Genomic DNA, 54,396 nt, shown 5'->3' on the forward strand with positions numbered 1-54,396 from the left:
GTTCGTTGCAGAAGGAGCGCCAGCGCATCGACGGTTCGATGCCCCGCACCAGCACCAGGTCACGCGGCTTCTCGCCGCCGACCCGGACCACCGACAACCTTGTCGTCGGCCAGGTGATCTTGCGTACACCGCCGTCCAGCCACACGGTGGGGCGGTTCACCTGGAAGTCGTAGTAGTCCTCGGCGTCCAGCGCCGCGAACACCTCGCCCTTCCATTCACTGTCCAGATGCGCGACCGCGGTGGAGGCGGCGTCGCCGGCGTCGTTCCAGCCCTCGAACGCGGCCACCATGACGGGGTCGACCAGCTCGGGAACCCCCTCGAGCTCGATCACCCGGCGCCTCCTTCCGATGTGCCCCTCGCGTACGCCCCAACCTTACGGCTTGCGCGCAGGGCATCTGCCGCCCCCTTGTGTGGGGGAGTGACCGGATCACTGCCCCGTTCCCCGCCTCCGAACACCCTCACAGCGTCGAGCGCAGCCACTGCTCCACGCTCGCGATGTGCACGGTCGCCCAGGAGCGGGCCGCCTCCGCGTCCCGGTCGCGCAGGGCGCCGAGGATCGCGCGGTGCTCGTGCAGTGTGCGGCTGACCGCGTCCTCCTGGGTCAGGCCCCGCCAGATACGGGCGCGGGTCGTGGGTCCGGAGAGGCCGTCGAGGAGGGAGCAGAGCACCGAGTTCCCGGAGCTCTGCACGATGCCCCGGTGGAACTCCAGGTCGCAGGCGACGAGTTCCTCCACCGAGGGCCCGTCGCCCAGAACGTCCAACTGGGCTGCCAGCGCGTCCAGTTGCTGTTCGCTGATCCGCAGCGCCGCCATCGCCGTCGCGGCCGGTTCCAGGATGCGGCGTACCGCGAGGAACTCCAGGACCGTGTCGTCGCGGTGGAAGTCGACGACGAAGCTCAGCGCCTCCAGCAGGAGCTGCGGGTCCAGACTCGTGACGTACGTGCCGTCGCCCTGCCGCACGTCCAGGATGCGGATCAGGGACAGCGCGCGTACCGCCTCGCGCAGGGAGTTGCGGGACAGGCCCAGGTCGGCGGCGAGCTCGCTCTCCTTCGGAAGCCGGTCGCCGGGGCGCAGCGCGCCGGAGACGATCATTCCCTTGATCTTCTCGATCGCCTCATCGGTGACTGCCATGGCGGGCCTCCCTGTCACTCAGGCTGTCGCTCAGACACCCGATGTCTTGCACCTGTCTTACATCCGATGTCTGATTATGCGGCCTCGGCCGCCGATGAGGGGCCTCACCCGACGAGGGCCCCGTCCCGCGGCGATCACACGAGATCGGACCGTGACACGAGAGCGGCCAGCTCCGCAAGCGCGGCGCCCTCGTCGAGCGTGGTGAGCGTACGGTCGCGCATCAGGAGGCGGCCGTCGACGAGCGTGTCCCGTACGTCCTCGGCCCGGGCGGCGTACGCGAGCGTCGACCAGAGGTCGTGGCGGGGCGCCAGATGGGCACCGCTCAGGTCCAGGACGATCAGGTCGGCCCGCTTGCCCGCCTCCAGCGAACCCAGTTGGGCGTCGAGGCCCAGTGCCCGGGCGCCCTCGATCGTCGCCATGCGTACCGCCTGCTCGGCGCCGACCGCGGTGGGGTCCCCGCCGGCCTTGTGCACCAGGGCCGCGAGACCCAGCGAGCGCAGTACGTCCAGCGTGTTGGAGCTGACCGCGCCGTCCGTGCCGAGGCCGACCGTCACGCCCGCGCTCAGCATCCGCGGCACGGGGGCGATGCCGCAGCCCAGCTTGAGGTTCGACACCGGACAGTGGGCGACCGAGGTGCCGGTACGGGCCAGTGCCGCGATCTCGGAGCCCGTCAGGTCCACGGCGTGGGCCAGCAGCAGATCGGGGCCGAGCAGCCCGAGCGAGTCGAGCAGTTCGACCGGCCGCTTGCCGTAGAGCACCTCGACGGTGGCGACCTCGGTGGCGTTCTCCGCCGCGTGGATGTGCAGCAGCGCGTCGAACTCCCTTGCCAGGTCCGCGATCTCGGTCAGCTGTTCGGGGGAGAGGGTGTACGCGGAGTGCGCGAACAGCACGGGGCGCATGCCGGGCCGCCGCGCACGGCCGGCCAGATCGCGGCGGGCCCACTCCATTCGGTCCTCGTACGCCATGCCGTCGGGCGGGCCCGGTACGTCCATGAAGGTCGGCCCCGTGTGCAACCGCCAGCCCGCCTCCCGCGCGACCCGCTCGGCCGCCTCGTGGAACCAGTACATGTCGAGCGCCGAGGTCACCCCGGCCCGTACGCTCTCCGCGATCGCGACCCGGATCGCCGTGGCGACGTTGTCCGCGGACAACAGCTCGCTCTCCCAGCGCAGTACGCGCTCCAGGAAGCCCTGCAGCGTCACGTCGTCGGCGCGACCGCGCAGCAGCGTCATCGCCAGATGGGTGTGCGCGTTGACCAGGCCGGGGAGCACCAGGCAGCCGGTCGCGTCGAGGGTGTCGGCCGCCGCGTACCGCGCGCGCAGTTCCCCGGCCGGCCCGACCTCGACGATCTCGCCGTCGCGGACGGCCACGGCTCCGTCGTGCACGACCGTGCCGGCCTCGTCGACGGTGAGGACGTCACCGCCGTGGATCAACAGGTCGGCGCCGGCGTCGGCGTCGGCGCCGATGGTGGCGGGGCGTGGGGAGGGGACGGTCACAGCGCGCGCTCCTCGGCCTCGGCCAGCAGGCGCAGGGACTCCAGCGTGACCACCGCGCCGCGCTCCACGCCGGCCGCGACGATCTCACGGTGCGGGTTGTAGCCGCCGGTGCCGGCCTCGTCGACCAGCTCGTCCGCGTTCGCGCCGTCGATCACGAGCACACCGCCCGCGGTCAGCCCACGCAGCGAGGCCGTCACATACAGCGCGGACAACTCCATCTCGATGGCCGCGAGCCCCGCCCCGTCGTACGAGAACAGCGGTATCAGCCCCGGCTGGAACGCGGCCCGCGTCCACACGAGACCCCGGTGGTGCGGTGCGCCCTGCTCACGCGCCGCCAGCTGGAGCGCGAGCACCACCTCGGGCGTGGCCACCGCCGGATACTCGGGCGGCAACAGCTGCTGGGTCACACCGTCGTCGCGTACCGCCGCCTCCGCGATGACGAGGTCGCCGTCCTGGATCCCGGGCCGCATCGCACCCGCCGTACCGAACCGCAGGAAGGTGCTCACGCCCGCGTCCGCCAGTTCCTGGAAGAGCAGGATCGCACCCGGCGCGCCGACCCCGTGGGAGGCGACGACCACCGGCAGACCCTTCCACGTCCCGGTGAACGCACGGTACTCACGGTGGTACGACACCTCCTCGGCGCCGTCGAGCAGCGCGGCGACGACCGCGGCGCGCGCGGGATCCCCGACGACGACGGCGCGCGGAGGCAACCCGGTGCGGGGTATACGCGTGATGGGGGCCAGGTCCTGGTCCTGTGTCATGAGGCGACTCCAGTCGTACGGGCATTGCGGCGGCGGCGCTGGGCCGTGCTGAGGAAGAGGGCGACGAGCGTGACGACGTACGGCGCGGCGTCGGTCGCCTGCTGCGGCATACCGAGGCCCTGCAGCCGGAAGCCCGCGGCCTCGGCAAGGCCGAAGAGTAGCGCGGCGAGCAGCACACCGAGCGGCAGGAGCATGTCGACCGCGCCGACCCTGCCGCTCTCGCTGAGCAGTCCGGCCTCGGCGCCCGCCAGGTAGACGCCCTCGTGCTCAACCATTGAGAAGCTGTGCCGAAGGCTGCTGGGCGAGGGGCATAGGCATAGGCCGAAGGGCGGCTGCCCCCGTGGCAGCCGCCCTTCGCCCTACGCCGTGTCCCCGCCGCTCGTCACTTCTTGTCGAGCAGGTCCTGCACCTTGCCCCGCACCTCGTCGTCCGCGAGCCCGCGGATCGTCAGGGTCGTCCGGCGGCGCAGCACGTCGTCCGCCGTCTCGGCCCATTCGTTGTCACGGGCGTACACGACCTGCGCCCAGATCTCGGGAGCGTCCTCGTGCACACGCCCGGCCAGCTCCGGGTTGTCGTTCGCGAGCCGGGCGATGTCGAAGGCCAGCGAACCGTAGTGCGTCGCCAGGTGCCTGGCGGTGTCGGCGGCCATCCGCGGACCCTGCGCCGGAGAGTCGACCAGAAGCCGGTGCGCGACCGCGCGCGGGTTGGCGACACCCGGCAGCGGCAGCTTCTTCGGCAGCGCGGAGACCGGCTCGAAGTCCTCGCCGAGCGGACGGCCCGGCAGCGACTCCAGCTGCTTCATGACGGTCCGGCCGATGTGGCGGAAGGTCGTCCACTTGCCGCCCGCGACGGACAGCATGCCGCCACGGCCCTCGGTGACGACCGTCTCCCGCTTGGCCTTCGACGTGGCGCCGGGGCCGCCCGGCAGCACGCGCAGTCCGGCGAAGGAGTACGTGATCAGATCACGGGTCAGCTGCTTGTCCCGGATGGAGAACGCGGCCTCGTCCAGTATCTGGGCGGTGTCCTTCTCGGTGACCGAGACGTCCGCCGGGTCGCCCTCGTACTCCTCGTCGGTCGTGCCGAGCAGCAGCATGTCCTCCCAGGGGAGGGCGAAGGTGATGCGGTACTTGTCGATCGGCGTGGCCAGCGCGGCCTTCCACGGAGAGGTGCGCTTGAGGACCAGGTGCGCGCCCTTCGACAGCCGGATGGACGGCGCCGCGTTCTCGTCCTCCATCTTCCGCAGGTGGTCGACCCACGGGCCGGTCGCGTTCAGCACCAGGCGCGCCGACACACCGAACTCGTCACCGGAGAGCGTGTCCTTCAGCTCCGCGCCGGTCACCCGGCCCCGGGTGAAGCGCAGACCGGTGACCGCGGCGTGGTTGAGCACGGTGGCACCCGACTCGGCGGCCGCACGGACCGTCATCAGCGCCATCCGGGAGTCGTTCATCTGGTCGTCGCCGTACACGGCCACGGCCTTGAGGTTGTCCGTACGCAGCTCGGGGACATCCTGCGCGGCCTTCGACGGTGAGAGCAGATGGCCGACGCCGTCACCGAAGGCCGACAGGGCCGAGTACGCGAAGACACCCGCGCCCAGCTTCGCCGCGCCGTGCGGCCCGCCCTTGTACACGGGGAGGTAGAACGTGAGCGGATTCGCCAGGTGGGGGGCCACCTGGCGGGAGACCGCACGGCGCTCGAAGTGGTTCTCCGCCACCAGCTTCACCGCGCCGGTCTGCAGGTAGCGCAGACCGCCGTGGAGCAGCTTGGAGGAGGCGGAGGAGGTCGCGCCGGCGAAGTCGCCGGCGTCGACCAGGGCCACCCGCAGGCCCGACTGTGCGGCATGCCAGGCGGTGGAGATGCCCAGGATCCCGCCACCGATCACCAGGAGGTCGTATGTCGCCTTGGACAACTGTTCCCGGGTCTCGGCGCGGCCCACTGCCTTCACGTTGAACGCGGCGGAGCCGTTGGCCGGGTGCGTCCCAAGAGCCGGGACACTCTGCAGGGTGGTCATTGCGAATTACTCCTAGTCGGTCTTCGACGTCAGTCTTCGTCTTCGATCCAGCCCATGGTCCGCTCGACGGCCTTGAGCCAGCTCTTGTACTCACGGTCACGGGTCTCCGCGGCCATGTTCGGGGTCCATTCCGCGGCCCGGCGCCAGTTGGCGCGCAGGTCTTCGGTGTTGGTCCAGAAGCCGACGGCGAGACCGGCGGCGTAGGCGGCGCCGAGGCAGGTGGTCTCGGCGACCATCGGGCGCACCACAGGGGCGTCCAGGACGTCGGCCAGGGTCTGCATCAGCAGGTTGTTGGAGGTCATGCCGCCGTCGACCTTGAGGGCCGTGAGCTCGACGCCGGAGTCCTTCGTCATGGCGTCGCTGATCTCACGGGTCTGCCAGGCCGTGGCCTCCAGGACGGCGCGCGCGATGTGGGCCTTGGTGACGTACCGGGTCAGGCCGGTGATCACACCGCGGGCGTCGGGGCGCCAGTACGGGGCGAACAGACCGGAGAAGGCCGGCACGAAGTACGCGCCGCCGTTGTCCTCGACCGACAGCGCGAGCGTCTCGATCTCCGCGGCGGACTTGATCAGGCCCATCTGGTCGCGCATCCACTGGACGAGCGACCCGGTGACAGCGATGGAGCCTTCGAGCGCGTAGACCGGCTTCTGGTCGCCGATCTGGTACCCGACTGTGGTCAGCAGTCCGCTGTAGGAGTTGATGAGCTTGTCACCGGTGTTCATCAGCATGAACGTGCCGGTGCCGTACGTGGACTTCGCCTCGCCCTCGGCGAAACAGGTCTGGCCGAAGAGGGCCGCCTGCTGGTCGCCGAGCGCGGAGGCGACCGGGATGCCACCGAGCAGGTCGCCCAGCTTGCCGCCGGTGATCTCGCCGTACACCTCGGCGGAGGAGCGGATCTCGGGCAGCATCGCCATCGGGACACCGATGGACTCGGCGATCGACTCGTCCCACTGCATGGTGTGCAGGTTCATCAGCATCGTGCGGGAGGCGTTGGTGACGTCGGTGACATGCCTGCCGCCGTCCACACCGCCCGTCAGGTTCCAGATGACCCAGCTGTCCATCGTGCCGAAGAGGATGTCGCCGGCCTCGGCGCGCTCGCGAAGACCCTCGACGTTGTCAAGGAGCCAGCGGGCCTTGGGCCCCGCGAAGTACGACGCGAGGGGCAGGCCGGTCTGGCGGCGGAAGCGGTCCTGACCGACGTTGCGGCCCAGCTCCTTGCAGAGCGCGTCGGTGCGGGTGTCCTGCCAGACGAGGGCGTTGTGGACGGGCTCACCGGTGTTCTTGTCCCACAGCAGCGTCGTCTCGCGCTGGTTGGTGATGCCGATGGCCTTGATGTCGTCGCGGGTGATGCCGGCCTTCTCGATGGCCGAGGCGACGACCTCCTCGACGTTGGTCCAGATCTCGGTGGCGTCGTGCTCGACCCAGCCCGGCTTCGGGAAGATCTGCTCGTGCTCCTTCTGGTCGACGGAGACGATCCGGCCGTCCCGGTCGAAGACGATGCAGCGGCTGGAGGTGGTGCCCTGGTCGATGGCGGCGATGAACGGCCCTGCGCCGTGGGAATGCGTGGCGGCGGTGTGCGCGTCGGTCACGGTGTGCTCCTGAAAGTCCGTGGATAAGGGGCTGGCTTACGGCGTATTGCTTTCGGCTCGGGGCCGACGCCCGTCCCGTACCGGAGGACGTCGGCCCCGAGCAGACATGCGGCTCTAAGCAAAAGCGACGTTGTAGAGGCCTGCGGCGGCCGCTCCGCCGATCAGCGGCCCCACGACCGGGACCCAGGCGTAGGCCCAGTCCGAACCGCCCTTGTTGGGCAGGGGCAGCAGGGCGTGCACGATGCGCGGGCCGAGGTCACGGACCGGGTTGATCGCGTACCCCGTCGGACCACCGAGCGAGAGACCGATGCTGACGACCACGAAGGCGGTGATCAGCGCGCCCAGGGTGCCGAGACCCTTGCCGCTGTCGTTGAGCCCCTGTGTGAGGACCGCGAGCACCAGCACGGCCGTGCCGATGATCTCCGTGGCGACGTTCTGCCACGCGACCCGGACCTCCGGGCCGGTGGAGAAGACGCCGAGCACCGGGCCGGCCTTGGCCTCCCGCGCCTCCACGGACTTGATGTCCTGCGTACCGGGACCGCCCACGATCTCGCGGTCGGTGAGGTGCGCGAGGAACTGTCCGTAGTACGCGATCCACACGAGCACGGCGCCGATCATGGCGCCGAGGAGCTGGCCCGACCAATAGGTCAGGACGTTGCTCCAGTCGTCGTCCTTGATCGCGATGCCGAGGGTGACAGCCGGGTTCAGATGGGCACCGGACAGAGGCGCCGAGATGTACACGGCGGTCATCACCGCGAAGCCCCACCCGAAGGTGATGGCGAGCCACCCGGCGTTGCGTGCCTTGGAGGCTTTCAGCGTGACGGCGGCGCACACGCCACCGCCGAGCAGGATGAGAATGGCGGTACCGATGGTCTCGCCGATGAAGATGTCGGAGCTGGACACCCGCGACTCCTTTGTCCTTCGTCCAGGGAAAGGCGAACACCGGGTCCCTCCGGTGGTCCGCGACCTCAGGTGAGGTAGTTGTCGGTCCTGGCCTTGTCACACTCTAACGCGTATTGCCGGTAGGTGTTCGACAATGCCGACCGATGGACGCGAGTCTCGCTCTGTCAATACCACCTCGTCAAGGCCCCTGATATCGAAAACACGATCGTTATTGATTGCTGTGGCCTATCGATCTTCGAGGCGGCCGTACACCGCGTGCGAGCAGGCACGTTCTGTGGCCGCCACGGCATGGAGAAGGCCGGTACGTCGATGACGTACCGGCCTTCTTCCCACGATCCGCGGAGCGGACTCAGAACCGCCCGGCGCCCAGGTCCCTGGACACCGCGCGGGCGCAGTCGCGGACGGCGGCGATCAACTCGGGGCGCAGCTCGCCGTCCTTGCAGACGCGCTCCACCGCCCCCGCGACCCCCACCGCGCCGACGGGCATCCGCCGCTGGTTGTGGACGGGCGCGGCCACCGAGGCCACTCCTGTCCAGGTCTCCTCGACGTCGGCGGCGTACCCCCGCGCCCGCGTGAGGTCGAGGACGCCCTCGAACGACTCGGGAGCGCTTATGGTGCGCGCCGTGAACTCCTTGCGCTCGGCCTCCAGGGCCTCGCTGTGCGCCACCGGGTCGTAGGCCGAAAGGACCTTGCCCAGCGCCGTGGAGTGCAGGGGCTGCATGGCCCCGACCTCCAGCACCTGCCGGCTGTCGTCGGGTCTGAACACGTGGTGCACGATCAGCACGCCCTGCTGGTGCAGCACCCCCAGGTAGACGCTCTCACCGCTGGAGCGGGCCAGGTCGTCGGTCCACACCAGGGCGCGCGCCCGCAGTTCGTGCACATCGAGATAGGTCGTGCCGAGGCGCAGCAGTTCGGCGCCCAGTTGGTAGCGCCCGGAGGCCCCGTCCTGCTCGACGAACCCCTCCTGCTGGAGCGTGCGCAGAATCCCGTGGGCCGTGCCCTTGGCCAGGCCCAGCGACGAGGCGATGTCCGACAGGCCGAGCCGTCGTTCCCCGCCCGCGAGCAGCCGCAGCATCGCGGCCGCCCGTTCGAGCGACTGGATGTTCCGTGCCATCGACGTCCCGCCCTCCGTCCCCTTGGACCGTCGGTCGGCGCTTCGCTGCCACCGTTCGGCAATGTCGAACATTACCGCTCGCTGTCGACCTCCCGCTAATGGGTGGCCGTGATGAGTTGAGTACGCATCCCGACCGTCACCGGGTACGGATCGCCCGTCCGCCCCGTGGACGCTCCTGACCCTTCGGCGTCGCCGCGGGCTACCCTGACGGGGTGCGCCTTCCATGAGAAGGGCAAAGCCGACAGCCGTCGCACCCCAGGGAGCATCTTCCATGGCCTCGTTGCCGAACCCGTCCCTTCCGTCCGAGCCCGGCCACAGCCGCGCCCGAACCGACGCCCTCCGCGAGGCGCTCGCCACCCGGGTGGTGGTGGCCGACGGCGCGATGGGCACGATGCTCCAGGCACAGGATCCAACCCTTGAGGACTTCGAGAACCTCGAGGGCTGCAACGAGATCCTGAACCTCACGCGCCCCGACATCGTGCGCTCCGTCCACGAGGAGTACTTCGCCGTCGGCGTCGACTGCGTCGAGACCAACACCTTCGGCTCGAACCACTCAGCGGCGAACGAGTACGAGATCGCCGACCGGATCTTCGAGCTGTCCGAGGCGGGCGCCCGTATCGCCCGGGAGGTCGCCGACGAGTTCGGCGCCAAGGACGGTCGCCAGCGCTGGGTCCTCGGCTCGATCGGCCCGGGCACCAAGCTGCCGTCGCTCGGCCACATCGCGTACGACGTACTGCGTGACGGCTACCAGCAGAACGCCGAGGGCCTGCTCGCCGGTGGCGCGGACGCCCTGATCGTGGAGACCACGCAGGACCTGCTCCAGACCAAGTCCAGTCTGATCGGCGCGCGCCGTGCGATGGACGCACTGGGCGTCGATGTGCCGCTGATCTGCTCGCTCGCCTTCGAGACCACGGGCGTCATGCTGCTCGGCTCGGAGATCGGTGCGGCACTGACCGCCCTGGAGCCGCTCGGTATCGACCTGATCGGCCTGAACTGCTCGACAGGCCCGGCCGAGATGAGTGAGCATCTGCGCTATCTGGCCCGCCACTCGCGTACGCCGCTGATGTGTATGCCGAACGCGGGCTTGCCCGTGCTGACCAAGGACGGCGCGTACTTCCCGCTGACGCCGCCCGAACTGGCCGACGCGCAGGAGAACTTCGTACGCGACTACGGTCTCTCACTGGTCGGCGGCTGCTGCGGCTCGACGCCGGAGCACCTGCGTCAGGTCGTCGAGCGCGTACGGGAGCTGACTCCGGCCGAGCGCGACCCGAGCCCCGAGCCCGGCGCCGCCTCGCTCTACCAGACCGTGTCGTTCCGCCAGGACACCGCGTACATGGCGATCGGCGAGCGCACCAACGCCAACGGTTCGAGGAAGTTCCGTGACGCCATGCTGGAGGCCCGCTGGGACGACTGTGTGGAGATGGTCCGCGACCAGATCCGCGAGGGCGCGCACATGCTCGACCTGTGCGTCGACTACGTGGGCCGCGACGGCGTGGCCGACATGCAGGAGCTGGCCGGGCGCTTCGCGACGGCTTCCACGCTGCCGATCGTCCTCGACTCCACCGAGGTCCCGGTGATCCGTGCCGGCCTGGAGAAGCTCGGCGGGCGCGCGGTCATCAACTCCGTCAACTACGAGGACGGCGACGGCCCCGAGTCACGGTTCGCGAAGGTCACCCAGCTCGCGCAGGAGCACGGCGCCGCGCTGATCGCCCTGACCATCGACGAGGAGGGCCAGGCCCGCACCCCCGAGCACAAGGTGGCGATCGCCGAGCGGCTCATCGACGACCTCACCGGCAACTGGGGCATCCACGAGTCGGACATCCTCATCGACACTCTGACCTTCACCATCTGCACCGGCCAGGAGGAGTCCCGGGGCGACGGCATCGCCACCATCGAGGCGATCCGCCGGCTCAAGGCCCGCCGCCCGGGCGTGCAGACCACGCTCGGCCTGTCGAACATCTCCTTCGGCCTCAACCCGGCGGCGCGCGTCCTGCTCAACTCGGTCTTCCTGGACGAGTGCGTGAAGGCGGGCCTCGACTCGGCGATCGTGCACGCCTCGAAGATCCTGCCGATCGCCCGCTTCACCGAGGAGGAGGTCACCACCGCCCTCGACCTCATCCACGACCGCCGCCGCGAGGGCTACGACCCGCTGCAGAAGCTGATGGCCCTCTTCGAGGGCGCCACCACCAAGTCCCGCAAGGCCGGCCGCGCCGAGGAGCTGGCGGCCCTGCCGCTGGACGAGAGGCTCAAGCGGCGCATCATCGACGGCGAGAAGAACGGCCTCGAACAGGACCTGGAGGACGCCCTCCAGGAGCGCTCGGCCCTCGACATCGTCAACGAGACACTGCTGGACGGCATGAAGGTCGTCGGTGAACTGTTCGGCTCCGGTCAGATGCAGCTGCCGTTCGTGCTCCAGTCCGCCGAGGTCATGAAGACCGCGGTGGCCCAGCTGGAACCGCACATGGAGAAGACCGACGACGAGGGCAAGGGCACCATCGTGCTGGCCACCGTGCGCGGTGACGTGCACGACATCGGCAAGAACCTCGTCGACATCATCCTGTCCAACAACGGCTACACCGTGGTCAACCTCGGTATCAAGCAGCCCGTCTCCGCGATCCTGGAAGCCGCCAAGGAACACCGGGCGGACGTCATCGGCATGTCCGGACTGCTGGTCAAGTCCACGGTGATCATGAAGGAGAACCTGCAGGAGCTCAACCAGCGCAAGATGGCCGCCGACTACCCGGTGATCCTCGGCGGTGCCGCCCTGACCCGGGCATACGTCGAGCAGGACCTGCACGAGATCTACGAGGGCGAGGTCCGCTACGCCCGCGACGCGTTCGAGGGCCTGCGCCTGATGGACGCGCTGATCGGGGTCAAGCGGGGCGTGCCCGGCGCGACCCTGCCCGAGCTGAAGCAGCGCCGGGTCAAGGCCGTCGACCGGGCCGTCGTCGAGGAGCGCCCCGAAGAGGGCGCCGCCCGCTCCGACGTCTCGATTGACAACCCCGTCCCCGAGCCGCCGTTCTGGGGCACCCGCGTCATCAAGGGCATCCAGCTCAAGGAGTACGCGTCCTGGCTCGACGAGGGCGCGCTCTTCAAGGGCCAGTGGGGCCTCAAGCAGGCGCGCACGGGCGACGGGCCGACGTACGAGGAGCTGGTGGAGACCGAGGGCAGGCCGCGGCTGCGCGGCCTCCTGGACCAGCTGCAGACCGGCAACCTGCTGGAGGCGGCCGTCGTCTACGGCTACTTCCCCTGTGTGTCCAAGGACGACGACCTGATCCTCCTGGACGAGCAGGGCAACGAACGCACCCGCTTCACCTTCCCGCGTCAGCGCCGCGGCCGCCGGCTGTGCCTGGCCGACTTCTTCCGCCCGGAGGAGTCCGGCGAGCCGGACGTCGTCGGCCTCCAGGTCGTCACCGTCGGCTCCCGGATCGGCGAGGAGACGGCGAAGCTCTTCGAGGCGAACTCCTACCGGGACTACCTGGAACTGCACGGCCTGTCCGTCCAGCTGGCGGAGGCCCTCGCCGAGTACTGGCACGCGCGCGTGCGCTCCGAACTCGGCTTCGCCGGCGAGGACCCGGCCGGCGTCGAAGACATGTTCGCGCTCAAGTACCGCGGCGCCCGCTTCTCCCTCGGCTACGGCGCCTGCCCGGACCTGGAGGACCGCGCCAAGATCGCCCGACTCCTGGAGCCCGAGCGCATCGGCGTCCACCTCTCCGAGGAGTTCCAGCTCCACCCGGAACAGTCCACGGACGCGATCGTCATCCACCACCCGGAGGCAAAGTACTTCAACGCCCGCTGAGAGCCGGACACGGGCTCTGAGGGCGGGGCGCCGCTCAACCGCGCCCGCCCCGTCCCAAGACCCGCCCCGTCCCAAGAGGCGCCGGTTCGCCCGGCGACGTACACTGGTCGGTCCAGTGCAGGCCGGTCCCCTCAAGGGGGCCGGCCTTCTCGTCCCTAAACGGAGGTGCGCCTATGACCAGTACGGTCCCCGCGGAAGGTACCCGTATGGCCGAGGGCTCCGCCCTCCAGGCCGTCCTCCTCGACATGGACGGCACTCTGGTGGACACGGAGGGCTTCTGGTGGGACGCCGAGGTCGAGGTGTTCTCCCGGCTCGGCCACAGACTGGACGACTCCTGGCGCCACGTGGTGGTCGGCGGCCCCATGACCCGCAGCGCCGGCTTCCTCATCGAGGCCACCGGCGCCAAGATCACTCTCTCCGAACTCACGGTGCTGCTGAACGACGGGTTCGAGGAGCTCATCGGCCGGGCTCTGCCGTTGATGCCGGGCGCCGCGGGACTCCTGGCCGAGCTCGCCGCGCACCGCGTCCCCACGGCGCTGGTCTCCGCCTCGCACCGCCGCATCATCGACCGCGTTCTGGTCTCGCTCGGTGCCCAGAACTTCGCCCTGACCGTCGCGGGCGACGAGGTGGAGCGCACCAAGCCCTTCCCCGATCCGTATCTGCTCGCGGCCGCCGGGCTGGGGGCGGATCCGGCCAGATGCGCGGTGATCGAGGACACCATGACAGGCGTGGCCGCCGCCGAGGCCGCGGGCTGCCGCGTCGTGGCCGTGCCCTCGGTGGCTCCGATCGCCCAGGCCGCCGGACGGACCGTCGTGACCTCCCTCGAACACGTCGACCTGCCTTTTCTACGAGGCCTGATGACGGAAAAGCGCTAATCGTTCACCCACGGTGTGCGAGTGAATCCGAAAACCCACGTGGCCGATACACCGGATTAAATGGGCCGTCGCCCGCGTGCTGCGGATGGCCGAATTCCGGTACTTTCCAACACAGTTGAGGGTGTGATGTTCGCCACTCCCGGAGGGGTCGACAGGGGGTTCCCGGTGTGACTGGCAAGCCTTTCCGGGGGTGTTGGACGTGCCCTTGTGTCCTGATACGTGGAACGCTGTACGAATCCTTCCACTCTCGGGTTTTCGGTGTGTCCGCAACCGGTTTCGCAGCGTGATGGGAACTCAACTTCGGTACTTGCGAACGGTCCTGCCCGGTGCGGACTAATCTCATCGCGAGAACATCGCCATAACCCCGTGACCCGACCCCAACACCCCGGCCTGCCGGGCCCGCGGGACCGACAGCTCTGGAGAACTTCGAGCATGAACCGTAAGACTTTGGTGCTGCCGGCCGTGATCGGTCTGCTCGCGCCGGTCCTCGTTGCCTGTGGGGGTTCCGACAGCGGGAGCGAGGGCGGCGAGGCCATCGTTGTCGGCACCACCGACGCGTTCTCCGCCTCGAAAGAGACCCCGGCGCCGTTCGACCCGGCCTACGCGTACGACGTCGGTTCCTGGAACGTCCTCCGTCAGACGGTCCAGACCCTGATGGCCATGCCCAACGGTGGCGGCGACCCGGCTCCGGAGGCTGCCGAGGAGTGCGGTTTCACCGACTCGGGCAACGAGCGGTACGCCTGCACGCTGCGCAAGGACCTCAAGTTCTCCAACGGGGATCCGGTCACCGCCGAGGACGTGAAGTTCTCCATCGACCGCGCGATGGCGATCAAGGCCGACACCGAGGTCGCCTCGCTGCTGTCGACGGTCGATGCCGTCGAGACCAAGGGTGAGCGCGAGGTCATCTTCCATCTCAACACCGCCGACGCCACCTTCCCGTTCAAGCTCTCCACGCCGGTCGCGGGCATCGTCAACCCCGCCGACTACAAGAAGAACAAGCTGCGCAACGGCGTCGAAGTGAGCAGCTCCGGCCCGTACACCCTCAAGGCCGAGACCGACGGCGACGACGTCAAAAAGATCGTTTTCACCAAGAACCCCAACTACCAGGGGATCTCGGAAATAAAGAACGAGAAGGTCGAACTGCGGTCGTTCGCCGACGCCGACGCCATGGGTGCCGCGCTCAACAAGGGCGACGTCGACATGCTGACCCGCACCATGTCGCCCGAGCAGATCAAGAAGCTGCAGAACGCCGAGGACAGCGACATCGACGTGATCGAGCAGCCCGGTCTGGAGATCCGCTACATCGGCTTCGACACCGAGGCCCCGTCGCTGAAGGACAAGGCGGTCCGCCAGGCGGTCGCCCACGTCGTCGACCGCGGTGCGCTGACCTCCAAGGTGTACGGCTCCGGCGCCGACCCGCTGTACTCGATGGTCCCGGCCACGGTCACCGGCCACGCCAACTCGTTCTTCAACAAGTACGGCGAGCCGAGCGTCGCCAAGGCCAAGGCACTGCTCGACGGGGCCAACGTCACGACGCCGGTGAAGTTCACGATGCACTACACGACGGACCACTACGGCTCCGCCACCAAGACCGAGTTCGAGACGCTGCAGAAGCAGCTCAACGACACCGGGCTCTTCGACGTCGACATCAAGGGCGAGAAGTGGGACACCTACCGTCCCAAGCAGAGTGAGGGCAAGTTCGCGGTCTTCGGCATGGGCTGGTTCCCCGACTTCCCGGACGCCGAGACCTTCCTCACGCCGTTCCTCGACAAGGACAACACCATCGCGTCGACGTACGTGAACAGCCGCATCCGTAACACCCTGATCCCGGATTCCCGTCGCGAGGCCGACCGGCTCACGGCCTCGAAGAGCATCACCGAGATCCAGTCCATCGTCGCCGATGACGTTCCGCTCCTGCCGATGTGGCAGGGTAAGCAGTACGTCGCCGTACGGGACGACATCACCGGCGCCGAGTACGCGGTCAACTCGTCGGCGACGCTGCAGCTGTGGGAGCTGAGCCGGGGAGTGGGCAGCGACAGCTGACGTTCACGGCGAAAGCCCCTGAACGGACCGAGAACGACGACAAGGCACGTGCACGTGAACATGCGAACCAAGTTGCCGGTCCTGCCCGCCGTGGCAGGACTGGCCGCCGGTCTGCTCACCGGATGCGGCTCGGAGACGGGCACCGCCGACGGAAGTGGCACCGACATCGTCATGGGAATGACCGACGACGTCCTCGCCACCGACCCGGCCTCCGGTTACGACCCGGGCTCCTGGCTGCTGTTCAACAACGTCTTCCAGTCGTTGCTCAGCTTCCCCAAGGGAGGCACCGAACCCGAGCCGGAGGCAGCCAGGGAATGCGCCTTCACGGACACGGCGGCCAAGGTCTACGAGTGCACCCTGCGCGACGGACTGCGGTTCAGCAACGGTGACGACCTGACCTCGAAGGACGTCAAGTTCTCCTTCGACCGCATGAGGCGGATCGACGACGCCGCGGGGCCCGCGATCATGTTCCCCATGCTGGACGAGGTGGAGACCCCGAGCGACAAGAAGGTCGTCTTCAAGCTCAAGGTCTCCGACGCCACCTTCCCGAGCAAGATCGCCTCCGGCGCCGGTTCGATCGTCAACCGCCGCGCGTACTCCGCCGACGGGCTGCGCGAGGACGGCAAGGCCGTCGGCTCGGGCCCGTACAAGCTGGATTCGTTCGGCAAGGACGAGGCCGTCTTCTCGGTCAACGAGAACTACCGGGGCAACGCCGAGACACAGAACTCCGGTGTGACCCTCAAGTTCTTCCACGGCGACCGCTCGGGCCTGAAGAAGGCCGTCGTCGACAACAAGGTCGACGTCGCATACCGGGGTCTCGCCGCCGAGGACATCGCGGAGATCGAGGCGGACACCACCGGCGACCAGGACATCGAGGTCGTCGAGGGCTCCAGCGCCGAGGTGCAGCACCTGGTGTTCAACCTGGGGGACCCGGTGGCGGGCAGGCCGGGCGTCCGCAGGGCCATCGCCCAGCTGCTGGACCGCGACGCCCTCATCGACGAGGTCTACGAGAACACGGCGACCCCGCTCTACTCGGTCATCCCGGCCGGCATCACCGGCCACAACACGGCCTTCTTCAACACCTACGGCTCCAGCCCCTCGCGCGCCGAGGCCCGGGCCGCGCTGGCCGCCGACGGCATCACCGACAAGGTGAAGCTGACCCTCTGGTCGACACCGACCCGCTACGGGCCGTCCACGGACCAGGAGTTCAAGGCGATAGCCGGACAACTCAACGCCAGCGGCCTGTTCGACGCGACCGTGAAGTCCGTCCCCTACGACCGGTACGAGAAGGACATCGCGGCGGGCAAGTACGGCGTGTACGTGAAGGGCTGGGTGCCGGACTACCCCGACCCGGACAACTTCACGGCCCCGTTCTTCGGCAAGGGCAACGTCCTGGACAACAACTACGCGAACTCCACGGTCACCGAACAGCTCATCCCCGAGACCGCCGCACAGAGCGACCGCTCGTCGACCGGCCAGCGGTACGGCGAACTCCAGGACATCGTCGCCGAGCAGGCCCCGGTCGTCCCGATCTGGCAGGCCAAGCAGTACGCGGTCGTCCGCGACAACGTCTACGGCCTGGAGAACTGCCTCGACGCGTCCACGGTGTTCCGCTTCTGGGAGATCAGCAAGAACTGACCGCCCGAACGCGGATCCCGTCCGCGCATCGCAGGCATCCAGGCAAATGGCCGCCCCCCTTCGAAGGGGGGCGGCCATTTCTCTTGCCGCTCTCTTGCCGCGTCCGCCGCGGGGCGCACCGGACCGCTCTCCCTCACTGCGCTCCGGGACGCACCAGACCGCTCTCGTACGCGTACACCGCGGCCTGCACACGGTCCCGCAGCCCCAGCTTGGTGAGGACGTGGCCCACATGTGTCTTGACCGTGGTCTCGCTGACGAACAGGTCGGCGGCCACCTCGGCGTTCGACAGCCCACGGGCCACCAGCTTCAGGACCTCGACCTCGCGCTCCGTGAGCGTGTGCAGGGTGTCCGGCACCGGCTCGTCACCCGACGGCAGATGGCTCGCGTACTTGTCGAGCAGCCGACGGGTGATGCTGGGCGCCAGCATGGCCTCACCCGCGGCCACCACCCGGATCGCCTGCACCAACTCGTTGGCCGGCGCGTCCTTCAGGAGAAAACCGCTGGCGCCGGCACGCAGGCCCTCCACCACATACTCGTCGAGGTCGAAAGTCGTCAGAACCAGCACCTTCGCCGGACCGTCCCGGCCGGGGCCCGTGATCTGCCGGGTCGCCTCGACTCCGTCCATCCTCGGCATACGGATGTCCATCAGAACCACATCGGGCTGCAGGGCACGTACCTGATCGAGTGCCTGAAGACCGTCACCGGCCTCGCCCACGACCGCGATGTCCTGCTCGGCCTCCAGAATCATCCGGAAGCCGGTGCGCAGCAGCGGCTGGTCGTCGACCAGTAGGACGCGGATCGCCACGTAAGTCTCCTTCGCTAGTCCGGCCCCATTCTGCCCTGCGCGAGCCACCCGGCCCGCCGCCGGGGCACTGTGTCCGCCCGCCTCGGACGCAGGTTCTCAGGCACCGCCGGAGCCGGGCACCCCCACCGGGAGCGGATACGGCGGGGGAGTGCCGCCGAATTCCGGACAGACCGCCTGGTGGTCGCACCAGCCGCAGAGCTTGGTGGGCCGCGGACGCCAGTCACCGGTCTCCGTGGCGAGCCGGATCGCCTCCCACAGGGAGTGCAGCTTGCGCTCCACCCGCTCCAGATCGGCCGGCTCCGGGTCGTACGTGAGCACGTCGCCGCTGCCCAGATAGACGAGCTGGAGACGGCGCGGCACGACCTGTTTCAGCCGCCACACCACCAGAGCGTAGAACTTCATCTGGAACAGGGCACCCTCCGCGTACTCCGGACGCGGGGCCTTGCCCGTCTTGTAGTCGACGATGCGGACCTCACCCGTGGGCGCCACGTCGACGCGGTCGATGATGCCCCGCAGCTTCAGGCCCGAGTCGAGCTGCGCCTCCACGAAGAGCTCACGCTCGGCCGGTTCGAGACGGGTCGGATCCTCCAGGGTGAACCAGCGCTCGACCAGCCGCTCGGCCTCGGCGAGCCAGCGCGCCAGCTTCTCGCCCGCGGCCTGCTCGTCGGAGTCCGCGAACAGCTCGGCCAGCTCCGGTTTCGCCTCCCGCAGCCGGTCCCACTGGCCGGGAATCAGCGACTTCGCACGCGGTGCCGTCCGCTCGGAGGCCGGGGAGTCGAACAGCCGCTCCAGGACCGCGTGCACCAGCGTCCCCCGAGTCGCCGCCTCGCTCGGCTTCTCGGGCAACTTGTCGATCACCCGGAACCGGTACAGCAACGGACACTGCATGAAGTCCCCCGCACGCGAGGGCGACAGCGAAGCCGGAGGCACGGCACCCGCGACGCGACCGGACGAGCCGCCCGGGACACCGGAACCCACCGAGTCGCCCACCGGCCCGGCAGGCCGCGGCACCGTGACTCCGGCCGGCTCGGCCGAGGAGACCACGGGCAGCGCGGCCGCGGCATCGGACCGCTGAGCCGCGTCGTCCGCCGGTACGGCATCGGGGCCTGGCTGGACGACGCCGTCGCTGCTGGTTTCCATGACGACAGACTTTACGGCTCGCCACTGACACCGCGGCACACGGTGACGTGCGCGCCGCACGCCCGCACCGGAAACGGAGGGGGTGCCGGGGCCGAACACACCACGACGGACGCATACCATCGAGCAGAAGACCTCTCGCATGCGTGATCGCGAGCGGGACACGCGTCGAACGAGGGGACATCGTGGACGAGAGCGGCGGGAGCGGGCAGCCGCGATCCGGCACGGACGAGGCCGACGAGCGCCGCACGGGACAGCCGCGACCCGGCGACCCCGCGACCACGACGGCCCGGCCCCCCTCCGGCCAGGAAACGCACCACGCCGGCGCCCCGGCGGAACAGGCGGACCCGACCCGTCCCGAGCCGACGGAAGACACGACGGCGGAACGTCTCCAGAAGCGCCCCCGAACCGAGCACACCCCGGCGGACGACCAGGCCGGTGCAGAGCCGACGCCCACGCCGCCGGCCGGCCCCGGCCACCACCCGACCCCGCCCCCGGCGGACGCACGCGCCGACGGCCACGCACCCCCGCAGCCGCACGACACCGACCGGACCGAGGCCCACACCCCCCACGCCCCCGCCCCCGAGCCCGGCCGCAAGAAGGGCAGGAAGGGCCCCGCCCCCCGGCGGGGCAAGGAACCAGGCGGCGGCCTCCTCATGGGGCGCCCCTTCGGCGTACCGGTGTACGTGGCCCCCAGCTGGTTCCTCGTCGCCGCCCTCATCACCTGGGTCTTCGGCGGCCAGCTCGAACGTGTCCTGCCCGAACTGGGCATGACCCGCTACCTCGTCTCGCTCTTCTTCGCCGTCGCGTTCTACGCCTCCGTACTCGTCCACGAACTGGCGCACACGGTCGCGGCCCTGCGCTTCAAGCTGCCCGTGCGCCGTATCCAGCTCCAGTTCTTCGGCGGAGTCTCCGAGATCGAGAAGGAGTCCGAGACACCCGGACGCGAATTCGTCCTCGCCTTCGTCGGCCCACTGCTCTCACTGATCCTCAGCGGCCTCTTCTACCTCGCCCTGCAGGCGGTCGAACCGGGTACCGTCCCCGGCGTCCTCCTGGCCGGCCTGATGATCTCGAACCTGATCGTCGCCGCGTTCAACCTGCTCCCCGGCCTGCCCCTCGACGGCGGCCGCATGCTCCGCGCCGTCGTCTGGAAGATCACCGGCAGGCCGATGAGCGGCACCATCGCCGCCGCCTGGGTCGGCCGCGCCCTCGCGATCTCCGTACTCATCGGACTGCCCCTGCTCACCCACTCCGGAGCTCTCGGCACGGACGCCGAGGACATCAGCGGCATGGACACCGTCATGGACGCCCTGCTCGCCGCGATCCTCGCCGCGATCATCTGGACCGGCGCCGGAAACAGCCTCCGCATGGCCCGCCTGCGCGAACACCTGCCCGACCTGAGAGCCCGCGCCCTCACCCGGCGCGCCGTCCCCGTCGAGACCGCCACCCCGCTCTCCGAAGCACTGCGCCGGGCCAACGAGGCCGGCGCCCGCGCCCTGGTCGTGGTGGACGCCGACGGCGACCCCCTCTCACTCGTCCGCGAAGCAGCCATCGTGGGCGTACCGGAACACCGCCGCCCCTGGGTCGCCGTCAGCGGACTCGCCCAGGACCTGACGGACGGCATGCGCGTCTCCGCCGAACTGGCCGGCGAGGACCTCCTGGAATTCCTGCGCGCCACCCCGGCGACCGAGTACCTCGTGGTGGAGGAGTCCGGCGAGATCTACGGAGTCCTCTCAGCGGCAGACGTGGAACGGGCCTTCGTCAAGGCCATGGCCCGCCCCTCCTGAGCCCCGAAAGGGCCGCGGGAAACCGCGCGCTCAGCCACGAAGCACCCCCGGCCCGCCACGCTCCCGAGCACCCCGACACCGTGGTCGGCGCCCCCCACAAACGCCGGTAGGCTGGCTCACATGTCCGAACCGACCGGTGCCGCCCGCCGACGCGGGCCCTTCAAGGTCGGGGACCAGGTACAGCTGACCGACCCCAAGGGCCGCCACTACACGTTCACGCTCGAAGCGGGGAAGAACTTCCACACCCACAAGGGTTCCTTCCCGCACGACGAGCTGATCGGCGCTCCCGAGGGCAGCGTTGTCCGTACCACGGGGAACGTCGCCTATCTGGCACTGCGCCCCCTGCTCCCCGACTTCGTCCTGTCCATGCCCCGCGGCGCCGCCGTGGTCTACCCCAAGGACGCGGGGCAGATCCTGGCCTTCGCCGACATCTTCCCCGGCGCACGCGTCGTCGAGGCCGGCGTCGGCTCCGGCTCGCTCAGCACCTTCCTGCTCCGCGCCGTCGGCGACCAGGGCATGCTGCACTCCTACGAGCGCCGCGAGGACTTCGCCGAGATCGCCCAGCAGAACGTGGAGCGCTACTTCGGCAGCCCCCACCCCGCCTGGCAGCTCACCGTCGGCGACCTCCAGGACAACCTGTCGGACACCGAGGTCGACCGCGTCGTCCTCGACATGCTCGCCCCCTGGGAGTGCCTGGAAGCCGTCTCCAAGGCGCTCGTCCCCGGCGGCATCGTCTGCTGCTACGTGGCGACCACCACCCAGCTCGCCCGGACCGTCGAGTCCATCCGCGAGATCGGCTGCTTCGCCGAGCCGACCGCCTGGGAGTCGATGGTCCGCAACTGGCACATCGAGGGTCTGGCGGTCCGTCCCGACCACCGGATGATCGGCCACACCGGCTTCCTGCTCACCGCCCGCCGTCTCGCGGACGGCGTCGAGCCGCCCATGCGCCGCCGCCGCCCCTCCAAGGGCGCGTACGGCGACGACTACACCGGACCGAACGCCGACGGGGGCGCCGCCGGCCGCTGAAGCGGCCCCGTGCCGCACACAACGCGCAACCACCGTGGCCGAGTTCCCGAGAACCCCTCGGGAACTCGGCCACAGCGCTTTTCCCTTGACGAGCCACCAGTACCCCCGACCCCACCGTTCCCTCGCGGTGTGACGTGTGGCACCATGCTGGCCACCCCACCGGCACAGCCCTCGCAGGAGACACTTCCTAGTGCAGCAATCCGCCGTCCCGGAACTGGCTCACACCCACACCCGCCCGATCCACTGGGTCGCCACGGCAACAGCGCTCGCCGCGGTCGTCGCGGCCTCCGCCTTCCTCCAGCCCGAAGCGGCGACGGCCGTCCAGCACGGCCCGGAGGCGAAAAGCGCCCCAGCGGCCGCGACACCCCCCGACCCGGCCCGCGCCGACTTCCCCCTCGACTGCGGTCCCGCGAAAGTCATCATCCAGAAAAAGGCCTCCGGCGACCTCGACGGCGACGGCCGCCCCGAGACGGTCACCGTGGTCCGCTGCGACGCCGGCTCCGGCACCCCACCGAGCGGCGTCTACGTCCTCACCACACCGGAGGGCTCTTCGAAGCCCCGGGTCGTGGCCACCCTCGTCGACCCGAAGGACCGGCTGTCCGTGGAGGAACTCACACTCCGCGACGCCACGATCACCGCCACCCTGCTCGGCTACTCCTCGCCCGACGTACCGAGTTGCTGCCCCGACGTCGACGAAGACGCCAAGTGGCAGTGGAAGAACGGCTCATTCATGCGCTCGACACCGCCTGCGGCCCAGGGCATGTGAGAAAAAAGACAACCATACAAAAACGGGCACCCCGTGACACGGGGCGCCAGCACGGTCACTCCGCGTCGGGACCGTAGACCTCGACGCTGTCCGACACGCGACGTACATGAATGCAGTCGCCCGGACACTCCTTCGCGGAGTCGGCCACGTCACGCAGAATCGTCAGAGGTACGGGCGTTGTCGCGCCCGGAGTCTGCAGAAGCTCGTCGCCGGAGCCCTTCACATACGCCAGACCGTCGATGTCCAGTTCGAAGACCTCAGGTGCGTACTGCGCACAGATCCCATCGCCGGTGCACAGATCCTGGTCGATCCAGACCTCAAGCGCCTCGTCGCCGACTCCGGCCTCCTGCTGCACGGTCATTTCTCCTGCCGTTTCCTGCGCAGAGCGACCCGAAGACGGGGAATCGGGCCAGCTCTGACGGGTGTTGAACACTTCGACCCTACCTCCGTCGGCCTACCAATCATGTTGAGTGGGTATTCCACTGGCGTGAGGGAGAGCGCAAGGGTGAAGATCGGACACACCCCGACCGTCTTTATGATCTAGGGGTTTCAATCGACACCCACCCAGGTAGGGTCTGGAAGCGTCCAGCTCCCCTTGGAGGAGGTGAGGACCGTGGCAGCCCACGACGACGACATGAACCGCGGCATCCGCCCGGGACGAGGGTCCGACGACCCGTCCGGGCAGATTGCCTACCTTGAGCAGGAGATCGCCGTCCTGCGACGCAAGCTCGCCGACTCTCCGCGACACACGAGGATTCTCGAAGAGCGGATCGTCGAGCTGCAGACAAACCTGGCCGGCGTGTCCGCACAGAACGAGCGGCTCGCGGGCACCCTCCGAGAGGCCCGCGACCAGATCGTGGCACTCAAGGAGGAAGTCGACCGGCTCGCGCAGCCGCCGGCCGGCTTCGGTGTATTCCTCGCGGCGAGCGAGGACGGCACCGCCGACATCTTCACCGGGGGCCGCAAGCTCCGGGTGAACGTCAGCCCCAGCGTCGAACTCGAAGAGCTCCGGCGCGGCCAGGAACTGATGCTCAACGAAGCCCTCAACGTGGTCGAGGCCATGGAGTACGAGAGCGTCGGCGACATCGTCACCCTCAAAGAGATCCTCGAGGACGGCGAGCGCGCCCTCGTGCAGGGGCACACCGACGAGGAACGGGTGGTGCGACTCGCCGAACCACTGCTGGACGTAGTCATCCGTCCCGGCGACGCCCTGCTGCTCGAACCCCGCTCCGGCTACGTCTACGAAGTCGTGCCAAAGAGCGAGGTGGAGGAACTCGTCCTCGAAGAGGTGCCGGACATCGGCTACGAGCAGATCGGCGGTCTGGGCGGCCAGATCGAAATGATCCGCGACGCGGTCGAGCTCCCGTACCTGTACCCCGACCTGTTCAAGGAGCACGAGCTGCGCCCGCCCAAGGGCGTGCTGCTGTACGGGCCCCCCGGATGCGGCAAGACACTCATCGCCAAGGCCGTCGCCAACTCACTGGCCAAGAAGGTCGCCGAAGTGACCGGACAGGCCACCGGCAAGAGCTTCTTCCTCAACATCAAGGGCCCCGAACTCCTCAACAAATACGTCGGTGAGACCGAGCGGCAGATCCGCCTCGTCTTCCAGCGCGCCCGTGAGAAGGCCAGCGAGGGCACCCCCGTCATCGTCTTCTTCGACGAGATGGAATCCCTCTTCCGCACCCGTGGATCAGGCGTCAGCTCGGACGTGGAGAACACCATCGTCCCGCAGCTGCTCGCCGAGATCGACGGCGTGGAGGGCCTGCAGAACGTGGTGGTCATCGGCGCCTCGAACCGTGAAGACATGATCGACCCCGCGATCCTGCGCCCCGGCCGACTCGACGTGAAGATCAAGATCGAGCGTCCGGACGCCGAAGCGGCCAAGGACATCTTCGCCAAGTACCTCACCGAGCGCCTCCCGCTGCACCCCGACGACGTCGGAGAGCACGGAGGCAACAGGAGCACCACGGTCCAGAGCATGATCCAGGCTGCCGTCGAGCACATGTACACCGAGTCCGAGGAAAACCGCTTCCTCGAGGTCACATACGCCAACGGCGACAAGGAAGTCCTGTACTTCAAGGACTTCAACTCCGGCGCCATGATCGAGAACATCGTCGGCCGCGCCAAGAAGATGGCAATCAAGGACTTCCTCGAACACAGCCAGAAGGGTCTGCGAGTCGCCCACCTGCTCCAGGCCTGCGTGGACGAGTTCAAGGAGAACGAGGACCTGCCCAACACCACCAACCCGGACGACTGGGCCCGAATCTCCGGAAAGAAGGGCGAACGGATCGTTTACATCCGTACGCTCATCACCGGAAAACAGGGCGCGGACACCGGACGCTCCATCGACACGGTGGCCAACACCGGTCAGTACCTGTAAAAGACAGGGTGGCTGCGGGTGCCCTCACCGGGTACCCGCAGCCAACTGTTTTCCAGGGCACAGCTGGAGCTGAGCAATGACGCAAATGATCTCCCCACCAGTGCAAAGGCGCTCTAGGCTCTTCGGTACCGCCGATTCGCGCAGTGCGGGGACGGGCACCGCACACGCACCGGAGCGCCAGCGGTACTTGAGCGGCGTCCCCGACCGAGGACGCCGCCGGGCAAGGAGGGCCGCATGACCGTACGGCGAGTAATGGGCATCGAGACGGAGTACGGGATCTCCGTCCCCGGCCACCCCAACGCCAATGCCATGCTCACCTCGTCCCAGATCGTCAACGCCTACGCGGCGGCGATGCACCGGGCCCGGCGGGCCCGCTGGGACTTCGAGGAGGAGAACCCGCTGCGGGACGCGCGGGGCTTCGACCTCGCCCGCGAAGCCGCCGACTCCAGCCAGCTCACCGACGAGGACATCGGCCTGGCCAATGTCATCCTCACCAACGGTGCACGACTGTACGTCGACCACGCACACCCGGAGTACAGCTCTCCCGAGGTGACCAACCCGCTCGACGCCGTCCTGTGGGACAAAGCCGGCGAGCGCATCATGGCGGAGGCCGCCGAGCGCGCGGCCCAGCTCCCGGGCGCCCAGCCGATCCACCTCTACAAGAACAACACCGACAACAAGGGCGCCTCCTACGGCACGCACGAGAACTACCTGATGAAGCGGGAAACCCCCTTCTCGGACATCGTGCGCCACCTCACGCCGTTCTTCGTCTCACGCCAGGTCGTCACCGGAGCGGGCCGCGTCGGTATCGGCCAGGACGGACACGAGCACGGCTTCCAGCTCAGCCAGCGCGCCGACTACTTCGAGGTCGAGGTGGGCCTGGAGACCACCCTCAAGCGCCCCATCATCAACACGCGTGACGAGCCGCACGCGGACGCCGAGAAATACCGCCGCCTGCACGTGATCATCGGCGACGCGAACCTCTCCGAGATCTCGACCTACCTGAAGCTCGGCACCACCGCCCTCGTCCTGTCCATGATCGAGGACGGCTTCATCGCCGTCGACCTCGCCGTGGACCAGCCGGTACGCACCCTGCACCAGGTCTCGCACGACCCCGGCCTCAAGCACCTGATCACGCTCCGCAGCGGCCGGAAACTCACCGCGGTACAGCTCCAGATGGAGTACTACGAACTGGCGCGCAAGTACGTCGAGGAGCGCTTCGGAGCCGACGCGGACGACCAGACCAGGGACGTACTGGCACGGTGGGAGGACGTCCTGGGCCGCCTGGAGACCGACCCCATGAGCCTGGCGGGCGAACTGGACTGGGTGGCCAAGCGGGAGCTCATGGAGGGCTACCGGCGCCGCGACAACCTCGAATGGGACGCCGCCCGACTGCATCTGGTCGACCTCCAGTACGCCGACGTACGCGCCGACAAGGGGCTCTACAACCGTCTGGTGGCCCGCGGCAGGATCAAGCGGCTGCTGGACGAGACGGACGTGGAGCGGGCCGAGACCAAGCCTCCTGAGGACACCCGGGCGTACTTCCGCGGGCGCTGCCTGGAGCAGTACGCGGACGACGTCGCGGCGGCTTCCTGGGACTCGGTGATCTTCGACCTGCCGGGCCGGGACTCGCTCCAGCGCGTCCCAACCCTGGAGCCGCTTCGCGGAACGCGTAATCACGTGAAGGAGCTCCTTGACCGCTGTCGCACGGCGGAAGACCTGGTCAAGGTCCTGTCGGGCCACTGAAACGGCCAGCGGGCCGATTCGGTCCGATCGGGCCCGGCAGGGTGGAAGAGCCGCCGTCCGGGAATCATCGAGGTGGTTCCCGGACGTTGTGGCAACTGCGGGGCCGATGTCGGACCCTGCTTGTAGGGTCTGATCAAGAACGTCGAAACCGAGCGGGGTGAGGGTTATGGCGACCAAGGACACCGGCGGCGGACAGCAGAAGGCGACGCGCGAGACCGAGGAGGTCGAGGAAGCGCCCGAGGTACAGGCATCCGAAGACCTCAAGGAACGCCAGGAGAAGCTGAGCGACGACGTCGACTCGGTTCTGGACGAAATCGATGACGTACTCGAGGAGAACGCCGAGGATTTCGTGAGGTCCTTTGTTCAGAAGGGTGGAGAGTGATTTTGCCTACGATTCGTAGGTGAAATTGAGGGATGCTCGAAGTGAGTGAGGTGGAGTCGAGGCGCTGTTCGCGGTGTAAGCAGTGTTTGCCGCGAGGGGCCTTCGCTGGCAACAAATCCATGACCGACGGTCTTCAGGCGTACTGCCGGGAGTGCTCCGCTGAGTACTACCGGCAACGTCAGGGTGCCAAGGGGAAAAAGGTCCGGGAGAAGGTTCCGGTTCCGCCAGGACACAAGCGCTGCCCGCAGTGCGAAGAGGTGAGGCCGCACTCCGAATGGGAGCGCAACAAGTCCTCGTCGGACGGATGGGCGAGCTACTGCCGACCGTGCCGGGCCGAACGGAACCGGATCAGTTACTTCCAGCGCAAGTACGGCCTCACACCAGCAGAGTTGGACGCGATGGTTGCGGAGCAACAGGGAATCTGCTGCATCTGCCTTTCTGCCCCTGCCGGGCATGTGGATCACGACCACGAGACGGGTAGGGTCCGAGGCGTACTGTGCTTCAGCTGCAATGCCGCGCTGGGGCAGTTCAAGGATCGGCCCGACGTCCTAAGGCGGGCTGCGACGTATGTGGAAGGAAACGCGTGGAAGCCAACACTCGTAGCACCGGGCGTCTACCGGCTGCCTTCCTGACGCCCGGGTCCTCGTCCTTCATGGACTTCCTGTCGGACCATCAGCCGCGCATGCTCCCCGGCAACCGGCAGTTGCCGCCCACTCAGGGAGTGATCGAGGCCCCGCACGGCACGACCATCGTCGCCGTCACCTTCGCCGGCGGCGTCGTGCTCGCCGGTGACCGGCGGGCCACGATGGGGAACGTCATCGCGCAGCGGGACATCGAGAAGGTGTTCCCGGCTGACGAGTACTCGGCCGTCGGTATCGCCGGTACGGCAGGCCTGGCCGTCGAGATGGTGAAGCTGTTCCAGCTGGAGCTGGAGCACTTCGAGAAGGTGGAGGGCACCACGCTCTCCCTGGAGGGCAAGGCGAACCGCCTCTCCACGATGATCCGTTCCAACCTCGGCATGGCCATGCAGGGCCTTGCCGTGGTCCCGCTCTTCGCCGGGTTCGATGTCGACCGGGACAGGGGCCGCATCTTCTCCTACGACGTGACGGGCGGCCGCTCCGAGGAGCACGGCTTCGCGGCCACCGGCTCCGGTTCGCTCTTCGCCCGCGGGGCCATGAAGAAGCTGTACCACAAGGAACTGACCGAAGAGGATGCCACCACGCTCGTCGTGCAGGCGTTGTACGACGCGGCAGACGACGACTCGGCGACCGGTGGTCCCGATGTCGCCCGCCGGATCTACCCGATCGTCACCGTGATCACCGGGGACGGCTTCCGCCGAGTCACGGACCAGGAGTCCTCCGAGATCGCGCGCGCGATCCTGGAGCGGCGCCTGGAGCAGCCCGACGGTCCGCGCGCCGCGCTGCTCTGACAGCGGCCCGCTTTTCCAGGTGATCCAGTGACTTCCACAGAAAGGGACGGATAGCCGGTGTCGACGCCGTTCTATGTATCACCCCAGCAGGCCATGGCCGACCGGGCGGAATATGCCCGCAAGGGCATCGCCCGTGGTCGCAGCCTCGTTGTGCTGCAGTTCGCCGACGGCATCGTGTTCGTCGGCGAGAATCCGTCCCGTGCGCTGCACAAGTTCAGCGAGATCTATGACCGGATCGGCTTCGCCGCCGCCGGCAAGTACAACGAGTACGAGAACCTCAGGATCGGCGGTGTGCGGTACGCCGACATGAGGGGTTACACCTACGACCGTGCCGACGTGACCGCCCGTGGTCTCGCCAACGTCTATGCCCAGACGCTGGGCACGATCTTCTCGTCCGCGGCCGAGAAGCCGTACGAGGTGGAGTTGGTCGTCGCAGAGGTGGGGGAGACCCCCGAGGGTGACCAGATCTACCGGCTTCCGCACGACGGGTCGATCGTGGATGAGCACGGTTCGGTCGCGGTCGGCGGTAACGCCGAGACGATCAGCACGTATCTCGACCAGCAGCACGAGGACGGGATGTCGCTGGCCGAGGCGTTGAAGCTGGCTGTTCAGGCTCTGTCGCGCGACACGAACGGCAGTGAGCGGGAGATTCCCGCGGAGCGGCTGGAGGTCGCGGTGCTGGACCGGACGCGCCCGCAGCAGCGGAAGTTCAAGCGGATTGTCGGGCGGCAGCTCGATCGGTTGTTGGAGGAGGGCGGGGCGTCCACCGCGGCGGAAGCCGAAGAAGCCGAAGAGGCTGAAAACGAGGAGTGACCTCCTCGATCTCCTTGCCTTGTGTGTGCCCCCGGCCCTTGCAGGCCGGGGGCACACGGCGTTCAGGGTGCTTCCGACGGCGTTCAGGGGCCTTCAGGGGGTGCCTGGTGGGGCCGTGGAGCCTCGGATCACCAGGCACACCGGGATGTCGTCGCGGGCGGGGGTGCGGGCGTCCAGGACGGCCAGGAGGGCTTTCATGCCGCGTTCGCCGAAGAGTTCGGCGTCGAGGCGGACCGTGGTGAGTTCCGGGTCGAGGGCGGTGGCGAGGGCGAGGTCGTCGAGGCCGGTGACGGAGAGGTCGTCGGGGATGCGCAGGCCCAGTCGGCGGGCCGCCTTGTAGGCGCCGGCGGCCAGTTTGTCGTCGTCGCAGACGAGTGCCGTGGGGCGGGGCCCGGGGGCGGAGAGGGCGGTTTCCGCGGCGGCCAGGGCGCCGTCGATGGAGAGCGGTGCGGTGGCGGTACGCAGTTCGGTGCCGGGGGCCGCGGTGAGGCGTTCGGCGAGTTCGCGGGCGCGTACCTCGAAGGTCCAGGACGGGATGTCGGCCGCGAGGTGCAGGAAGCGGCGGTGTCCCAGGGACAGCAGGTGCTCGGCGATCTGTCGGACGCCGTCGCGGATGTCGAGGTTGACGGTCGCCGCGCCGGTGCTGCCCGCCGGGTCGCTGTCGAGCATGACCAGGGGCAGTTTGTCGCCGCGGATGGCCGTGAGGGCGTCGGCGGCCATGGAGGAGGCGATGACGCCGTCCAGGGCGGCCGGTGCGGAGGCGAACGGGTCCCGGGCCGGGCCGATGCCTTCGGGGGAGGGGTAGAGCACCACGCCGAATCCGTGTTCGGCGGCCACTCGGGCCGCGCCGGTGTACACACCGGCGAAGAACTCCGTGGTGAGGGCGGGTACCACCAGGAGGACGGTGCGGGTGCTGCCCAGGCGGAGGTTGCGGGCCGCGAGGTTGGGCCGGTAGCCGAGTTCCCGTGCGGCCTGCCGTACGCGTTCCGCCGTGGGTTCGGAGACGCGGCCGCGCCATTTGTCGCCGAGCACGAGGGAGACGGCCGCCTGGGACACTCCCGCGGCCCGGGCGACGTCGCGGCTCGTGGGGCGGGGGCTGCCTGCTGCCACCGGCGACCTGTCTTTCTGCTGGACTCGCGGACTGCGCACATGGTACGTATGACGAACGACGTTATACGTAACACTTCCCACGCTGCGGGCGCCGGACTTCCGACACCTGCGACACCGGAGGGGAAATCCGGACGAGAGATCCGGACGGGAAACCACGGGCAGCGTGGAGGCGGAGAGGGGCAGGACATGGCCGCGGGGTACCTGGAGATCCTCCGGACGAGACACGCCGCACGGCTGCTCGCGGGCACCCTGGTGGGCCGGCTGCCGAACGCCGCGGGCGCCATCGCCGTCGTGCTCTTCGTCCGCGCGGAAGGCGGCAGCTACAGCCTCGCCGGGGCGCTCACCGCGGTCTACGGGGTGTCCAACGCCGTGGGGCAGCCGCTGCTCGGCCGTCTCGTGGACCTCTACGGGCAGCCGCGGATCCAGTTGCCCGCCGCGCTCGTCTCCGCCCTGGGCGTGACCGTGTTCGCCCTCGCCGGCATGGGGTCGCTCCCGCTCGCGTACGTCCTCATCGCGATCGCCGGATTCTTCACGCCGCCCCTGGAGGGCGGTCTGCGGGCCCTGTGGCCCGCCGTACTCCACAAGGAGGGCCAGGTGCATACGGCGTATGCGATGGACGCCGTGGCGCAGGAAGTCATGTTCACCGTCGGGCCGTTGCTGGTGACGCTGTGCGTGTCCCTGTGGTCCGCCCAGGCCGCGCTGATCGTCCTCAACGTCATCGGTGTCCTGGGCGCGCTCTCCGTGGTCGTCTCAAGGCCCTCGCGCGCGTGGCGTTCGGCGCCCCGCGAGGCGCACTGGCTCGGTGCGTTGCGCTCGCCCGGGCTCATCGCGCTGCTCGGCGCGTTCCTTTTTGTCGGTATGGGGCTCGGCTCGATCACGGTCGCGGGGGTGTCGTACGCGGACGGCCACGGCGGCGACGCGACGTACGGCTGGCTGATGGCGGCGCTCGGGTTCGGCGCGCTCGTCGGTGGCACGGTCTACGGGGCGCGGCGGTGGAGTGGCGCGCCGGAGCGGCGACTGCGGGTGCTGGTGGCCCTGCTGGCGGTGTGTTACCTGCCGCTGACGCTCATGCCCGGTGCGGTCGGCATGACGGCGTTGAGTGCCCTGGCGGGCGTCTTCCTGGCGCCCTGTCTCGCCTGCGCGTTCATCATCGTCGACCGGCACGCGCCGAGGGGCACGGTCACCGAGGCGTTCTCCTGGTTCGTGACGACGTTCACCGTGGGGGCGTCGGTCGGAACGGGCCTCACGGGACCGGTCGTCGAGTGGGGCGGAGCCGTGCGGGGTTTCGCCGTACCGGGGGTGGCCGGGGGCGCCGCGCTGTTGGTTCTGCTGGCCACGGGGCGGGTCCTCGCAGCTACGGGCAGCAGTGCGGTGGTTGAGGCAGGTTCGGAAAATGATCGAAACGTAGCGGCCGAACCCCGTTTCAGCACAGGCCATCAGGCGTAATGTTCAGTCATGGACCGCCGCATTTTCGGGCTGGAGAACGAGTACGGCGTCACGTGTACGTTCAGGGGACAGCGGCGATTGTCTCCCGACGAGGTGGCGCGGTACCTCTTCCGCCGTGTCGTGTCATGGGGCCGCAGCAGCAATGTCTTTCTGCGAAACGGTGCCCGCCTCTATCTAGACGTGGGATCACATCCGGAATACGCCACTCCCGAATGTGACAACCTGACGGAACTCGTCACCCACGACAAGGCCGGCGAACGCATTCTGGAGGGACTCCTGGTAGACGCGGAGCGACGCCTGCACGAGGAAGGAATCGCGGGCGACGTCTACCTCTTCAAGAACAACACCGACTCGGCGGGCAACTCCTACGGATGCCACGAGAACTATCTGGTGGCTCGTCACGGGGAGTTCTCCCGGCTCGCGGACATTCTCATTCCCTTCCTCGTCACGAGGCAGCTCCTCTGTGGTGCCGGCAAGGTGCTGCAGACTCCTCGGGGCGCGGTGTACTGCGTCAGTCAGCGGGCGGAGCACATCTGGGAGGGTGTCTCCTCGGCGACGACCCGCTCCCGGCCGATCATCAACACCCGGGACGAGCCGCACGCGGACGCGGAGCGCTATCGCAGGCTGCATGTCATCGTCGGCGACTCGAACATGTCGGAGACGACCATGCTGCTCAAGGTCGGGGCCACCGATCTCGTGCTGCGCATGATCGAGGCGGGCACGGTGATGCGTGACCTGACCCTGGAGAACCCGATCCGGGCGATCCGCGAGGTCAGCCACGACATCACGGGCCGCCGCAAGGTGCGTCTGGCCAGTGGCCGGGAGGCCTCCGCGCTGGAGGTGCAGCGCGAGTACTACGAGAAGGCCGTGGACTTCGTGGAGCGCCGCGGCATCCGCACCGGGGTCGTGGACCAGGTCCTGGAGCTGTGGGGCCGCACGCTGGATTCGATCGAGTCCGAGGACCTCGACCGGATCGGTACCGAGATCGACTGGGTGATGAAGTACAAGCTCATCGAGCGGTACCGCGCCAAGCACAACATGACGATGTCGCATCCGCGCGTCGCCCAGATAGACCTCGCCTACCACGACATCCACCGTCGTCGGGGTCTCTACTACCTGCTGGAGAAGCGGGGCCAAGCCGCCAGGATCTGCAATGACTTGAAGATCTTCGAGGGCAAGTCGGTGCCGCCGCAGACCACCAGGGCCCGGTTGCGTGGCGATTTCATCCGGCGCGCGCAGGAACAGCGCCGCGATTTCACCGTCGACTGGGTTCATCTGAAGCTCAACGACCAGGCGCAGCGCACCGTGTTGTGCAAGGACCCGTTCCGTTCTGTCGACGACCGGGTGGAGAAGCTGATCGCCGGAATGTAGGCGGTTCTCCGCACGTCAGGGGTCCCGTACACCGCAGGTGTACGGGACCCCTGTATGTCCTCTGTACGTCTCTGTATGCCCTCGGCCGTATGTCCTCGATCGGCACAGTCGGATCCGCCTGCCCCGGTCGGGTGGCGTGAGGGCCTAGAGTGGCCGAACCCTGTTCGAGCGACCTGAGGATCGATGTGCGACGCCGAATTGCTGCTCTCCTGATCGTGCCCGCCCTGGCGCTGACCGCGTCCGCCTGCGGAAGTGACGACGACAAGGGCGGCAAGGACAAGCCTGATCCGTCGGCGTCGTCCTCCGCGTCCACCGCTGCTGTACCGAAGCCGGTGGACTCGGCGCCGCCGATGCCCGAGGTCAAGGGCGCCGTCGGCAAGAAGGCGACGATCGATGTGCCCAAGGACGACCCGAGCGGCAAGTTCGTCGTGCACCCGGTCTCCGAGGGCGACGGCGCGGTGGTGAAGAAGGACGACCTGGTGTCGATGAACTTCACCGGCAAGGTCTGGCAGAGCGGCAAGGACCTCGGCTCCTCGTACCAGAAGGGCGGAGCCCCGCAGTTGGTCACGGCCGGCTCCGAGACGGTCATCCCGGCGTTCGCCCAGGCGCTCGTGGGGCAGAAGGAGGGCAGCCGCGTCCTGGTCGTCGCTCCGCCGGCCGCCGGCTTCGGCAGCCAGGGCAACAAGCAGGTCGGAGTCTCGGGCACCGACACCCTGGTCTTCGCGCTCGACGTGGGCGATGTCGTCCCGAAGATGGCCGAGGGCAAGCAGGCGGCCATCCCGTCGGACCTGCCGCAGATCAAGGCCGACGACGAGGCGCCCGCCACCATCTCCGTGCCGAAGGGCGACCCGCCGGCCAAGCTCGTCGACAAGGTCCTCATCCAGGGCAAGGGTGCCGAGGTCAAGAGCGGCAAGTCGGTCACCATGCAGTACAGCGGCGCCGCCTGGCAGCTCAACGCGGGCAAGGAGAAGGCCACGCTCTTCGACTCGTCCTGGAAGACGGGCCAGCCCTTCACCACCGCCATCGGTCAGGGCCAGGTCATCCCCGGCTGGGACAAGGGGCTTGTCGGCAAGCACGTCGGGGACCGGGTCCTGCTGGTGATTCCGGCCGCCCAGGCGTACGGCAACGAGGCCAAGGGCAAGGAGCTGCCCGCCAAGTCCACCCTCGTGTTCGTGGTCGACATCCTGGCCACGAGCTGAGGATGACAGACTGTCCGGGTTGCCCCACCGAGAACGAGCAGGAGCACTGACGTGAGCATCGAGAAGCCCGAGATCGACTTCCCGGGCGGCGAGCCCCCCAAGGATCTCGAGATCAAGGACATCTGGGAGGGCGACGGCCCGGTGGCCAAGGCGGGCGACACCGTCTCCGTCCACTACGTCGGCGTGGCCTTCTCCACCGGTGAGGAGTTCGACGCGTCCTGGAACCGCGGCACGCCGCTCGGCTTCAAGCTGGGCGGCGGCCAGGTCATCGCGGGCTGGGACCAGGGTCTGCAGGGCATGAAGGTCGGCGGCCGCCGCCAGCTGATCATCCCGGCGCACCTCGCGTACGGCGACCGCGGTGCCGGTGCGCGTATCGGACCCGGCGAGACACTGATCTTCGTCTGCGACCTCGTCGGGGTCTGAGTCCGCATGGAGAGCCGGCCGCGGGGACTCCGTGGTCCGGTCATCATGAAGACCGGCTGACGTTCCGATCTTTGTATGTCGTGTGACCGCTGTCCGACCGGACTCGATCACTTGGGGCCCATGCCTGTCCGGGCATGGGCCCTCGGCTTTTGCCACGACACCCCGGGGCGGTACGGTCATCGGTCGGGAGCACCATAGGAAGGGCGTCGATGGCCATTGCCAAGGCAGAGCGGCTGATGAATCTGGCGCTGTGTCTGCTCGGGACGCGGCGACCGCTCAGCAAACGCGAACTCCGCGAGTCCATCGAGGCCTACCTGGAAGCCGGCTCGGACGACTCCTTCAACCGGATGTTCGAGCGGGACAAGGACGATCTGCGCGAACTCGGTCTGGTCATCGAGACGGTGGAGAACCTCGACGGCGAGGTCGGCTATCTGGCCCGCCGTGACAGCAACCGTCTGCCGCCCATCACGCTCGACGCCGAGGAGGCCGCCGCGCTCGGCCTCGCCGCCAAGGTCTGGCAGCAGGCGCGCCTCGCGGGCGCAGCGAGCGGCGCCCTGCAGAAGCTGCGCGCCGCGGGCCTGCCCGAGGGCGTCGACCCGTACGAGCCCCATGGCGCACTTGAGCCGCGCATCCCCGTGCACGAGGCGGCCTTCGAGCCGCTGATGCTGGCCTGCCGCGACCGGCGCCCCGTCACCTTCGACTACCGCAAGGCGACCGCGGCCCGTCCCGAGCCGCGCCATGTGGAGCCCTGGGCGCTGGAGTGCTGGCGCGGCCACTGGTACCTGGCCGGCTGGGACCGTGACCGGGGGGCCGAGCGAGTCTTCAGGCTGTCCCGGATCACCGGCAAGGTCCGTACCCGCAGTGGCAGGTACACGGCCGAGGTGCCCGACGTCGTGACCGTACGGGAGACCGTGGCGGGCTGGGCGGGGGACATCACCGACCGCTCCGCGCTGATCCGGCTGCGGACGGGCTCGGGATACCCGCTGCGCGCCAAGGCGGCGTCGTCGCGGGAACTCGGCGGCGGGTGGGACGAGTTGGAGATTCCGTACGGGCACGGTCTGGACGCCTGGCTGGTGGAGTTCGGACCCGACGTGGTGGTCCTGGAGCCCGCCGAGCTGCGGGCCGACGTCGTGGACCGGCTGCGCGCTGTGGCCAAGGGCTGAGGGGGACGTAGGAAAGTGGCAGGAAAACCGGCCAGGCCCACGAGCGCGATCGATCAGACGCGGCGGATGCTCTCCCTGGTGACGTATCTGCGTGAGCGCCCCGGCGCGCGGATCGAGGACGTGGCGCGGGCCTTCGGGATCACCGAGGACGAGCTGATCTCCGACCTCGACGTGCTGCCGTTGTGCGGGACCAGTTTCCGGGGCGGCGACCTGCTCGACATCGACACCGACGGCGACCGGATCTGGTGGCACAACCCGGACGATGTCGCGGAGCCGCTGCGGATCGCCGCCGACGAGGCGACCGCGCTCCTTGTGGCGGCGCGGGCCGTGTCGACCCTGCCGGGCCTGCGCGAGAGCGACCGGCAGGCGCTGCTGCGGGCCACCGCGAAGGTGGAGGCCGCCTCGGGCGAGGCGGCGGGTGCCAGTTCCCGGCTGTCGGTCACCTTCGAGGCGGAGGGCGGGGTCTTCGCGGACGTCGACCGTGCGATCTCGGAGCGGCGCAGGCTGTGGATCCGCTACTACTCGCCCTCGCGGGACGAGCTCAGCGAGCGCGAGATCGACCCGATCCGGCTGGTCAGCGTGGGGCACACCTATGTCGAGGCGTGGTGTCGTCGCTCGGAGGCCCGGCGTACCTTCCGGCTGGACCGGGTCGCCGAGATCAAGATCCTCGACGAGCCGTCGGCGCCGCCGGAGATTGAGCTGCGGGACCTCTCGGAGGGGCTGGTGCAGCCGTCCGCCGACGATCCGGAGGTGGTGGTGGAGGTCGGCCCCGGCGGACGCTGGGTCGCCGAGTACTACCCCCATGACAGCGCCGAGGAGCTGCCGGACGGAGGGCTGTGCATCACGCTGCGTACTCCCGACCCGGCATCGCTGCGCCGTCTGGCGCTGCGGCTCGGGCGCGACGGCCGGATCGTCTCGCCGCCGGAGGTCGCGGACAGCGCCCGCCGGGCGGCCCGTGCGGCGCTCGCGGCCTACGACGAACCGCAGGGAGTTCATGACGGGCTGTACGACAGGCAGGAGCAAGGGCTGTGAGCGAGTCGGCAATGTCTGGTATGAGTGAAATGTCCGTGGCATCCGCGTTCTCCGGGATGACGAGGGTCCACCCCGTGATGTTCAAGGCCGCGTGTCCCGACTGCCGGGTCGGTTTCGAACTCTCCGCGAGCGCCCTGCGTCTGGTCGTCGGCGCCACACATCGGACCACTTTCTACTCCTTCACCTGCCCGGAGTGCCGGACGACGGTGCGCAAGCCGGCCGGGGAGCGCATCGTCGAGCTGCTCATCGGGGGAGGGGTGCGGGCCCTTCGTCTGCACGCCACGGTTCAGGGGGCTTAGGGTCGGGTGATGTTCTGGCCGATGTTCGCGATCGCTGTGGGTTTCCTGGGAATCGTCGTCCTCGGAGTGCTGGCCGTCCGTGTCTTCGTGGAGGCGGAGCGTCTGGGCAGGCAGGTCGATGAATCCGCACGCCGGATCAACCGCGCGGCCGAGGATCTGGAGCGCGCCTCCGCAGGCGCGGCGCGCGCAGCGGACGCCCTCTGAGCCTTGCTGTCCATACGCTTTGAGTCACTCCGACCTGTCAACTTCGCGGGATCGGCAGGTACGCTGCTGGTCGCGGCCCGGAGAGAGAGGCGCGGACCGCGAACTGGGAGTACGCACAGGGATTGCCCCGCGTTCACCCCTGAGCGTTACGATCGCTGCCAGCGCGGCCTTCGGACAGAGGTCCGACCGGTCGGGCAGCAACCCAACCACGCCGCCTCGGTGAGAAGGTAAAAGCTTATGTTCGGAAGGCTCGGCGCTCCCGAGATCATTCTCATCCTCGTCGTCATCATCCTGCTGTTCGGCGCGAAGAAGCTTCCCGACATGGCCCGCTCCCTGGGCAAGTCCGCCCGCATCCTCAAGAGCGAGGCCAAGGCGATGAAGACCGAGGGCAAGGACGACAGCGCCGCCCCGGCCGCCCCGCCGCAGGACGACCAGCAGCCCCAGCGCACCATTCAGGCCGCGCCCGGCGACGTGACCAGCTCCCGCCCGGTCACCGAGCCGACGGACACGACCAAGCGCTGACGCAGGGCCGGTGATCTCCGGCCCGCCGCACGAGATGGGAACGTGGGTTGCTCAAGTCCGCCAGCAAGAAGGAAGAGAAGGATCCGGAGGGGCGGATGCCCCTCGCGGAACACCTTCGTGAGCTCCGCAACCGGCTCGCGAAGGCGATGCTGGCCATCGTCCTCGTCACGGTCGTCGCCGCTTTCTTCTACAACGACATCATCAACTTCTTCACCGAGCCGATCCTCAGAGAGGTCGGCTGTGACAAGACCTTCCAGCAGTTGGCGAAGTCGTCGTCCGACGAGCCCTGTGCGCAGATCACGATCAACGGTCTCCTCACGCCCTTCACGCTGGCCCTGAAGGTGTCTCTCATGGCCGGTGTCGTGCTGGCCTCGCCGGTCTGGCTCTACCAGCTCTGGGCGTTCGTCGCGCCCGGTCTGCACCGGGGCGAGAAGAAGTACGCCTACGGGTTCGTCGCCTCGGGCGTCCCGCTCTTCCTCGGCGGCGCCTTCTTCGCCTACAAGGTGCTTCCCACCACCGCGAAGGTCCTGATCGAGTTCACACCGTTCGGTGTCGACAACCTGCTGCCGCTGGACGACCTGCTCGACCTCGTGACGCGCATGGTCGTCGTCTTCGGTCTCTCCTTCGAGCTGCCGCTGCTCCTGGTGATGCTCAACATGAGCGGAGTGATCACCGGTAGGCGCATGGCCGGCTGGTGGCGCGGCATGATCATGGGGATCACCGTGTTCGCCGCGGTCGCCACCCCCAGCACGGACCCGCTGACGATGATGGCGCTCGCCGGGCCCATCTGGATCCTGTACTTCGCGGCCACCGCGTTCTCGCTGCTGAACGACCGCCGCAGGGCCCGGCGCGAGGCCCTGGGGCCCGACGACGACGAGGCCTCCGAGCTCGACCTCACGCCCGAGGACATCGGCGAGATCGAGTCCGTGCCGGCGAACCGCGTGCTGCCCGCCCAGGCGGCCTCCGAGCGGGAGCGGGTCAACGGTTACGACGACGCGACCTGACGGCGCGACCTGACGGCGCCGACGGCCTTGTGCGGGGGCCCTGAACCGCACCGTGCACCCAGCCGTGCGTGCCCGCTCCGCCCGCACCACCGGGCACACGTCCCGACCGGACGGACCCGGATCCGCAGGGTCCGATCGGATAATGATCGTCCTGTTGTCAGTGGTGGCCGGTAGTCTCGAATGCACGATGACAGAGGACCTCTCACCGGCCGAGCGGTACACGGCAGCACGGAAGCGCGCTGTCGAGCAGGCCACCGCGCTCGCCGGCTTCCGCGAGATGTACGACTTCGGCCTCGACCCCTTCCAGATCGAGTCCTGTGAAGCTCTTGAAGGGGGCAAGGGAGTCCTGGTGGCAGCGCCCACCGGGTCGGGCAAGACGATCGTCGGCGAGTTCGCCGTCCACCTGGCCCTGAAACAGGGCAAGAAGTGTTTCTACACGACACCCATCAAGGCGCTGTCGAACCAGAAGTACGCGGACCTCTCCCGCCGTTACGGCGCGGACAAGGTCGGCCTCCTCACCGGCGACAACAGCGTCAACGCCGATGCCCCGGTGGTCGTGATGACCACCGAGGTACTGCGCAACATGCTCTACGCGGGCTCGCGGACGCTCCTCGGCCTCGGGTACGTCGTCATGGACGAGGTGCACTACCTCTCGGACCGCTTCCGCGGTGCCGTGTGGGAGGAGGTGATCATCCACCTCCCCGAGTCGGTCACCCTGGTGTCGCTGTCGGCGACCGTGTCGAACGCGGAGGAGTTCGGGGACTGGCTGGACACCGTGCGCGGCGACACCGAGGTGATCGTCTCCGAGCACCGGCCCGTACCGCTGTTCCAGCATGTGCTCGCCGGACGCCGGACGTACGACCTCTTCGAGGAGGGCGAGGGCCACAAGAAGGCTGTCAACCCCGACCTCACGCGCCTGGCGCGCATGGAGGCGAGCCGCCCGTCGTACCAGGACCGCAAGCGGGGCCGCGCCATGCGCGACGCCGACCGGGAGCGCGATCGGCGACAGCGGTCCCGGGTGTGGACGCCGGGCCGGCCCGAGGTCATCGAGCGGCTCGACTCCGAAGGTCTGCTGCCCGCCATCACGTTCATCTTCAGCCGTGCCGCCTGCGAGGCCGCCGTCCAGCAGTGCATGTACGCGGGCCTGCGGCTGAACGACGAGGACGCACGGCACCGGGTCCGCGCCCTCGTCGAGGAGCGCACGGCGTCCATTCCGAACGAGGACCTGCATGTCCTCGGCTACTACGAGTGGCTGGAAGGCCTGGAGCGCGGCATCGCGGCCCACCACGCGGGCATGCTGCCGACGTTCAAGGAGGTCGTCGAGGAACTCTTCGTACGCGGCCTGGTGAAGGCGGTGTTCGCCACCGAGACCCTCGCGCTCGGCATCAACATGCCCGCCCGCTCGGTGGTGCTCGAGAAGCTCGTCAAGTGGAACGGCGAGCAGCACGCCGACATCACCCCCGGCGAGTACACCCAGCTCACCGGCCGGGCCGGTCGCCGTGGCATCGATGTCGAGGGCCACGCCGTGGTGCTGTGGCAGCGAGGGATGAACCCCGACCACCTGGCGGGACTCGCCGGTACGCGCACCTACCCGCTGCGCTCCAGCTTCAAGCCGTCGTACAACATGGCGGTGAACCTCGTGGAGCAGTTCGGGCGGCACCGCTCGCGCGAGCTCCTGGAGACGTCCTTCGCGCAGTTCCAGGCCGACAAGTCGGTCGTCGGGATCTCCCGCCAGGTGCAGCGCAACGAGGAGGGTCTTGAGGGCTACAAGGAGTCCATGACCTGCCACCTCGGGGACTTCGACGAGTACGCGCGACTGCGCCGTGAGCTCAAGGACCGTGAGACCGACCTGGCCAAGCAGGGCGCCTCCCAGCGGCGGGCCGAGGCGGCCGTCGCGCTGGAGAAGCTCAAGCCGGGCGACATCATCCACGTCCCGACCGGCAAGTTCGCGGGGCTCGCGCTGGTCCTCGACCCGGGGCTGCCCGCGGGGCGGTCCAACGGCCATCGGGGCTTCGAGCACCACGACGGGCCCCGGCCGCTCGTGCTGACCGCGGAGCGGCAGGTCAAGCGGCTCGCGTCGATGGACTTCCCGGTGCCCGTGGAGGCCCTGGAGCGGATGCGCATCCCGAAGTCGTTCAACGCGCGCTCGCCGCAGTCGCGCCGCGATCTGGCCTCCGCGCTGCGTACCAAGGCCGGGCACATCGTGCCCGACCGGCACCGCAAGAAGCGCGCGGAGGCCGCCGACGACCGCGAGATCGCCCGGCTGCGGACAGACATCCGGGCGCATCCCTGCCACGGGTGCAGCGACCGCGAGGACCATGCCCGCTGGGCCGAGCGCTACCACCGGCTGCTGCGCGACACCGCGCAGCTGGAGCAGCGCATCGAGGGCCGGACGAACACCATCGCCCGCACCTTCGACCGCATCGTGGCGCTGCTGACCGAGATGGACTATCTGCGCGGCGACGAGGTCACCGAGCACGGCAAGCGGCTCGCCCGGCTGTACGGCGAGATGGACCTGCTCTCCAGCGAATGCCTGCGCGAAGGAGTGTGGGAGGGCCTGGGACCGGCCGAACTGGCCGCGTGTGTCTCGGCGTTGGTGTACGAGTCCAGGGCCGCCGACGACGCGATGGCGCCCAGGCTGCCGTCCGGCAGGGCGAAGGCCGCGCTGGGCGAGATGGTCCGCATCTGGGGCCGGCTCGACGCCCTGGAGGAGGACTTCCGCATCACCCAGACGGAGGGCGTGGGCCAGCGCGAGCCCGACCTGGGCTTCGCCTGGGCGGCGCACGAGTGGGCGTCGGGCAAGGGCCTCGACGAGGTGCTGCGCGAGGCGGAGATGCCCGCCGGTGACTTCGTGCGCTGGTGCAAGCAGGTCATCGACGTGCTCGGGCAGATCTCGGCGGCGGCACCGATCTCCGGGGCGGCGAGTTCGACGGTGGCGAAGAACGCGCGCAAGGCGGTCGACCAGTTGCTGCGCGGAGTGGTGGCCTACTCGTCGGTGGGGTGAGCCGGCGAGGCGGTCCCGGGGCGCGGCCCGTGCGGGCGCCCCGGAGCCGGGCGTGACGTAGCACGAAAGCCCCTCACCTCTTCGGTGAGGGGCTTTCGCACGCCCGTACGGCATTACGTAGGGTGTTCGAATCGATACTGGGTGTGTAAATGTGACAGAGCGTACTCCTGTCACAGGGGTGATTTCCGGTGCTTGCTGAATATGACACAGCGATGATCCGGTCGGACTAAGCTCGCCCGCAGCGCACCGAGTTGGGATGTATTCGTGCGCTTGTTCCCAAAAGTTCCGAAGATCCAGTTACGCTCCAGATACCTTCCCCCCTCGACCTCCAGTCGAACTGTCTCAGAGGGCATACATGGTGAGTGTTCAATCGCCTCCCGGTGGCCGTGAAGTTCCGTACGCGCGCGCGTTGTTGTTGCCGGCCATAGCCATGGCCGCGACAACCGGTGCCGCCGTCGCCCTGGTGGCGCAGCCGGCTCGGACGGCCGTCGCCTGGTGCGGCGCCGTCGCGACCCTGCTCGTGATCGCGACGGCGGCAGAAGCGGTCCGCCGCGGCCGTGTCATCCGCGCGGCGCGAGCCGAACTCGCCCGCCGCACACAAGTCATGGAACGGCGCGTCTCCCTGCACGACGCCGAGATCGACCACCTCCGCGAGCAGCTGCTGCCCACCGTGCTCAAGGGGATGCGCGGCGGCCGGTCGCCCCAGGAGGCGGTCCGGCTGATCATCGACAGCGACCCCGCCCAGCGGAACATCCCCCGCTCCCAGCGCGCGCTCCTGATCGAAGTGCTGCGGATCATCGACAACGAGGAACTGCAGCGCGAGGCCGCGCAGCGCTCGTTCGTCAACATCGCCCGCCGTGTCCAGGCGATCGTCCACCAGCAGAACGTGGAACTCCGTGAGATGGAGGAGGACCACGGGCGCAATCCCGAGGTCTTCGACGACCTGCTGCGCATCGACCACGGCACCGCGCTGATCGGCCGCCTCGCCGACACCATCGCCGTGCTCGGCGGCGGCCGCCCCGGCCGCCAGTGGCCCGCACCCGTGCCGCTCTACAGCGTGCTGCGCGGTGCCATGTCCCGGATCCTGGAGTACCGGCGCATCGAGCTGCACTCCATCGCCAAGGTCAACGTCAACGGCATCCACGTCGAGCCGGTCATCCACGCGGCCGCCGAACTCCTCGACAACGCCACGCGGTACTCGCCGCCGCACACCAAGGTCCATGTCACCGCCGTCGAGGTGCAGACCGGCGTCGCCATCGAGATCGAGGACGCCGGCGTCAGCCTCAGCGAGGAAGCCCGCACGCGGGCCGAGCAGATGCTCGCGCGAGCGGCCGTCGGCCCCGACCTCAACCAGCTCGGTGAGGACCCGCGGCTCGGCCTCGCCGTCGTGGGCCGCCTCATGGACATGTACGACATGCAGGTCTCGCTGCGGCAGTCCGCCTACGGCGGCGTGCGCGCCGTCCTCGTGGTACCGCGCAAGCTGCTCACCACCGAGGACGACGCCCCCGGTCTCGCCCACGGCATCGGCGCCGCGGCCGTGCCCAAGGTCGACTTCGACGGGGTCGAGGGTCCCAAGCGCTCGGAGAAGAAGCGCCGTCCCACCACCGGGCCCCGTCCCGCCGTGCCGGAGGGCATGGAGGGCATGGACGACGAGGACGTCCCCGAGGTCACCGAGTGGACCGCCAACGGCCTGCCGCAGCGCCGCAGCCGGGTCAAGGTCCCGTACAGCCAGCGGGTGAGGGAAGCCAGGGCCGCCGCGGCGGAGGCGGAGATCGCGCGCAAGGAGGGGCGTCCCGTCATCGACTGGACCCGGTCGTCCACCCAGGTGCCCAAGAAGAAGAAGGAAGAGAAGGAACCCGGGCTGTGGGTCGAGGCGTTCATGGCCGGTCTCAAGGGCGGCGACGGCGACCAGCAGCAGACGCCCGGAGCGACGAACAGTCCGGCCCGCACCGAGGCCGACGACGAGGGGGACCTCAAGTGATCCAGCAGCGCGCCAATTTCGACTGGATGCTCAAGGAGCTGTCCGACGGGGTGTACGGGACCCGACAGGTCGTCGTGCTCTCCGCCGACGGTCTGCGTATCGCCCGGTACGGCGGCGACCCCGACGCAGCCGACCGCATCGCCGCTGCCTGCGCCGGACTCCAGAGCCTCGCCGGGGCGGTCGCCACCGAGATCCCCGACACCGACGGCAAGATGCGCATGGTGATCATCGAGATGGAGGGCGGCTACTTCTACATGATGGCCGCGGGCCCGAACGCCTACCTCGCGGTGCTGGCGGAGGCCCACGTCGACGCCGGGCTCATGAGCGCCCGTATGCGTGACCTCGTCGTCCGGATCGGTGCACACCTCACGAGTCCGCCCCGGCGGAACGGGCAGACCGTATGAGTCCTCCGCAACGACGCCGGCGCTTCCCCAAGGCGGCGCCGCAGCAGGAGAAACCCGCGCCCCGGGCCGAAGGGCGGAGCGGCCAGGGGCAGAGCGGCCAAGGCAGGACCCGCGAGCCGGAACGGCTGTACGTCGTCACCGGCCAGGCCGAGGGCGGCGACCGCGCCGAACTCGATCTGGTGACGTTGATCGTGACGTGCGCCGATGCCCCGCCCTCCGCCCAGCCGGAGCAGTCGGCGCTGCTCCGGCTCTGCCGGGCCCCCATGTCCGTGGCCGAAGTCTCGGCCTATCTCAATCTGCCGTTCAGCGTGGTGACCGTACTGCTGACCGAGCTGCTGACGGCTGAACTGGTACAGGCGCGCGTTCCGATCGTCCGCTCGGAGCTGCCCGACCGTTCCCTCCTCGAAGCGGTGATGCATGGACTTCAAAAGCTCTGAGACCGTCCCGGGACCTCGCGCCGAGGACCATCTCCCGCATACGGCGACCGCCGCGGTGAAGATCGTGATCGTGGGCGGTTTCGGGGTCGGCAAGACGACGATGGTGGGCTCCGTCAGCGAGATCAGGCCGCTGACCACCGAAGAGACCATGACGCAGGCAGGCATCGGAGTCGACGACAACTACGGCTCCGAGACGAAGACCGCCACCACCGTCGCGATGGACTTCGGCCGCATCAGCATCACCGAGCAGCTGGTGCTGTACCTGTTCGGCACCCCCGGCCAGGAGCGCTTCTGGTTCCTGTGGAACGGCCTGTTCGAGGGCGCTCTGGGGGCGGTCGTACTGGTCGACACCCGGCGCCTGGAAGTCAGCTTCGACGTCATCGGACGCCTGGAGGAGCGTGGCGTGCCGTTCGTCGTCGCCGTCAACGACTTCCCGGACGGCCCCCATTACCCCATGGAGGACCTGCGGGCGGCGCTCGACCTGTCCGAGGAGATCCCCATGGTGAAGTGCGACGCGCGCCGCCGGGCCTCCAGCCGGGACGTCCTGATGACGCTGATGCGCTTCCTGCACTCGATCGCGATGGCGTCGGCGTCGGCCTGACCCCGCCCCTGACCCTGCCTCCGATCCTGTCCGCGCCACCCCCCCCCAAGACACCGGAACAACTCAGCCCCGAAAGCGATCACCGTGACGCCTGAATCCCACTCCCTGACCGGCACGGACGACCCCATGTCCGGGCCGCCGCCGAGCTGCCCCGCCCACGGCACGGGCCCCGGCGGGCTGCGCCGCCTGTACGGACCCGAGGCGCAGGACCTGGCGGCCCTGTACGAGAAGCTCCGCGCCGAACACGGCGCCGTGGCGCCGGTACTGCTCCACAACGACGTGCCCATCTGGATGGTGCTCGGGCACGGCGAGAACCTCCACATGGTCAGCAGCCCCTCGCTCTACACCCGCGACAGCCGCATCTGGACCCCGCTCCTGGACGGCACGGCCGGCGCCGACCACCCGCTGATGCCGCTCATCGCCTGGCAGCCCATCTGCTCCCACGCCGAGGGCGACGAACACCAGCGGCTGCGCGCTTCGGTCATGGGCGCCATGTCGACCATCAACGCCCGCGACCTGCGCCGCCACATCAACCACTGGACCCAGGAGCTGGTCAACCAGTTCTGCCGGCGGGGCACCGCCGACCTGGTCTCCCAGTACGCCGAACATCTGCCGATGGCCGTGCTGTGCGAAATCCTCGGCATGCCCGACGAGTACGACGACCGGATGGTGCAGAGCGCCCGCGACCTGCTCAAGGGCACCGAGACCGCGATCGCCAGCAACGAGTACGTCATGAGCGTGCTGATGCGGCTCACCGTGCGCCGCCGGGCCCAGCCCGCCGAGGACTTCACCAGCCACCTCATCAACCACCCGGCCAAACTCACCGACGAAGAGGTGGGCCAGCATCTGCGCGTCGTCCTCCTCGCCGCGTACGAGGCCACGGCGAACCTCCTCGCCAACGTGCTGCGGGTGGTCCTCACCGACCCGGGCTTCCGGGCTCAGCTCAACGGCGGCCAGATGACGGTGCCCCAGGCGGTGGAACAGTCGCTGTGGGACGAGCCGCCGTTCAGTTCCGTCCTCGGCTACTTCGCCAAGCAGGACACGGAGCTGGGCGGGCAGCGCATCCGTAAGGGAGACGGGCTGCTGCTCGGGATCGCGCCGGGCAACGTCGACCCGCACGTCCGCCCGGACCTCAAGGTGAACATGAAGGGCAACCGCTCGCACCTCGCCTTCGGCGGCGGCCCGCACGAGTGCCCCGGCCAGGACATCGGCCGTGCCATCGCCGACGTCGGCGTCGACGCGCTCCTCAAGCGGCTTCCGGACGTGCAGCTCGCCGTCCCGGAAGGTGACCTGAAGCGGACCGCGTCGATCTCCTCGCGGCACCTGGTGGAACTGCCGGTCGTGTTCGAACCCGCGTCGCCGCAGGACGTCATGGACCGGCCCGGTGTCAGTGATGTGCCACGCCCGCGGCCGGACTGGGACGTCTCCGACCCGTCCCCGGACGCCGCTCCGGCGCCGCGTCCCACCATCGACCCGCCACAGGTCCCGGTCCCCGATCCGGCCACCGAACCGGAACACCGGCCCGGCGCCTGGCAGCGCTTCGTGCGCTGGTGGCGCGGTTACTGAGCCTGTCCGTCACCGGCCCAGTCGTCGTGGGCGGACCAGGCCAGAAGGGTCCGCCCACTCCTGAACGCATGCCGGTGCCCCGTGACCGGATCGGTGAACTCCAGCACCCGCGCGAGCAGTTGGAGCGGGCGCCGGAAGTCACCGGCCGGCACGGGACCGGTGACCACCGGGTACAGCGGGTCGCCGAGGATCGGCACGCCCAACGCGCTCATGTGTACCCGCAGTTGATGGGTCTGGCCGGTCCGGGGAAGCAGCCGGTAGCGAGCGAGGCCGTCCCGCTGTTCCGCCAGTTCGATCCGGCTCACGGCGTTCGGCTCGCCCGGCACCTCCCGGGCGGCGAGTACCCCCCGCTCCTTGTGGATCCGGCTGCGGACGGTACGGGGCAGGTCCAGCGCCTCCGCGTACGGCGCGACCGCCTCGTACTCCTTGTGCACGAGGCGGTCGCGGAACAGTGCCTGGTACGCGCCCCGCTCCTCGGGCCGCACCGTGAACAGCACGAGCCCGGCGGTGAGCCGGTCGAGCCGGTGCGCGGCGCCGAGCGCGGGCACCCCCAGCTCCCGCCGCAGTCGCGCGAGAACCGTCTCGGTGACATGACTGCCCCGGGGCGTCGTGGCGATGAAGTGCGGTTTGTCGGCCACCACGATGTGCTCGTCGCGGTACACGACCTCCACGGGGAACGGCACTGGCTCCTCGTCGGGCGGTTCCCGGTGGAACCACACGAACGTCCCGGGCGCGTACGCCGTGTCCGGTGTCACGGGCCGCCCGTCGGCCGTCACGATCAGTCCTGCGGTGAGCATCTCGTCGATCACCGCGGCCCGCGGCGCGAGCCGCTCCACCAGATGCTCCCGTACGGTGCCCCACGCCCCGGCGGCCGGCAGCCGTACCCGCACCGGATCCACCCCTGCACGCTGGGGCAGGGGAGAAGGCGGAATCCGGGTTTTGCGTCTCACCCAGTCAAGCCTACGCAGGGCCTCACCGGCCGGACAGGTCCCAGTGCCGCGGCACTGGCGCGGCACTAGGAGGCAGGAGGCTGCGCCTCCTGTTCCGCCTCGACCTGCGCGTTCCAGTCCCGCTTCGCGGCCTGCCACCCGTCCTCGTTGTGCCCGAGCCGCCAGTATCCGGAGATGGAGATGTCCTCGCGCGAGATCTGGTGCTCGACCCGCAGCAGCCGGCGCAGCTCCTTCACGAACCCGGCCTCGCCGTGCACGAACGCGTGCACCCGGCCCGCCGGGAACTCCAGCGCCTGTACGGCGGCCACGAGTGCCTCGCCGACCGGCCGGTCACCGCGGTGCAGCCAGACGACCTCCACTTCGGAGTCGATCTTCTGCTCCTCCTCGGGTCCCGCGACCTCCACGAAGGCACGCACCTGGGCGCCGTGGGGCATCGCCTCCAGCGAGGCGGCGATGGCGGGCAGCGCACTCTCGTCACCGGCCAGCAGATGCCAGTCGGCCTCGGTGTCGGGGGCGTACGCCCCGCCCGGTCCGAGGAAGCGCACGAGCTCGCCCGCCTGGACGCGGGCCGCCCACGGTCCGGCGAGTCCCTCGTCTCCGTGGATCACGAAGTCGAGCGTCAGCTCGCGCTGCTCGGGGTTCCAGGCGCGCACGGTGTACGTACGCGTCACGGGCCACTGCTCGCGCGGGAACTCCTCGCGGATCCGCGCCATGTCGAAGGGCTCCGGATATGTCACGCCCTCGGCCCCGAACAGGAGCTTCACGTAGTGATCGGTGCTGGTGCCCACGGTGAAATCGGCGAGTCCCTCGCCGCCGACGACCACGCGCTGCATATGAGGAGTGAGCCGCTCCGTGCTGACGACTCGCGCGGAATGCGGCTTGGGTGCCCTGCGTACCGGACGCTCTGTCATAACGGCCTCCTGGAAAGTTCGCTAAGGCTTACCTAAGTTAGCACCTCTCCCTGCGTGGCACCGCTCGGACGCGGAACCCAGGACCTCACTCGGGCAAGCCGACCACCCCACGCACCCAGTCTCCCTCTCAGGCCCCCAGTGTCGACAGCAGTCGCGTCAGCGAGCCGCCGAGACCCCAGCGCGCCGCGAGCGCGTCGAGAGCAGCCGGATCGCGCGGCGTGCGGGGGAGCGCCGTGTCCACCTCCGGCAGGGGCACGTCTCCGGCCACCTTGACGACCTTAGGCGCGACGGAGACATACGGCCGCGACTCGTCCAGACGTTTACGCTGCGACGGCGTGAGCTTTGCCTTCGGGTCGTCCACCGCCGCCATGATCCCGGCCACGTCCCCGAACTCGGCCAGCAGTTTGGCGGCCGTCTTCTCGCCGATGCCCGGCACGCCCGGCAGTCCGTCGCTCGGGTCGCCGCGCAGCAGCGCGAGATCCGCGTACCCGGGCCCGTCGACGCCGTACTTCTCGCGCAGCCACGCCTCGTCCGTGAGCTGCAGCGTGCCGACACCCTTGAGGGGGTACAGCACGCGTACGCCCCGCTTGTCGTCGACCAGTTGGTACAGGTCGCGGTCGCCGGTGACGATGTCGACCGGGCCCGTGGCGCGGCCGGTGAACGTGCCGATCACGTCGTCCGCCTCGTACCCCTCGACGCCCACGCGCGCGATGCCCAGGGCGTCCAGGACCTCCTCGATGACCGGCACCTGCGGTGACAGCGTGTCGGGCACCTCCTCCACGTCCGGCCCGGCCTCGGTCTCCGTGGCCACGCGGTGGGCCTTGTACGAGGGGATCAGGTCGACCCGCCACTGCGGCCGCCAGTCCGCGTCCATGCACGCCACCAGATCGTCCGGCCGGTGGTCCTTCACCAGCCGGTCGATGAACTCGAGCAGGCCCCGCACGGCGTTCACGGGCGTGCCGTCCGGGGCCCGCACGGATTCAGGCACCCCGAAATAGGCCCGGAAGTACAGGGAGGCGGAGTCAAGGAGCATGGTTCGCCGAGGATGATGAGTCTGCTGCGTCACGCCTCGCATCATGCCGTACGCCACTGACAGTCGCTGTGAGTCACGGCCCGGCGCGGACAGTGGGCGAAAGCGGGTTCCGCAACCCGCCCGAAGTAAACAGAATGTGAACTGGGACACGGTCGGGTTTGCGCCATCGCGGTGGGGGCAGGTGCGATCCGGAGCGAACCCGGTCGCGTCTTCAACAACATGACGTGTGCGAACCGGATGTGCGGGCGGACCCCGCGTCGCTTCACGGCCCGCCGGCGGGGGAGGCGGGCCGTATTCGTTCAACCTGAGAGGTACTCGTGTCATCCAGGCTGCAGGCGGAACAGCTCTACAAAGTGTTCGGCAGACGACCCGGCGAAACGGTGGAGCGGCTGCGCGGGGGAGCCGACCGTGAGGGACTGCGTGCCGACGGCATCACCGCCGCGGTGGTCGACGTGTCCTTCACCGTGGAACCGGGCGAGATCTTCGTTGTGATGGGCCTGTCCGGATCCGGCAAGTCCACGCTGCTGCGCATGCTCAACGGACTCCTGGAGCCGACCGCGGGACGCGTGGTCTTCGACGGGCAGGACCTGACCGCGCTGAACGACCGTGAGATGCGGGAGGTCCGCTCCCGGAAGGTCAGCATGGTCTTCCAGCACTTCGCTCTCTTCCCGCACCGCAGTGTCCTGGAGAACGCCGCGTACGGCCTCGAGGTACAGGGCGTGCCGCGCGCCGAACGTTACGAGCGCGCCAACAAGGCCCTGATCCTGGCCGGGCTCGCCGGCTGGGAGAAGTCCTGGCCCGACGAACTGTCCGGCGGTATGCAGCAGCGTGTGGGCCTCGCCCGGGCGCTCGCCACCGACGCCGACCTCCTGTTGATGGACGAGTCCTTCAGCGCGCTCGACCCGCTGATCCGGCGGGACATGCAGGACCAGCTGATCGAACTCCAGAAGAAGCTCAAGAAGACCATCGTCTTCATCACCCACGACCTCAACGAGGCCATGAGACTGGGCGACCGCATCGCCGTCATGCGGGACGGGGAGATCGTCCAGATCGGCACCGCCGAGGACATCCTCGTCCGCCCCGCGAACGACTACGTCGCCTCCTTCACCCAGGACGTCGACCGCTCCCGGGTCCTCACCGCCGCCTCCGTCATGGACACGGAGCTGCGCGGCGACGAGGCGGACTGCGGCTGCGAGACGGCCAGGCCCGACACGTCGTTCGGTGACCTGTGCGCTGTCAGCGCGCGGCTGACGCACCCCGTCGCCGTCGTCGACAAGAAGGGCAAACTGGTCGGGGTGGTGCCCCGGAGGCGGCTCGTCGGCTTCCTCGGCGACGAACAAGGAGAACCCGTGCCCTGCGACAGTCCGGGCGGCAAGACCCTCGGGACGGTGAAGTCCGATGCCTAGAGTCCCCTTCGGCGACTGGGTCAACGACACGGTCGACTGGCTGCTGAACCACATGGCGTGGCTCTTCGACTTCTTCAAGACCGTCTTCCTCGGCACCTACGACGGCATCAACGCCGTTCTCCAGGCCCCTGAACCCCTCCTCCTCGCGGGCATCTTCGCGGTCATCGCGTTCTGGCTGCGCGGCACCTCGGCCGGTGTCCTCACCTTCGTGGGCTTCGCCTTCATCGACTCCCTCGAACTGTGGGAGAACGCGATGATCACTCTGTCGCTCGTTCTCGTGGCGACGATCATCGCGCTCGTCATATCCGTGCCCGTCGGCATCTGGGCGGCCCGCTCCGACCGGGTCAGCGGCATCGTGCGGCCCGTGCTCGACTTCATGCAGACGCTGCCGGCGATGATCTACCTGATCCCGGCGATCCTGTTCTTCGGCACCGGCGCCCCCGCGGGCATCGTGGCCACCCTGATCTTCGCCCTGGCACCCGGCGTCCGGATGACCGAGCTGGGCATCCGCCAGGTCGACAAGGACCTGGTCGAGGCGGCCGACGCGTTCGGCACCACCCCCGGCAACATCCTGCTGCGTGTCCAGCTCCCGCTGGCGCTGCCCACGGTGATGGCGGGCGTCAACCAGGTCATCATGCTGGGCCTGTCCATGGCCGCCATCGCGGGCATGGTCGGCACCGGCGGCCTCGGTGGCGACGTCAACGAGGCCATCGGTCAGCTGAACGTCGGCCTCGGCTCCGAGGCGGGCGTCGCCATCGTCATCCTCGCCATCTACCTGGACCGGATGACCAGCGCGCTGGGCACCGAGGTCTCGCCGCTCGGCCGCCGCGCCGCCGCCAAGCTGCAAGCCGCGCAGGGCCTGAAGATCTGGTCCTACCGCCCCCAGGCCGGCGTCGCGGTGATCGGCGTCGTCGTGCTCGCGCTCGTCGCGGGCGGCATGGGCGTCTTCGGCTCCGACGACAGCGAGACCGCCGCGTCCGACAGCGGCGACGTTGGACAGGGCAAGAAGATCACCATCGGTTACATCCCCTGGGACGAGGGCGTGGCCTCCACCTTCCTCTGGAAGGAGATCCTGGAGCAGCGCGGCTACAAGGTCGACGTCAAGCAGTTCGACGCCGGCCCGCTCTACACCTCGCTCGCCCAGGGCGACATCGACTTCCAGACCGACTCCTGGCTGCCCGTCACGCACGAGCAGTACTGGAAGAAGTACGGCAAGCAGCTCGACGACCTGGGCTCCTGGTACGGCCCGACGTCGCTGGAACTGAGCGTGCCCGCCTACATGAAGGACATCAAGTCCCTGGCGGACCTCAAGGGCAAGGCCGCCGAGTTCGACGGCAAGATCACCGGCATCGAGTCGAGCGCCGGAATGATGGGCCTGCTCAAGACCAAGGTCCTCAAGGCGTACGGGCTCGACAAGGAGTACAAGGTCGTCGACAGCTCCACGCCCGCGATGCTGGCCGAGCTGAAGCGCGCGTACGCCAAGAAGGAGCCGTTCGTCGGCACGCTCTGGTCGCCGCACTGGGCGTACAGCGACTACAAGCTGAAGAAGCTCAAGGACCCCAAGGGTGCCTGGGGTTCGGGCGACGGCGTGCACACGCTCTCCCGCAAGGGGTTCGCCAAGGAGAACCCGGCCGTCGGCAAGTGGCTCAAGAACTTCAAGATGACCGAGAAGCAGCTCACGAGCCTTGAGTCGGAGATCAACAAGGCCGGCAAGGGCGCGCAGCAGGACGCCGTACGCACCTGGCTGAAGAGCAATCCCGGCGTCGTCGACAAGCTGGCCCCGGTCGCGAGCTCCTCGTCGAGCACCCCCGCCGAGGCGAAGAACGCCATCGACGTCGCCTGGTTCCCGTGGGACGAGGACGTCGCCGTCACCTACCTGTGGAAGAACGTCCTGGCCCGGCGCGGCTACACGCTGGACCTGAAGCAGATGGACGTCGGCCCGGTCTACACGGGCCTCGCCTCGGGCGACATCGACCTCAACTTCGACGCGTGGCTGCCCTACGCGCAGTCGAACTACTGGAACAAGCACAAGAAGAACCTGCGGGACCTCGGCACCTGGTACGAGCCGACGTCCCTGGAGATCGCGGTGCCCTCCTACGTCAAGGACGTCAAGTCCCTGGCGGACCTCAAGGGCAAGGCCGACACCTTCGACGGCAAGATCATCGGCATCGAGCCGGGCACCGGCGAGATGAACATCCTCAAGAAGGACGTGCTCCCGGGCTACGGCCTGGACAAGGAGTACGAGGTCGTCGACGGCTCCACGCCCGCGATGCTGGCCGAGCTGAAGCGCGCGTACAGCAAGAAGGAGCCCGTCGCCGTCGTTCTGTGGTCCCCGCACTGGGCCTACAGCGAGTACAAGCTCACCAAGCTGTCGGACGAGAAGAAGCTGTTCGGTGAGGGCAACACGATCCGGACCATCTCCAACAAGAAGTTCCCCGAGCAGTATCCGCAGCTCACCAAGTGGATCAAGAACTTCAAGATGAGCGAGGACGAACTCGGCAGCCTGGAGGCCGAGATCAAGGACCGTGGCCAGGGACACGAGGAGGACGCCGTCGCCGCGTGGCTCAAGGAGCACCCGGACATGGTGGAGCGCATGACTCCGCAGTGACCCCGCGGTGACCCCGCGAACGTAGTCCGCGAACGACAGCGAGGGGTGGGCGGCGGCCGAGGGCCCCGCCCAACGACCCCCGGGGGCCGGGCCCGGAC

Annotated in this window: 46 protein-coding genes and 1 pseudogene (1 of these 47 running past the window's edge); 31 read left to right on the forward strand and 16 right to left on the reverse strand. The window is 68.9% G+C overall.

Translation table 11 applies throughout. The features are described 5' to 3' along the window. The 9 genes and pseudogenes from AB0D14_RS08555 to AB0D14_RS08595 form a co-directional block, all read right to left on the reverse strand. Nucleotides 1-331: the 5' end (the start) of a PAC2 family protein gene (locus AB0D14_RS08555; RefSeq protein WP_362776111.1), read on the reverse strand. Its footprint begins 845 nt before the window's first position; only the first 331 of its 1,176 coding nucleotides appear in the window; it begins with the start codon at nucleotides 329-331; its stop codon lies off the left edge, out of view. A 127-nt stretch (nucleotides 332-458) separates the two neighbouring features. Further along, entirely contained in the window at nucleotides 459-1,130 is a 672-nt protein-coding gene (locus tag AB0D14_RS08560) for a FadR/GntR family transcriptional regulator (protein WP_362776113.1), read from the reverse strand. Nucleotides 1,131-1,264: 134 nt separating this feature from the next. After that, complete coding sequence (locus AB0D14_RS08565; RefSeq protein WP_362776114.1) at nucleotides 1,265-2,623, reverse strand: amidohydrolase; 1,359 nt, start codon at nucleotides 2,621-2,623, stop codon at nucleotides 1,265-1,267. Further along, entirely contained in the window at nucleotides 2,620-3,384 is a 765-nt protein-coding gene (locus AB0D14_RS08570) for a nucleoside phosphorylase (RefSeq protein ID WP_362776116.1), read from the reverse strand. The genes AB0D14_RS08565 and AB0D14_RS08570 overlap by 4 nt, the downstream gene beginning before the upstream one ends. After that, nucleotides 3,381-3,569: pseudogene (locus AB0D14_RS08575) on the reverse strand (ABC transporter permease); the annotation flags it as partial. The gene AB0D14_RS08570 and the pseudogene AB0D14_RS08575, both read right to left, overlap by 4 nt. 197 nt (nucleotides 3,570-3,766) lie before the next feature. Beyond that, entirely contained in the window at nucleotides 3,767-5,392 is a 1,626-nt protein-coding gene (locus AB0D14_RS08580) for a glycerol-3-phosphate dehydrogenase/oxidase (RefSeq protein ID WP_362776118.1), read from the reverse strand. 29 nt (nucleotides 5,393-5,421) lie between these two features. Continuing rightward, nucleotides 5,422-6,981 carry a glycerol kinase GlpK gene (glpK, locus tag AB0D14_RS08585; protein ID WP_362776119.1) on the reverse strand — a complete coding sequence of 520 codons (1,560 nt, stop codon included), beginning with the start codon at nucleotides 6,979-6,981 and terminating at the stop codon, nucleotides 5,422-5,424. Nucleotides 6,982-7,095: 114 nt separating this feature from the next. Next, nucleotides 7,096-7,884, reverse strand: a complete 789-nt coding sequence (locus tag AB0D14_RS08590) for an MIP/aquaporin family protein (protein ID WP_362776120.1) — start codon at nucleotides 7,882-7,884, stop codon at nucleotides 7,096-7,098. A 349-nt stretch (nucleotides 7,885-8,233) separates the two neighbouring features. Beyond that, complete coding sequence (locus AB0D14_RS08595) at nucleotides 8,234-8,998, reverse strand: IclR family transcriptional regulator (RefSeq protein WP_362776122.1); 765 nt, start codon at nucleotides 8,996-8,998, stop codon at nucleotides 8,234-8,236. Nucleotides 8,999-9,269: 271 nt separating this feature from the next. On the opposite strand from AB0D14_RS08595, the gene metH reads away from it, so the two are divergent. The 4 genes from metH (at nucleotide 9,270) to AB0D14_RS08615 (ending at nucleotide 17,353) form a co-directional block, all read left to right on the forward strand. Continuing rightward, the gene (metH, locus tag AB0D14_RS08600) at nucleotides 9,270-12,797 is read left to right on the forward strand and encodes a methionine synthase (RefSeq protein ID WP_362776123.1); all 3,528 of its coding nucleotides are present in this window, start codon (nucleotides 9,270-9,272) and stop codon (nucleotides 12,795-12,797) included. 173 nt (nucleotides 12,798-12,970) lie between these two features. Further along, complete coding sequence (locus AB0D14_RS08605; RefSeq protein ID WP_362776125.1) at nucleotides 12,971-13,672, forward strand: HAD family phosphatase; 702 nt, start codon at nucleotides 12,971-12,973, stop codon at nucleotides 13,670-13,672. A 432-nt stretch (nucleotides 13,673-14,104) separates the two neighbouring features. Next, nucleotides 14,105-15,715: an ABC transporter substrate-binding protein gene (locus AB0D14_RS08610; protein WP_362776127.1), complete on the forward strand. Its 1,611-nt coding sequence runs from the start codon at nucleotides 14,105-14,107 to the stop codon at nucleotides 15,713-15,715. A gap of 54 nt (nucleotides 15,716-15,769) precedes the next feature. Then, nucleotides 15,770-17,353 carry an ABC transporter substrate-binding protein gene (locus AB0D14_RS08615; protein ID WP_362776128.1) on the forward strand — a complete coding sequence of 528 codons (1,584 nt, stop codon included), beginning with the start codon at nucleotides 15,770-15,772 and terminating at the stop codon, nucleotides 17,351-17,353. 133 nt (nucleotides 17,354-17,486) lie between these two features. Here the strand turns inward: AB0D14_RS08615 and AB0D14_RS08620 are convergent, their stop codons facing one another. Both AB0D14_RS08620 and AB0D14_RS08625 read right to left on the reverse strand, forming a co-directional pair. Continuing rightward, nucleotides 17,487-18,158: a response regulator transcription factor gene (locus tag AB0D14_RS08620; RefSeq protein WP_362776129.1), complete on the reverse strand. Its 672-nt coding sequence runs from the start codon at nucleotides 18,156-18,158 to the stop codon at nucleotides 17,487-17,489. A gap of 96 nt (nucleotides 18,159-18,254) precedes the next feature. After that, complete coding sequence (locus tag AB0D14_RS08625; RefSeq protein ID WP_362776131.1) at nucleotides 18,255-19,298, reverse strand: PD-(D/E)XK nuclease family protein; 1,044 nt, start codon at nucleotides 19,296-19,298, stop codon at nucleotides 18,255-18,257. A 182-nt stretch (nucleotides 19,299-19,480) separates the two neighbouring features. Here AB0D14_RS08625 and AB0D14_RS08630 point away from each other — a divergent pair, with 182 nt between their 5' ends. From AB0D14_RS08630 to AB0D14_RS08640, 3 genes are all read left to right on the forward strand, one after another. Then, nucleotides 19,481-21,082 carry a site-2 protease family protein gene (locus AB0D14_RS08630; protein ID WP_362776133.1) on the forward strand — a complete coding sequence of 534 codons (1,602 nt, stop codon included), beginning with the start codon at nucleotides 19,481-19,483 and terminating at the stop codon, nucleotides 21,080-21,082. Between the two features lie 120 nt (nucleotides 21,083-21,202). After that, nucleotides 21,203-22,108 (forward strand): tRNA (adenine-N1)-methyltransferase, encoded by a 906-nt coding sequence (locus AB0D14_RS08635; RefSeq protein ID WP_362776134.1) that lies wholly within the window; start codon nucleotides 21,203-21,205, stop codon nucleotides 22,106-22,108. Nucleotides 22,109-22,298: 190 nt separating this feature from the next. Next, nucleotides 22,299-22,874, forward strand: a complete 576-nt coding sequence (locus tag AB0D14_RS08640) for a hypothetical protein (protein WP_362776136.1) — start codon at nucleotides 22,299-22,301, stop codon at nucleotides 22,872-22,874. A 55-nt stretch (nucleotides 22,875-22,929) separates the two neighbouring features. Here the strand turns inward: AB0D14_RS08640 and AB0D14_RS08645 are convergent, their stop codons facing one another. Beyond that, nucleotides 22,930-23,235 (reverse strand): ferredoxin, encoded by a 306-nt coding sequence (locus tag AB0D14_RS08645; protein ID WP_362776138.1) that lies wholly within the window; start codon nucleotides 23,233-23,235, stop codon nucleotides 22,930-22,932. A 252-nt stretch (nucleotides 23,236-23,487) separates the two neighbouring features. On the opposite strand from AB0D14_RS08645, the gene arc reads away from it, so the two are divergent. From arc to prcA, 6 genes are all read left to right on the forward strand, one after another. After that, complete coding sequence (gene arc, locus AB0D14_RS08650; RefSeq protein WP_362776140.1) at nucleotides 23,488-25,254, forward strand: proteasome ATPase; 1,767 nt, start codon at nucleotides 23,488-23,490, stop codon at nucleotides 25,252-25,254. 234 nt (nucleotides 25,255-25,488) lie between these two features. Further along, nucleotides 25,489-27,000, forward strand: coding sequence for a depupylase/deamidase Dop (gene dop, locus AB0D14_RS08655; RefSeq protein ID WP_362776141.1), 1,512 nt, complete (start codon nucleotides 25,489-25,491; stop codon nucleotides 26,998-27,000). A gap of 166 nt (nucleotides 27,001-27,166) precedes the next feature. After that, the gene (locus tag AB0D14_RS08660) at nucleotides 27,167-27,382 is read left to right on the forward strand and encodes a ubiquitin-like protein Pup (protein ID WP_362776143.1); all 216 of its coding nucleotides are present in this window, start codon (nucleotides 27,167-27,169) and stop codon (nucleotides 27,380-27,382) included. A gap of 119 nt (nucleotides 27,383-27,501) precedes the next feature. After that, on the forward strand, nucleotides 27,502-28,014 hold the full coding sequence (locus AB0D14_RS08665) for an endonuclease VII domain-containing protein (protein WP_362776145.1): 513 nt from the start codon (nucleotides 27,502-27,504) through the stop codon (nucleotides 28,012-28,014). Continuing rightward, nucleotides 27,966-28,811, forward strand: a complete 846-nt coding sequence (prcB, locus tag AB0D14_RS08670) for a proteasome subunit beta (RefSeq protein ID WP_362776147.1) — start codon at nucleotides 27,966-27,968, stop codon at nucleotides 28,809-28,811. The genes AB0D14_RS08665 and prcB overlap by 49 nt, the downstream gene beginning before the upstream one ends. Nucleotides 28,812-28,868: 57 nt before the next feature. Next, on the forward strand, nucleotides 28,869-29,624 hold the full coding sequence (gene prcA, locus AB0D14_RS08675; protein WP_362776149.1) for a proteasome subunit alpha: 756 nt from the start codon (nucleotides 28,869-28,871) through the stop codon (nucleotides 29,622-29,624). 93 nt (nucleotides 29,625-29,717) lie between these two features. Here prcA and AB0D14_RS08680 read toward each other — a convergent pair whose 3' ends face one another. Next, on the reverse strand, nucleotides 29,718-30,734 hold the full coding sequence (locus AB0D14_RS08680) for a LacI family DNA-binding transcriptional regulator (RefSeq protein WP_362776150.1): 1,017 nt from the start codon (nucleotides 30,732-30,734) through the stop codon (nucleotides 29,718-29,720). A 186-nt stretch (nucleotides 30,735-30,920) separates the two neighbouring features. Between AB0D14_RS08680 and AB0D14_RS08685 the strand changes: the two genes are divergently transcribed. The 16 genes from AB0D14_RS08685 to AB0D14_RS08760 all read left to right on the forward strand — a co-directional run bounded on the left by AB0D14_RS08685 (nucleotide 30,921) and on the right by AB0D14_RS08760 (nucleotide 47,390). Continuing rightward, nucleotides 30,921-32,180: an MFS transporter gene (locus AB0D14_RS08685; RefSeq protein WP_362776152.1), complete on the forward strand. Its 1,260-nt coding sequence runs from the start codon at nucleotides 30,921-30,923 to the stop codon at nucleotides 32,178-32,180. Between the two features lie 9 nt (nucleotides 32,181-32,189). After that, on the forward strand, nucleotides 32,190-33,551 hold the full coding sequence (gene pafA / locus AB0D14_RS08690) for a Pup--protein ligase (protein WP_149512755.1): 1,362 nt from the start codon (nucleotides 32,190-32,192) through the stop codon (nucleotides 33,549-33,551). 185 nt (nucleotides 33,552-33,736) lie between these two features. Beyond that, nucleotides 33,737-34,750: an FKBP-type peptidyl-prolyl cis-trans isomerase gene (locus AB0D14_RS08695; RefSeq protein ID WP_362776154.1), complete on the forward strand. Its 1,014-nt coding sequence runs from the start codon at nucleotides 33,737-33,739 to the stop codon at nucleotides 34,748-34,750. A gap of 51 nt (nucleotides 34,751-34,801) precedes the next feature. Then, entirely contained in the window at nucleotides 34,802-35,173 is a 372-nt protein-coding gene (locus AB0D14_RS08700) for an FKBP-type peptidyl-prolyl cis-trans isomerase (protein ID WP_362776156.1), read from the forward strand. Between the two features lie 209 nt (nucleotides 35,174-35,382). Further along, the gene (locus AB0D14_RS08705; RefSeq protein WP_362776158.1) at nucleotides 35,383-36,336 is read left to right on the forward strand and encodes a WYL domain-containing protein; all 954 of its coding nucleotides are present in this window, start codon (nucleotides 35,383-35,385) and stop codon (nucleotides 36,334-36,336) included. Nucleotides 36,337-36,351: 15 nt separating this feature from the next. Next, a complete protein-coding gene (locus tag AB0D14_RS08710; RefSeq protein ID WP_362776160.1) occupies nucleotides 36,352-37,368 on the forward strand; it encodes a WYL domain-containing protein in 1,017 nt (338 codons plus the stop codon). Beyond that, on the forward strand, nucleotides 37,365-37,667 hold the full coding sequence (locus tag AB0D14_RS08715; protein ID WP_362776162.1) for a hypothetical protein: 303 nt from the start codon (nucleotides 37,365-37,367) through the stop codon (nucleotides 37,665-37,667). Before AB0D14_RS08710 ends, AB0D14_RS08715 begins: the two co-directional genes overlap by 4 nt. A gap of 9 nt (nucleotides 37,668-37,676) precedes the next feature. Continuing rightward, a complete protein-coding gene (locus AB0D14_RS08720; protein WP_362776163.1) occupies nucleotides 37,677-37,871 on the forward strand; it encodes a hypothetical protein in 195 nt (64 codons plus the stop codon). 237 nt (nucleotides 37,872-38,108) lie between these two features. Next, entirely contained in the window at nucleotides 38,109-38,393 is a 285-nt protein-coding gene (gene tatA / locus AB0D14_RS08725; protein WP_055518972.1) for a Sec-independent protein translocase subunit TatA, read from the forward strand. 47 nt (nucleotides 38,394-38,440) lie between these two features. Continuing rightward, nucleotides 38,441-39,397, forward strand: a complete 957-nt coding sequence (tatC, locus tag AB0D14_RS08730; protein ID WP_362776165.1) for a twin-arginine translocase subunit TatC — start codon at nucleotides 38,441-38,443, stop codon at nucleotides 39,395-39,397. Between the two features lie 142 nt (nucleotides 39,398-39,539). Continuing rightward, nucleotides 39,540-42,401, forward strand: a complete 2,862-nt coding sequence (locus AB0D14_RS08735; RefSeq protein ID WP_362776167.1) for a DEAD/DEAH box helicase — start codon at nucleotides 39,540-39,542, stop codon at nucleotides 42,399-42,401. A gap of 355 nt (nucleotides 42,402-42,756) precedes the next feature. After that, the gene (locus AB0D14_RS08740; RefSeq protein WP_362776169.1) at nucleotides 42,757-44,382 is read left to right on the forward strand and encodes an ATP-binding protein; all 1,626 of its coding nucleotides are present in this window, start codon (nucleotides 42,757-42,759) and stop codon (nucleotides 44,380-44,382) included. Next, entirely contained in the window at nucleotides 44,379-44,786 is a 408-nt protein-coding gene (locus AB0D14_RS08745; protein ID WP_107019841.1) for a roadblock/LC7 domain-containing protein, read from the forward strand. The genes AB0D14_RS08740 and AB0D14_RS08745 overlap by 4 nt, the downstream gene beginning before the upstream one ends. After that, nucleotides 44,783-45,223: a DUF742 domain-containing protein gene (locus AB0D14_RS08750; protein ID WP_362776171.1), complete on the forward strand. Its 441-nt coding sequence runs from the start codon at nucleotides 44,783-44,785 to the stop codon at nucleotides 45,221-45,223. The genes AB0D14_RS08745 and AB0D14_RS08750 overlap by 4 nt, the downstream gene beginning before the upstream one ends. Further along, complete coding sequence (locus AB0D14_RS08755; protein WP_362776173.1) at nucleotides 45,204-45,824, forward strand: ATP/GTP-binding protein; 621 nt, start codon at nucleotides 45,204-45,206, stop codon at nucleotides 45,822-45,824. The genes AB0D14_RS08750 and AB0D14_RS08755 overlap by 20 nt, the downstream gene beginning before the upstream one ends. 84 nt (nucleotides 45,825-45,908) lie before the next feature. After that, nucleotides 45,909-47,390 carry a cytochrome P450 gene (locus AB0D14_RS08760; RefSeq protein ID WP_362776175.1) on the forward strand — a complete coding sequence of 494 codons (1,482 nt, stop codon included), beginning with the start codon at nucleotides 45,909-45,911 and terminating at the stop codon, nucleotides 47,388-47,390. On the opposite strand, the gene AB0D14_RS08765 is transcribed toward AB0D14_RS08760, so the two are convergent. The 3 genes from AB0D14_RS08765 to AB0D14_RS08775 all read right to left on the reverse strand — a co-directional run bounded on the left by AB0D14_RS08765 (nucleotide 47,384) and on the right by AB0D14_RS08775 (nucleotide 50,329). Next, nucleotides 47,384-48,340 (reverse strand): RluA family pseudouridine synthase, encoded by a 957-nt coding sequence (locus AB0D14_RS08765; RefSeq protein ID WP_362776176.1) that lies wholly within the window; start codon nucleotides 48,338-48,340, stop codon nucleotides 47,384-47,386. The genes AB0D14_RS08760 and AB0D14_RS08765 overlap by 7 nt on opposite strands. Before the next feature lie 65 nt (nucleotides 48,341-48,405). Beyond that, nucleotides 48,406-49,251 (reverse strand): siderophore-interacting protein, encoded by an 846-nt coding sequence (locus AB0D14_RS08770; protein ID WP_362776178.1) that lies wholly within the window; start codon nucleotides 49,249-49,251, stop codon nucleotides 48,406-48,408. 127 nt (nucleotides 49,252-49,378) lie between these two features. Next, nucleotides 49,379-50,329 carry a 5'-3' exonuclease gene (locus tag AB0D14_RS08775; protein ID WP_362776180.1) on the reverse strand — a complete coding sequence of 317 codons (951 nt, stop codon included), beginning with the start codon at nucleotides 50,327-50,329 and terminating at the stop codon, nucleotides 49,379-49,381. A 272-nt stretch (nucleotides 50,330-50,601) separates the two neighbouring features. Between AB0D14_RS08775 and AB0D14_RS08780 the strand changes: the two genes are divergently transcribed. Beyond that, the gene (locus tag AB0D14_RS08780) at nucleotides 50,602-51,690 is read left to right on the forward strand and encodes a betaine/proline/choline family ABC transporter ATP-binding protein (RefSeq protein WP_362776182.1); all 1,089 of its coding nucleotides are present in this window, start codon (nucleotides 50,602-50,604) and stop codon (nucleotides 51,688-51,690) included. Then, nucleotides 51,683-54,298, forward strand: a complete 2,616-nt coding sequence (locus tag AB0D14_RS08785; RefSeq protein ID WP_362776184.1) for an ABC transporter permease/substrate binding protein — start codon at nucleotides 51,683-51,685, stop codon at nucleotides 54,296-54,298. Before AB0D14_RS08780 ends, AB0D14_RS08785 begins: the two co-directional genes overlap by 8 nt. Nucleotides 54,299-54,396: the final 98 nt, after the last annotated feature.

Source organism: Streptomyces sp. NPDC048484 (genome assembly GCF_040651415.1).
Classification (GTDB): Bacteria; Actinomycetota; Actinomycetes; order Streptomycetales; family Streptomycetaceae; genus Streptomyces.

What these genes read in the sequence shown, in the direction of transcription:
- AB0D14_RS08685 (WP_362776152.1), top strand. Translation starts at nt 30,921, where the DNA reads ATGGCCGCGGGGTACCTGGAGATCCTCCGGACGAGACACGCCGCACGG.
- AB0D14_RS08705 (WP_362776158.1), top strand. Translation starts at nt 35,383, where the DNA reads ATGGCCATTGCCAAGGCAGAGCGGCTGATGAATCTGGCGCTGTGTCTG.
- AB0D14_RS08740 (WP_362776169.1), top strand. Translation starts at nt 42,757, where the DNA reads ATGGTGAGTGTTCAATCGCCTCCCGGTGGCCGTGAAGTTCCGTACGCG.
- AB0D14_RS08660 (WP_362776143.1), top strand. Translation starts at nt 27,167, where the DNA reads ATGGCGACCAAGGACACCGGCGGCGGACAGCAGAAGGCGACGCGCGAG.
- AB0D14_RS08570 (WP_362776116.1), bottom strand. Translation starts at nt 3,384, where the DNA reads ATGACACAGGACCAGGACCTGGCCCCCATCACGCGTATACCCCGCACC.
- AB0D14_RS08645 (WP_362776138.1), bottom strand. Translation starts at nt 23,235, where the DNA reads ATGACCGTGCAGCAGGAGGCCGGAGTCGGCGACGAGGCGCTTGAGGTC.
- AB0D14_RS08720 (WP_362776163.1), top strand. Translation starts at nt 37,677, where the DNA reads ATGTTCTGGCCGATGTTCGCGATCGCTGTGGGTTTCCTGGGAATCGTC.
- dop (WP_362776141.1), top strand. Translation starts at nt 25,489, where the DNA reads ATGACCGTACGGCGAGTAATGGGCATCGAGACGGAGTACGGGATCTCC.
- AB0D14_RS08625 (WP_362776131.1), bottom strand. Translation starts at nt 19,298, where the DNA reads ATGGAAACCAGCAGCGACGGCGTCGTCCAGCCAGGCCCCGATGCCGTA.
- AB0D14_RS08610 (WP_362776127.1), top strand. Translation starts at nt 14,105, where the DNA reads ATGAACCGTAAGACTTTGGTGCTGCCGGCCGTGATCGGTCTGCTCGCG.
- AB0D14_RS08560 (WP_362776113.1), bottom strand. Translation starts at nt 1,130, where the DNA reads ATGGCAGTCACCGATGAGGCGATCGAGAAGATCAAGGGAATGATCGTC.
- AB0D14_RS08750 (WP_362776171.1), top strand. Translation starts at nt 44,783, where the DNA reads ATGAGTCCTCCGCAACGACGCCGGCGCTTCCCCAAGGCGGCGCCGCAG.
- AB0D14_RS08665 (WP_362776145.1), top strand. Translation starts at nt 27,502, where the DNA reads ATGACCGACGGTCTTCAGGCGTACTGCCGGGAGTGCTCCGCTGAGTAC.
- AB0D14_RS08755 (WP_362776173.1), top strand. Translation starts at nt 45,204, where the DNA reads ATGGACTTCAAAAGCTCTGAGACCGTCCCGGGACCTCGCGCCGAGGAC.
- AB0D14_RS08580 (WP_362776118.1), bottom strand. Translation starts at nt 5,392, where the DNA reads ATGACCACCCTGCAGAGTGTCCCGGCTCTTGGGACGCACCCGGCCAAC.
- AB0D14_RS08770 (WP_362776178.1), bottom strand. Translation starts at nt 49,251, where the DNA reads ATGACAGAGCGTCCGGTACGCAGGGCACCCAAGCCGCATTCCGCGCGA.
- AB0D14_RS08775 (WP_362776180.1), bottom strand. Translation starts at nt 50,329, where the DNA reads ATGATGCGAGGCGTGACGCAGCAGACTCATCATCCTCGGCGAACCATG.
- AB0D14_RS08595 (WP_362776122.1), bottom strand. Translation starts at nt 8,998, where the DNA reads ATGGCACGGAACATCCAGTCGCTCGAACGGGCGGCCGCGATGCTGCGG.
- metH (WP_362776123.1), top strand. Translation starts at nt 9,270, where the DNA reads ATGGCCTCGTTGCCGAACCCGTCCCTTCCGTCCGAGCCCGGCCACAGC.
- AB0D14_RS08635 (WP_362776134.1), top strand. Translation starts at nt 21,203, where the DNA reads ATGTCCGAACCGACCGGTGCCGCCCGCCGACGCGGGCCCTTCAAGGTC.
- pafA (WP_149512755.1), top strand. Translation starts at nt 32,190, where the DNA reads ATGGACCGCCGCATTTTCGGGCTGGAGAACGAGTACGGCGTCACGTGT.
- tatA (WP_055518972.1), top strand. Translation starts at nt 38,109, where the DNA reads ATGTTCGGAAGGCTCGGCGCTCCCGAGATCATTCTCATCCTCGTCGTC.
- AB0D14_RS08605 (WP_362776125.1), top strand. Translation starts at nt 12,971, where the DNA reads ATGACCAGTACGGTCCCCGCGGAAGGTACCCGTATGGCCGAGGGCTCC.
- AB0D14_RS08785 (WP_362776184.1), top strand. Translation starts at nt 51,683, where the DNA reads ATGCCTAGAGTCCCCTTCGGCGACTGGGTCAACGACACGGTCGACTGG.
- AB0D14_RS08735 (WP_362776167.1), top strand. Translation starts at nt 39,540, where the DNA reads ATGATCGTCCTGTTGTCAGTGGTGGCCGGTAGTCTCGAATGCACGATG.